This window comes from Pantoea sp. B623, from assembly GCF_024814475.1.
Classification (GTDB): Bacteria; Pseudomonadota; Gammaproteobacteria; order Enterobacterales; family Enterobacteriaceae; genus Pantoea; species Pantoea ananatis.
In genome coordinates, this window is record NZ_JANUXM010000004.1 from 858,243 (window position 1) to 915,913 (window position 57,671).

Below are 57,671 nucleotides of genomic sequence, written 5' to 3' on the forward strand. Positions count from 1 at the left end.
CGCAGTACGTAAAAAAGAAGGTCTGGAACTGACCCAGGGAACCGTAACCGGTGAACAGCCTCCCGCGTTATTGCCGATCACAGAGCACGATATGAAGCTGCTGGTAGATATCCAGGGCGGACATAAAACGGGCTACTACCTTGATCAGCGAGACAGCCGCTATGCCACACGCCGCTATGCCAAAGACGCGCGCGTGCTGAACTGCTTTTCTTATACCGGAGGCTTTGCCGTTTCGGCATTGATCGGCGGCTGTAAAGAAGTGATTAGCGTTGATACGTCGCAGGATGCCCTGGATGTGGCACGTCAAAACGTCGAACTGAACGGTTTAGATCTGTCCCGTGCCCGGTTCCAGCGCGATGACGTCTTTAAGCTACTCCGCCGCTACCGCGATGAGGGTGAGAAATTCGATCTGATCATAATGGATCCGCCCAAATTTGTTGAGAACAAAAGCCAGCTGATGGGCGCCTGCCGTGGCTATAAAGACATTAACATGCTGGCCATTCAGTTGCTGAATCCAGGCGGGATGTTACTGACCTTCTCCTGTTCAGGCTTGATGGCAACAGACCTGTTCCAGAAAATTATTGCGGATGCCGCGCTGGATGCAGGCCGTGACGTCCAGTTCGTTGAGCAATTCCGCCAGGCTGCCGATCATCCTGTGATCGCCACCTACCCCGAAGGTCTTTACCTGAAAGGTTTTGCCTGTCGCGTCATGTAACTTGAAAAAACTGTCTTTGCCCCCATCTCTTATGCAGGACAGTTTTTTCGGAGGTCATCATGATTGCCAGTAAATTTGGTATTGGTCAGCAGGTTCGTCATCGGTTATCCGGCGTGCTGGGTGTGATTGTCGATGTCGATCCTGAATATGCGTTAGATGAGCCACAGCTGGACGAGATCGGGGCAACTGACACGTTGCGCAGCGCGCCCTGGTATCACGTGGTCATGGAAGATGAAGAAGGCAGTCAGGTCCATACCTACGTCGCCGAAATTCAACTTGCCGGTGAAACCAGCCCTGAACATCCAGAGCAACCCTCTATGGATGAACTGGCCGCATCGGTACGTCAGCAGCTCCAGGCACCGCATTTGCGTCACTAACAGTGGGCGGCAATCTGTTTGCCGCCGCTATTGTTATTGCCCCATTCCCAGTCGCGGGATTTCAATTTTCGGGCAGCGATCCATCACGACCGTCATGCCCGCATCCTGCGCCAGCACGGCAGCCTGCTCATTAATCACGCCCAACTGTAACCAGAGCGTATCCGCACAGACCGCAATGGCTTCCTGCGCGACGCCCCATGCCGCTTCCGAATTGCGGAACACATCGACCATGTCAATTTTTCCGGGGACTTCTGCCAGCGAACCATACGCGGTTTGTCCCAGCAGAGTCTGACCTGCAAGCTTAGGACTGACCGGAATCACTTCATAACCCTGATCGAGCAAATACTTCATTACCCCATAGCTGGGGCGTTCGGGGCGATCGCTGGCGCCTACCAACGCAATACGTTTTGTGCGGGTCAATACGTCGCGAATAGTCTGATCATTCATGGGCTTCTCCTTTCTGTCTGCTCTTCATTGTAGTTGAGCCTTTACACACTCGCGGGGCGTTGCAAATACATATTGTGCCGCTTCGCTGGAATAAATATGTATAATTGTAAACTTAATGCCATAATGTAAGAATTTGCTACATCCATTCATTTTTAACCGGAGTCGAAATGAAGCTGTCAATGGCTGTAACGGGGTTCATTGCTCTCCTCGTTTCGGCATCCTGCTCTGCTATTACCCTAAAGCTTGATCCTCAAATCACGTTGCTGGTTTTGGACGGTCGCAAGATCTCCGGCTCACTGCTGAAAGGGGCTGACAGTTTAGAGCTGGATCGGGGTCAACATCAGTTCCTGTTTCGGGTGGAACAACCGCCTGGTGACAGCAAAACCCCTTCTCAGTACTATCAGTCTGTGCCGATGATCGTGACATTCACCGCCGAAGCCAGGAGCATCGCTATCCGCCTGCCTCCGCTCAGCAATTCACGAGAAAGACATAACTTTGACCGTTCACTGGCGTTCAGGCTGGTTGATGAAAAGGGTAAAGAGGTTTTTAGCGTGCGCGATCGCCTGCCGGTTACGGCTGGTGCGGATGTTGAAAAAGCGATGGTCAGTTACAATCGTATGGGCTTAGCGGCTTCGGTGCCTCAGTTCGCCAATCTCACCACCCCTTCCCCATCAGCACAACTTACTGCCGATCTTGCCTGGTCGGTTGAAACTACTACGCCGTCAATTCAGCACTGGTTTCAGCGTTTCGATGAGGCCACTCGTCAACAGTTCATCAATCTGGTCAAAATGCTGCGGGCAAGTTGATAGTGTGAAATGGCGCAGGGTAAACTGCTGCAACGGGCGTTTTTGCTCCTTTGCATCAGGATGCTGTTATGGAATACACCTTACGTACGCTTGGAAAACAAAAACATATCGCGCTGGTCGCTCATGACCACTGCAAAGACTCTCTGCTGGATTGGGTGACGCGTAATCAACCCGCGCTGGAATCTCATATTCTTTATGCGACAGGCACGACAGGCAATCTCATCAATCGTCACACCGGCCTGAACGTAAATGCAATGCTGAGTGGCCCAATGGGCGGAGACCAACAGGTTGGTGCATTTATTGCCGAGGGCAAAATTGATGCGCTAATCTTTTTTTGGGATCCGCTAAATGCGGTTCCTCATGATCCTGACGTCAAAGCGCTGCTTCGTCTGGCGACGGTCTGGAATATCCCGGTCGCCACCAACCGGGCGACCGCCGATTTTATCATTCAGTCGCCGCTGTTTGATCAGCCCGTCGATGTCCGTATTCCGGATTATGCACGTTATCTTGCCGATCGCCTGAAATAACTCAGGCTTTACGCAGCACCGGCACGTCCAGCTCGCGGAAGGTCTCGACAAAGACCGAAGGTTGCTGCTTATCAAACAGCAACCAGACCTGCTGGCGTGCGCGGGTTAACGCAACATAGGCCAGCCGCCGCTCTTCCGCATCCGGAAACGCTTCGGGCTGAGGCAGCAAGCCTTCCTCAATGATGGACTCGCGCTGCGCCGCCGGAAAGCCTTCTTTACCTTGCTGAAGCCCCAGCAGAATGACGTAATCTGCCTGCTGGCCCTTACTGGCATGAATGGTCAGAAAATCGATGTTTAATTTTGGCCAGCGGGTTTTGGCTTTATCCAGCACGTCAGGACGCAAATAGTGGTAACGTGCCAGTATCAGCACCCGCTCGTGGGGTTTTGCGTAGCCACTCAGCTTATTCAGCAACGGCTCCAACTGATCCTGCGGTAACAGGGCAATGGATTTTTTATTGCCCTTAACCAGGCTGTTTAAGGGTTTGCGCAGCTGATGCGGATTCTGCTGGATGAAGCGATTTGCGACTTCACCAATCCGATCGTTAAAGCGATAGGTCGTGTCCAGCACGCAGCGATCGCCCTCACCAAAATAGTGATGAAATGCCGTTGTGAGGCTCATTTCAGCCCCGCTGAAGCGGTAGATCGCCTGCCAGTCATCGCCAACAGCAAACAGCGTAGTGCGCTTGTTTTGCTGGCGCAGGGCGCTGAGCAAGGCTGCACGCTGGGGCGAAATATCCTGAAATTCATCGACCAGAATATGCTTCCATGGGCTGATAAAACGCCCCTTTTCCAGGATCGCTACGGCCTGATGAATCAGCCCTGAAAAATCGACGGCGCCCTCTTCCTTGAGTGCGCTTTTCCAGGCCTTCAGCAGCGGTGCCATCAGCTTGATGCGTTTACTGAACAGCTCACGTAGCGCCTCAGGAACGCCGTCGATCATGGCGGCCTGTGCACCACCGTGCATGCGCATCAGGCTTAACCAGCGTTCAAGCCGCGGTGCCAGACGCTCAGCCAGGCGATCGTCCTGCCAGAAAGGCCCCTCGCCGACCTCCCACGCCAGTTCATCACGCAGCCATTGCCGCCAGCCATTCGCCTGGGCTTTCTTTTCATGGCATTGCTGACGCCAGTTGTCGATCAATAATGCCCGGCGCGCGGCGGCGTCGCTTTCCAGTTTACTGATGACAGGCTGTTTATTACTGCCTTCGCGGATAATGTGCAGGGCCAGAGAATGAAAAGTACGTGCCTGCATATCCGTTGCCTGTAGCCTGCTCTGGATACGGTCGTTCATCTCTTCAGCAGCATGACGGCCAAAGGCTAACAGCAGAATCTGATCGGCGCTGGCGAGTCGGCGTTGTAATAACCAGCCCGCCCGGGCGACCAGCACAGAGGTTTTGCCACTGCCCGCGCCCGCCAGTACCAGCACCGCATCCTCACCGTTTACCACGGCTTCAGCCTGAGATCCGTTAAGCGGCGTGGACTCAACCGTGGCGAAGAAATCCTGATAACGCGTGAGCATCGCAGCAGTCCAGTCGCGGTTACGCTGACGGATTGCGGCCTCGCCCTGTTGCAGCCAGTGTTGGCAAAATGCCCAATTTTCCCGACAGGACTCAAAATCGTTGATGCGTGACAGCGGGAGTGGCAAGGCATCAAACTGCTTGAGAATTTGATCGTTAATCGCCCGCAGCTCACTGCGTTTTAACCAGCGGTCCTGCTCACTGAACCCGTTAATTTCAGCACGAAGGCCCTGCAGAACCGAGGCACACACGTCACTCATCTCATGGCTCCAGTCCTGCCATGCCTGCATCAGATAATGATAAAAACGTTGTGTCTCCTGCCATTCAGTGCCATGCAAACGCACAACCTTATTGTCCGCCAGCAGAAACTCGAGCTCTCCCCAGACCATGCCACGCTTACAGGTAATGTCCGACAACTGGTTAAAGGGAATCAGATATTCGTGTTTATCACCACTGACTTCAACACCAGCGGTCAACAGGCGAACACGATTGTAAGGATGCTGGGCAAGCCGTTTGCCCATGGATGTTGCTTTAAGTTCCACGCCGACACCAACGACCGAGATAAAGAGTAATCGGAGTTTACCTGTCAGACTCTTGACGCTCCAGCCTTAAAACACGCTAAACTGCGACATATCTTGCGGAGTGCAAAAGGAAAAGCGGTTATGCGCACTGTTTTAAATATTCTTAATTTTGTATTGGGTGGCTTCTTCACCACGCTCAGTTGGCTGTTCGCGACACTGATCAGCATTGTGCTGATCTTTACCCTGCCGTTGACGCGTTCATGCTGGGAAATCACCAAACTCTCGTTTCTTCCGTTCGGCAATGAGGCGGTGCACGTGGATGTGCTGCGTCCCGACAGCAAAAGTCACATCATGAACACCGGCGGCACCTTCCTGAATATTTTCTGGCTGATTTTCTTCGGCTGGTGGCTCTGCCTGTCCCACATCTCTGTCGGTATTGTGCAGTGTGTCAGCATCATTGGTATTCCGGTGGGAATCGCGAATTTCAAGATTGCGGCTATTGCACTGTGGCCGGTCGGCCGTCGGGTTGTCTCTGTGGAAGAGGCGCGTGCCGCGCGTGATGCCAATGCCCGCCGCCGCTATTAGTATTCTGTCCGGATGGCGTAAGTATCTTTTTAACAGCACCTGGCGTTACCTGCTGCGGATTCTGTTCGCCTTAACCGGCTGTGCAGCAGTGCCCTGGGTGCTGCAGCAGATTGAATGGACCATTCCCCTCACGCTTGGGGTGGTCGCCGCCGCGCTGGCCGATCTGGATGATCGACTGGCGGGACGTTTAAAAAATCTGCTGATTACCCTGTTGTGTTTTTGCGTTGCGTCGGTTTCAGTGGAACTGCTCTTTCCCCATCCGCTGGCCTTTATTATCGGTTTAGCGATCTCCACCTGGGGTTTTATTTTGCTGGGCGCCCTCGGGCAGCGCTATGCGACCATTGCTTTCGGCGCCTTGCTGATTGCCGTTTACACCATGTTGGGCATCGGACTGTTTTCCCAGTGGTATCTGCAGCCCATCCTGCTGCTGGTCGGCGCGCTCTGGTATAACCTGCTGACGCTGTTGGGCCACGTCATGTTTCCCGTTCGCCCGGTTCAGGAGCAGCTGGCAGCCAGTTTCTCGCAGTTAGCGCAATACCTGGACGCCAAAGCTAACCTGTTTGATCCGGACGCCGATGCGCAGGATGATGCCACGTTTGTTGAGGCGGCAATGGTGAACAGCCAGCTGGTCGCCCAGCTTAATCTGACCAAAACCACACTGCAAAGCCGCTTACGCGGCGACAGGGGCTCACGTGGTACCCGACGCAGTCTGCACTACTATTTTGTTGCTCAGGATATCCACGAACGCGCCAGCTCTTCTCATCTCCAGTATCATTTACTGCGCGGCAACTGGCGCTATAACGAAATTCTGTTCCGCTTTCAGCGCCTGCTGAATATGCAGGCTCAGGCCTGTCGGCAACTGGCCCGGTCTGTTTTACTGCGCGAACGCTGGGAACATGACAGTCGTTTTGAGCGTGTTTTTGAACGCTTACATAATGCGATTCAACGCCTTGAAGATAGCCATCCGGATGCCACGCATACCCGGGCCCTGTTTTGGTTATTACGTAATCTGCAGGCGATTGATGCGCAACTGGCTTCTCTCGAATCTGAGCAGGCACTGGCCGACGATCCGCAGCACAGCGACAACATGCTGTCACGTGAAGAGATCAGCGGCTGGAGCGACATCAAGCTGCGCTTCAGCCGCCACCTGACGCCCTCTTCGGCCCTGTTCCGTCATGCTGTCAGAATGTCAGTGGTAATGTGCACCGGGTACGGATTCATTCAGGTTACCGGTCTGGAACGAGGCTACTGGATTCTGTTAACCAGCTTGTTCGTTTGCCAGCCCAACTACAGCGCGACCCAGCGCAGGCTGGCACTGCGCATCGGCGGCACGCTGGCTGGCATTGCCATTGGGTTGCCTCTGCTGTGGCTGGTGCCCTCAGTAGAAGGCCAGCTGTTTCTGATTGTCGTGACGGGCGTACTCTTCTTTGCTTTCCGCCAGGTGCAATACGCGCATGCCACCTTGTTTATCACCCTGCTGGTTCTGCTCTGTTTTAATCTGCTGGGTGAGGGATTTGAGGTCGCGCTGCCGCGGGTAGTGGACACCTTACTGGGCTGTGCGCTGGCCTGGCTCGCCGTGAGCTTTATCTGGCCTGACTGGCGTTTTCGTCAGCTTCCGGCCGTTGCCACTCGCACGCTTAATGCCAACTGCCGTTATCTTGATGCGATCATGGAGCAGTACCATCAGGGCAAAGACAATCGTCTTGCTTATCGTATTGCGCGACGTGACGCCCACAACGCCGATGCTGAGCTGGCATCGGTGGTATCAAATATGAGCAGCGAACCCCGTACCAGCACTAAGCTCAGGGAGTCGGCATTTCAGTTACTCTGCCTGAATCACTCCTTCCTGAGCTATATCTCCGCTCTGGGCGCTCATCGCGACAAAGTGACCCAACCAGCCCTGCTGGCCCTGCTCGACGATACAGTATGTTATGTTGAAGATGTGCTGCAGACGGATGTCGTCAGCGACAGCCGGGCAGAGAAAATGCGTATTGAGCTGGTGCAGCGCATCGCGCAACTGACCGCCGAGCCCGATCCGCGTGCGCCGCTGGTTTTGCAACAGTTGGGCTTGCTGGTTGCCCTGATGCCCGACATTGCGCGCCTGCGACGCTCGCTGGACAGGCGCTAACGGCCTTTTTCTTTACATTCCGGCGTACTGAGTGCGGCCTGATACCATTCGCCTAACTCGGTTTTAATGGTTTGTGGCAGCGCCGCATGATGATGGCCGGAAATCGCCCCTTCAAGCGCTAATAAGGTTTTAAGGCCGAGGTGTTGATTATTGCGCCGCAGCCTTAACCAGCACTGCCTGGCCCCCGTTTCACGCAGATGTTTGACGGTACAAATACCTATCTCATGCAGCATCATTTCCAGTCGCAGGCTGACGTTTGGTAAGTCTTTTAACCGCACCTTACCCAGCCGCTCATTGTGCTCACGTTGGGCGGTCTGCAGAGACGCAGCAGAAAGGCGAACCAGATGCTCCGGATGCGCCCACAGGCGATCGTCTACCTTAAAATAGTTGAGGCTTACCGCAATACCCCGCTTATGGAATGTCAAGGGTTCCAGCGGCTGCTTTGCCCCATATTCCCGTAATGCTTCACTGGCACGTAAGTAGAGTTCGTCTTCTTTTACCAGCGCAAAAACCACGCGCTCAACAGCCAGTGCGTAGCCACCGAACTGGGTACGGGATTCAATTTTGCCCAGCGGTGCCAACTGCTGTATTGAGCGTAAAATTATCCGCTTCTGTTTCTTCATTTCATCACCTCCTTGTAACAAAAGCCTGCTAAAAATCTTACTATTCAGGAAGTTAGAAGATAATTAAATTCAGTTAGAGGTTCAATGAATAAATCCGTTTAAAGACAAGCTGATGCAAATTTTGCGAGGCGTTTTCAGAAATTCAGGTTGATCTTTATCCAGGATGCCATTACTGTACATCCATACAGTCAACTGCTGAGTGATTAATTTATGCGCACCCAACATACCAGTAATGTATGCTCTGCTCACCGTTACGCTTCGTCCTCTGTTCCGGCTACTCATAAAGGCTGGATTACTGAATTACGCTATAGCGAACAACCCGGAATGATGCAGATGCTGCTGTTACCACTGCTTCAGCAATTAAGCCAGCAGTCTCGCTGGCAGCTGTGGTTAACCCCCGCGCACAAGTTGAGCCGGGTCTGGATGCAGGAAGCCGGTTTGCCACTTGAGAAAAGTATGCATATCGCCGATGCTGAACGTTACAATGCCGTTGAAGCGATGATCAAAGCGCTGCGCACAGGAAATTACAGCGTGGTTTTGGCCTGGATTCCTTATGAATTAGACGTGGACGAACGTCGTGAACTTGAACGTGCAGCAGCGGAAGGAAAGGCGTTGGGACTGATTTTACGCTCGGGTGAAACCCTCAAAACGGCAGTAAGACCAGAAAACTCGCTAAAAATTCAGTCTGATTTGTTTCATTAAGTAAAAAATGAGATTTATCTCAAGCAGTTTTTTATCTCGCTCAAGGCTAAGGCACTGATTCTGCTCCCCCCAGCAATGACAACGGCTTAGCCCCCATTTTGTGGGGTAAGCGCCTCACAGAAGTTCAGGGTAAATTGTTAGAATTTATGTATAAAACACTGTTTTTTTACATAAGTGCCTCACATCACACTTGTAAGTTTCCAATCTCGTTGTAGACTTTATCTCGCCAGGGTGCTCAATAACCTCCGTTTTTTGCGGTAGAGTCATAAGCGAGCGTTTTGACCCGGCGAAGGATTAAACCAAGAGCAACCTTTATGCTCATTGCCTATTTGGATGATAACGAGGCGCAAAATGAAAAAGACAGCTATCGCAATTGCAGTGGCACTGGCTGGCTTCGCTACCGTAGCGCAGGCCGCCCCAAAAGATAACACCTGGTACACCGGTGCTAAACTGGGCTGGTCTCAGTATCACGACACTGGCTACTACGGTCACGGTTACCAAAACAACGACGGTCCAACTCATGAAAGCCAACTGGGCGCAGGCGCGTTCGCTGGTTACCAGGCTAACCCATACCTGGGTTTCGAACTGGGCTATGACTGGTTAGGCCGTATGCCTAATAAAGGCAACCAGGTAAATGGCGCATTCAAAGCACAGGGCATCCAGCTGGCTGCTAAACTGAGCTACCCAATCGCAGACGATCTGGACATCTATACCCGCCTGGGTGGCATGGTATGGCGTGCAGACTCTACTCAGCAGAACCTGGCTACTGGCACTCGCATCAGCGACCACGACACCGGTGTTTCTCCACTGGCAGCCGTTGGTGTTGAATATGCTCTGACCAAAAACTGGGCAACCCGTCTGGATTACCAGTGGGTTAACAACATCGGTGATGCACAGACCGTTGGTGCTCGTCCAGACAACGGCATGCTGAGCCTGGGTGTTTCTTACCGCTTCGGTCAGGATGATGTTGCTGCGCCAGCTCCGGCTCCAGCACCAGCTCCAGCGCCAGTGGTACAGACTAAGCGTTTCACTCTGAAATCAGACGTTCTGTTCACCTTCAACAAATCAACCCTGAAGCCAGAAGGTCAGCAGGCTTTGGATCAGCTGTACAGCCAGCTGAGCTCCATGGATCCTAAAGACGGTTCAGTCGTTGTTCTGGGCTTCACCGATCGCATCGGTTCAGAGCAGTACAACCAGAAACTGTCTGAGAAACGTGCTCAGTCAGTAGTGGATTACCTGGTATCTAAAGGGATCCCTGCTAACAAGATCTCTGCTCGCGGCATGGGTGAATCTAACCCAGTAACTGGCAACACCTGTGACAGCGTGAAAGGTCGTAAGGCCCTGATCGACTGCCTGGCGCCAGACCGTCGTGTAGAAATCGACGTTAAAGGCATCAAAGACGTGGTAACTCAGCCACAGGCTTAAGTTATCCGTTATGAAAAAACCCCGCTTATGCGGGGTTTTTTTTGGCCTGAATTTATCAATGCTGCTCATCCCGTATCGCGGAATCTGAATCCGTAATCTCTCGCGTGAACTCAGGACTCTTTTTCAGACCCTGGATGACCTAATATTGCCTGCAGATCCTGCTTTAACGTTGACATCTGACTGGCATACTTCTCTTTACGTTCGGCATCTTCAATAAGCTGTACGATGGTTTCAGACAGCGTATTGTTACGACGTTGCGCCAGCCCTGCCAGTCGCTGCCAGACCAGATATTCCAGATCGATTGATTTTTTTCGGGTGTGCTGGTGCTCAGCATTGAAGTGACGTTTACGCCGGGCGCGGATAGTTTGCTTAAGCCGGTTATCGAGGTCGGGGTGAATATGCTGGCTGATCCAGTTGTTTATCTCTACCGGATTATTTTCCATCACCAGTAATTTATCCACCGCGGCCTGCGCAGCGCTAAGTTCAAGGTGACGCGTGATCAGTTCACCCTCCCGATGTTTTTTCACCAGGTATTTCCACTTCCATCCACTTTCAAGATTTTCGAGCTGCTGGTATTTCATCGGAATCTCATCGTGATCGCGTAACAAACTAAGAATAACAGCTTTTTTACCGGATGCAGCAACGAAAAACATGCTGCCAGCGTCACAACATCTGAATGAACTCTGCAGTGCTTAAGCAGGGTGAATCCTGTATAATCTCGCTTTTCTCAAAACAGACAAATGCGATTATTTTGACCAGCACTCAACTTACGTGGCAAACCTTACAGCCGGATAGCACGCAATATCAATCCGTTTTCTCCCGAATCGCTGATGAAGAGACCGATGCCCTGGCAACGGTACAGCCCCGACTGCTGAACGCGCTGGCCCACTTACATCATCAAAGTCAGGGTCTTCCCCTGCTGCTGGTTCGCAGCCAGGAAAACCGTGAATACCTTGCGCTGATAGCAGAGGCGGCTCAACGCGTTATGGGTGAGTCATCAACCCTGTCAGGCGGTGACTACCATATTCTGGCCGACAACGTCACGTTGCAACCGCCTACCGACAGCCAGCGCCCTTTTACCAGCCAGGGCGGGATTCACTATGCTGACTGGATCGAGCAGGAGCAGCTGTTTGGCTGCGTGCGGATGCACAAAGATCGGATCCAACTTGAGCCAGGGCTGATCCATCGCGCCAATGGCGGAACGTTAGTCCTTTCACTTCGTGCTTTACTCACTCAGCCGCTGCTGTGGCTGCGTCTGAAAAAGAGCATTGAGCAAGGCTACATCGAGTGGCAATCCCAGGACGAACGTCGTCCCCTGCCGGTTTCCGTGCCTCCGCTCCCGCTCAAGCTTAATCTGGTGCTCTGTGGCGAGCGCGATACGCTGGCCGATTTTCAGGAGCTGGATGCTGAAGCGCATGAAATGGCGATCTACACCGAATTTGAAGAAAATATTCAGATTGTGGATGAAGACGACATGCTCGCATGGTGTCGCTGGACGGTCGATCTGGCCGGGCAGGCTGATATTGCTGCACCCGACGAAGACTTCTGGCCCGAACTCATCAAAGAAGGTGTACGTTACAGCGGCGATCAGGATACGCTTCCGCTCTGCCCTCGCTGGCTGCTGCGCCAGCTGCGCGAGACCGCGCTGATGGGAGAGACGCTCAGTGCTGAAGCGCTGCGTGACGCCCTGGAAGCACGCCTGTGGCGTGAAAACTACCTTAATGAACGTATGCGTGATGAAATCCTGCTACGACAGATTTTGGTTGAAACGGAAGGTGAGGTCGTCGGCCAGATAAACGGCCTGTCCGTTGTGGAATATCCCGGTCATCCGCGCGCCTGGGGCGATCCCTGCCGTATTACCTGTGTGGTGCATCCTGGCGACGGTGAATTCACCGACGTCGAACGCAAAGCGGAGTTAGGCGGCAATATTCATGCGAAAGGCATGATGATTATGCAGGCCTATTTAATTGCTGAACTGGAGCTGGATCAGCAACTGCCCTTTTCCGCTTCGCTGGTATTTGAACAATCCTATTCCGAAGTTGACGGCGACAGTGCATCGCTGGCAGAACTGTGCGCATTAATCAGCGCCCTTGCCGGTGCGCCACTGAATCAGCAGATTGCGGTTACGGGCTCGGTGGATCAGTTTGGTAATGTGCAACCGGTTGGTGGGCTGAATGAGAAGATTGAAGGATTCTTTGATATCTGCCATCAGCGCGAGTTAACCGGTCAGCAGGGTGTCATTATTCCCGCCTGTAACGTTCGTCACCTTAGCCTTAACCAACAGGTGGTGAGCGCGGTGGAAGAAGGACGCTTCCATATCTGGGCGATCGACAGTGCGGATGAAGCGCTGCCGCTGCTTACGGGGAAAATATGGAATACGGAAGACGGCGAAGGCGAATGCCTGCTGCGCACCATTCAGGAGCGCATCAGTCAGATGAATCAGCCTGAGCCCTCACCGCGATCCTGGCCGCTGCGCTGGCTTAACTGGTTTAACCACCGCTAATCCTGTTTGCTCAGCGTACAACTGTTCGCTAATATTCGTGATTCACTAAAAGAAGGCATATTAAGAACATGGTAGATAAACGCGAATCCTATACCAAAGAAGACCTGATTCTGTCCGGTCGCGGTGAACTGTTCGGCGAAAATGGTCCGCCGCTTCCATCCGGCAATATGCTGATGATGGACCGCGTGGTCAAAATGACCGAAGACGGTGGTAAATACGATAAAGGCTTCGTAGAAGCTGAACTGGATATCAATCCGGACCTGTGGTTCTTTGGTTGCCACTTTATTGGCGATCCGGTGATGCCCGGCTGCCTGGGTCTTGATGCAATGTGGCAGTTGGTTGGCTTCTATCTCGGCTGGTTGGGCGGCGAAGGCAAAGGCCGTGCGCTGGGTGTGGGCGAGGTTAAATTCACTGGCCAGGTTCTGCCAGAGGCGAAAAAAGTCACCTACCGTATTCACTTCAAGCGTGTGATCAACCGTAAACTGGTGATGGGCGTTGCAGATGGTGAAGTGCTGGTTGACGGTAATCTGATTTACACCGCCAGCGATTTAAAAGTCGGTCTGTTTAAAGATACCGCAGCGTTCTAATCGTTCCTCAGAAACGAAAACCTCCGCTTAGTGCGGAGGTTATATCCCTTTTCAGTGACATCCGGCTAAGCAGCAGCCGACCTGTCCTCCATGGCTTGTCGCCAACCTCCCAACCAGTGAGACTTAGCATCTATCATTTGATACGGACACATCTCTTTAGAGCGTCCTGTAATACCTGCTTGATAACCACGTGAATGGGCGCGCTCAAGGCGGTCTCGTTTCTGTCTCTTCATACTCCGTGTCCCTCATGTAAGGTCTGTGGAATCTGGTGGAAAGAAAAAGGTGACTAATAAATGTTCAGCCACCCTTTTGTTTTACTCGCTCTGTATGAAAAGATCAATGCGCAATATTCACGCCAATGTCACAAATGTGACCTGAAGTAGACATGAATTTTCTGTTTCGTGATGTAAGCCTATTGCTTTATCCACATGATTTATATAGAAACCCGATGTTATGTCAGAAAATAAGCTCTAACCGAAACAACAGGTTAACTACAAGCCCGTTCCTGTCGAATTCTCAGAGGCCACATTGCGGGCAATCTGTTGCGCAATTTGCTGCCAGCCCTGAGCAAGGGTTTTGACAAGGGCATCATAGCCATCTTCCTGCTGTGGCAACACCAGGTTGAAAGCCTGCTTTGTGAAGCGTCCCTGATGTTCCAGCGTCCACTGCCCGCTAATGACCGCTTTGCCGTCATAGCGTCCCTGGAAATCGTTGACCGTAATGTTCAGGGTGTCATGTTCCTGCCCCATTAACGTCTGGGTTACCAGCCGACCCGGTAACGCTTTGGTGAGATTGGTTATCATCGTTTGCTGTAGCTGCTGATCGAGCGGGCTGGCCCACAAATTGTTGGCGGCGATAACGTATTTAACATCGCTGGTTTGATACACCAGCCCATTACCCGCCAGATAGTCCGGAACCACAACCTGCTGTACCCATAAGGTCGGCTGTGCATTTGCCTCACTGCCGATCACCTGCATCGAGGCCGCCCCTGAGGGCAGCTGATAGTAAGTGGTATTGACCGTGCTGCTACAGGCACTCAGTGCGAGAGCGGCCAAAAAAACGAGTCCTTTTTTCATTGTTTTGCCCTCTTCGGCTGGGGATCCTGTCCCGGTTTTGCTTCAAACACTAACGCATTACTTTTGGCATTTAGCGTCTTCAGCACTGGCTGCAGTTCGCGCAGCACCTGATCAAGCCGTTGCATATCGCCCACCAGCTTGCTGTAGGCCGGTGAGCCAGGCTGCAGGCCTTTCATACTGCGGTTGAGCTCACGTAGCGTTTGCTGCGTCTCTTCCGGCAGCGTTTTCATCGCCGGACTGCTGGTTACAACGTTAATGTTGTCGATGGTACGTTGCAGATCGCGCAGAGTTTTCTGGCTCTCCTTCAGCGTTCCGGTGGCTTCCGACACCATATTGTTGAGCGGTAGACCGTTAATTTTATCCAGCGCAGCCATCAGTTTCTGCTGAATCTGGCTCAGGCCACCACTCACCGTCGGGATCACTTCATAACCCGCGACTTTATCTGGCCCTTTATAGGCAGGGGCATTGTCATAGAAGTCGATATCGACAAACAGCGCGCCAGACAACAGGTTGCCGGTTTTCAACGTTCCGCGCAGGCCACGTTTCTTACCGTCCTGCAGATGCTGCTCAAGATCGAAGTTTTCACCCAGACGGCTAATAAAGCGATCGGGTTCAATGCGAATCAACACCGGCACGCGGTAGTCATTATCCAGCGCCTGCGCAGTGCCCGCATTCATGAACGGCACCTCCGCAACGGTACCCAGACGAATGCCGCGGAATTCAACCGGCGCGCCCACCTGCAATCCACGAATCGAATCAGAGAAGAACATCAGATAGTCGATATGATTGGTATACAGTGAATCCTGAATACTGCGCTGATCGTCAAACAGGTGATATTCAGTCTGATTCTGCGCCGCCTTACCTAAATCCCAGCCGTCAGGCACGTCAAAGCTGACCCCGCCGCTAAAAAGCGTGGTGAGCGACCCCATTTCAACCCGCATGCCTGATGCCGACATATCCACCGCGATGCCGCTGTCTTTCCAGAAGCGCACATTCGTCGTCACCAGACGATCGTAAGGGGCGGCGACAAACAGCTGATAGGTCATCATGCGCTTATCGGTGTCGAAGCTGCTGGTTTCAACGGTGCCGACACGATAGCCGCGAAACAGCACCGGATCGCCAGCGTTAAGCTGCCCCGCTTTTTTGCTGTCGAGTGTAATACGAATACCCTTCGCATCAGGCGGCGCTAACGGCGGCGCATCCAGCAAGGTGTACTGATCCAGGGGATCTTTTTTGGTACCAGGCTGCAGCTCGATATAGGCACCAGACAGCAGCGTTCCTAAGCCCGTAATGCCTTCGCGACCGACCTGCGGCTTAACGACCCAAAATACGCTGTCACTGTGCAACAGCTTTTCCATACCTGAATTCAGTCGGGCTTTAATCTCAACGTGATGGAGATCGTCTGTGAGGACGGCACTCTCGACCACACCGACATTGACGCTGCGGCTTTTGATGGTGGTTTTCCCGGCTTCAATTCCCTCTGCGCTCTCGGTGATCAGCGTCACTTCCGGTCCCTGATGGCTAAAATGATAAAACAGAATCCAGCCGCCAATTAACAGCGTGACAATAGGGACGATCCATACCGGTGACCAGCGCTTAATCTGATCCACTTTGGCATGACCGTGATTATTTTCCGTCAAGATGCGGCTCCTTCATATTTTTCTCACCAGCACGATCCCAGGTTAAGCGCGGGTCAAACGTCATTGCTGCAATCATGGTCAGAATCACCACCAGCGCAAACAACACCGCTCCCCATGCCGGATACACTTTCATTAACTGTCCCATACGCACCAGCGCGGAGAGCACGGCAATCACAAAGACGTCGATCATTGACCAACGCCCAACAAACTCAACCACCTCATAGATCAGGTGCATTTTATGGCTGTCGCGCTGACCGCGTCCGCTGGCATCCCAGCACAGCCAGCCAATCGCCAGCATCTTCAGAGACGGAACCATAATACTGGCGATAAAAATCACCAGCGCGACCGGATAAGATCCATCGCCCCAAAGTAAAATTACCCCGGCCATGATGTTCGAGGGCATCGCCGATCCCAGCGTTTCGGTAATCATAATCGGCAGCAGATTGGCGGGCACATAAAGCATAACGGAGGTTATCAGCAGCGCCAGTGTCCACTGCAGGCTGTGTTTACGGCGGGCATCGGCAACCACGCCGCAGCGCGGACATTCCCGCTGTGTCACAGGTAATACCGCAGTGCAGCACGGACAGGAGCGCAGGCCCTGGGTTAATCCGCTTACGCCTGCCTGGGGCGCATGGGGTAAAGACGGCATCGCTTCAATACGATCCCACAGCCAGCGGCGATCCAGACACTGAAACGCGCGCAGTTGCAAAAGGCAAAACAGACACCAGGGCCAGAAGCTGGTTTCGAGGCCAATTTCGCCATAGGCCATGAGCTTGACGAAACTGACCAGCACCCCGGCCATGAAGATTTCTGCCATTCCCCAGTTGCGCATATGAAAAAGGATACGCGCCAGGCCCAGTTTCAGGCTGACGGGCATTTTCACCTGATTGACCAGCAGGACAATGGTGATCATACAAAAGGCGGGAATTCCCTGGACAAACAACAGGAACAGTGTGGCCAGGCTGGCGTAATCGTCGGCCACCATCACCCTGGGGATTTGCATCAGGCTGATCTGACTGGACAGCCCGGCGACTTTCATGGTGATAAACGGAAACAGATTGGCAAGCACCAGCATAAACAGCGCGGCCAGCGCGTAACCGGTCGGACGCTTACGCGGCTCCGACCAGTTGACGGTCAGGGAGGTATGGCAGCGCGGACAGGACGCTCGGCTGCCAACGGGAATGGCCGGCAGTTTTACCATTAAGTCGCACTGTGGACAGAGCATCCACGCGTTCGTTTTGTCTGCTGAACACATTCCCGCCCCTTAATGACTATGCGCCGTTTCTCATTGATTCCAGCTCTTCCCAACGCGCAAAGGCGGTTTCCAGCTGCTGTTCGACGTCAGCCAGTTCATCGAGCACCGGCTGCGTTTTATCGTGTGGCTGACTGAAAAAATCCGGATGACTCATTTTGGCCTGAAGCTCGCCAATACGCGCCTCTAACTGTTCCAGCTTTTGCGGTAACTGTTCCAGTTCACGCGTCAGGTTATAGCTTAGTTTGTTCGCGTTACGTTTGGCAGCGTCATTTTTCGCATCGGCAGGCTTGAGGGCACTATTTGTCCCCTTTGCTGAGCCCTGCACCTTTTGCTGTTTGTACGCTGCGCGCTGCTGCTGCGCATCGTGATAGCCGCCGACAAAGGTCCCTATCTCGCCGTTGCCTTCAAAAATCCAGCATTCGGTTACGGTGTTGTCAACGAACTGACGATCGTGACTGACCAGCAGCACGGTGCCCTGGTAACCGTCGATGAGCTCTTCCAGCAGCTCCAGCGTTTCCACATCAAGGTCATTGGTCGGTTCATCAAGGATCATCAGGTTACTGGGACGCAGGAACAGACGCGCCAGCAGCAGGCGGTTACGCTCCCCACCCGACAGCGCCCTGACCGGCGTCATCGCGCGTTTAGGATGGAACAGGAAATCCTGCAGATAGCCCAACACGTGACGCGGTTTACCATTGACCAGCACCTCTTGTTTGCCTTCCGCCAGGTTGTCCATCACGGTCCGATCGGGATCGAGTTCCGCACGGTGCTGGTCGAAATAGGCCACTTCAAGTTTGGTTCCGGAGTGCACACGACCGTGATCGGCCTTCAGCTGTTGCAGCATCAGACGCAGTAACGTGGTTTTACCACAGCCGTTCGGCCCAATCAGGGCGATCTTGTCCCCGCGCTGCACCTGGGCTGAGAAATCTTTCACCAGCTGCTTGCCGTCTACCGCGTAGTCCACGTTTTCCAGTTCAAAGACAATTTTGCCGGAGCGTGATGCTTCACCGACCTGCATATTGGCTTTGCCCATGACTTCACGGCGTTCTGAACGCTCGCGACGTAAGGCTTTTAACGCCCGAACGCGGCCTTCATTACGGGTTCGACGTGCTTTGATGCCCTGACGGATCCAGACTTCTTCCTGTGCCAGCTTGCGGTCAAACTCAGCATTTTGCATCTCTTCAACGCGCAGGGCTTCTTCTTTGCCTTCCAGATACGCGTCATAGTTACCCGGCCAGGAAACCAGCTTGCCACGATCCAGATCCACAATACGGGTGGCCATATTACGGATAAAAGAACGGTCGTGAGAGATAAAAACGATACTGCCGCTGAAGCTTTTCAGGAAGGTCTCCAGCCAGTCAATCGTTTCAATATCAAGGTGGTTGGTGGGCTCGTCCAGCATCAGTACGCGAGGATTACTGACCAGCGCGCGCCCCAGCGCGGCTTTACGCAACCAGCCACCGGACAGAGACGACAGTTCTGTGTCCGGCGACAGACCAATCTGCTGCAGCACGTCCATGATACGACTTTCCAGCTGCCACAAATTGTGATGATCCAGGATGCCCTGCAGACGCGCCATCTCATTGAGATTTTTATCACTGGGATCGTCCATCACCTGGTGCGAGATCGCATGGTAGGCTTTGAGATGCTCCGCCTGCTCTTCGACGCCCTCTGCCACAAAATCATAAACTGATCCGGTGATATTGCGCGGCGGATCCTGCTGGAGCCGCGCCACGACCAGATCGGTTTCATAAATGATGCGTCCGTCATCCAGCGGCTGCTCGCCGTTGATGATTTTCATCAGTGTGGATTTGCCCGCCCCGTTTCGGCCAACCAGACACACGCGCTCATTTTCTTCGATATGCAGTTCGGTATTGTCTAACAGAGGCGCATCGCTAAAAGACAGATAAGCGCCGTGGATACTAATCAATGACATGAAACTTATTCCTTACCAGCATGAGTGATCAGCCAGCAGTTATGAATTTGGCGATTACGCGCAAAATCCTGTGACAGGGTTTTCTGAGTGATGTCCTGAGCCTGGAGCCCCAATGCGTTAAGGCCATCCAGATCCATTTTGAAACCACGTTTATTATTCGAGAACATGATAGTACCGCCTTTACGCAACAGCCGTTTCAGGTTACGCATCAGCATCATATGATCGCGCTGCACATCAAAACTCTCTTCCATACGTTTTGAGTTAGAGAACGTGGGCGGATCGATAAAGATCAGATCGAAATTTTCGTCGCTCTCGTTCAGCCAGCTCAGGCAGTCGGCATGCAGCAGGCGATGCTGACGACCGGTGAGGCCGTTCAGCCGCAGGTTACGCTCTGCCCACTCCAGATAGGTACGCGACATATCCACGGTGGTGGTAGAGCGTGCGCCGCCCAGACCCGCATGCACGCTGGCAGAGCCGGTGTAAGCAAACAGGTTCAGGAAATCCTTGCCCTGACTCATCTGACCCAGCATCTTGCGGGCAATACGGTGATCGAGGAACAATCCCGTATCCAGATAGTCAGTCAGGTTCACCAGGAAACGGGCGTTAAATTCCTGCACTTCAAAATAGTCGCCCTTCTCACTCAGCTTTTGATACTGCGCTTTGCCCTTCTGACGTTCGCGCGTCTTGAGGATTAAGCGGTTTGACGGCAGCTCCAACACGCTCAGCGTGGCACTAATCACGTCAAACAGGCGCTGACGGGCTTTATTCGCGTCGATGGTTTTGGGTGGCGCATATTCCTGCACCACCACCCAGTCCGCATAGCGATCCACGGCCACATTATAGTCCGGCAGATCGGCGTCATAAATGCGGTAGCACTCAATACCTTCCTGGCGCGCCCACTTATCCAGCTTCTTGAGGTTTTTGCGCAAGCGGTTCGCGTAATCTTCAGCAATCTGATTACCGCGCTCAGCGCTGTTGGCCGACAGCTGATAGTTTTTCTGCACACAGTCCAGCGGGCCATTTTTGGCTTTGAACTGACGGTCGGCACGCAGTTGCAGACAGCTCAGTAGTTCGGGCGATGCGCTAAACAGCGACAGATTCCAGCCGGCGAAGTGCTGCTTCATCAACCGGCCGAGCTGGCTGTGCAGCGCAATAAGCGCAGGCTCACTTTCAAGACGTTCACCGTAAGGTGGGTTACTGAGCACCGTTCCCGTCACCTCAGTCTGAAGAGGATTCTGCAGCTTCAGCAAATCCTGTTGGCCAAAGGTGAACAGTTCAAAAACGCCGGCACGACGTGCATTCGCTTTTGCCCATTCCAGCACCCGGCCATTATTGTCATAACCAAAAAAGCGCGCCTGGCACGCCGCCGTCCCGGCACGGGCACGGGCCTGAGCATCGCTCTTGACCTCGCGCCACAGGCTTTCGTTAAAACCGGCCCATGCCGTGAAGCCCCACTGGTTACGCAGTAAACCCGGCGCGCGGTCGCAGGCCATCAGCGCAGCTTCGATCAGTAACGTGCCTGAACCACACATCGGATCGATGAGCGGCGTGGACGGCTGCCAGCCTGAACGCATCACAATCGCTGCGGCCAGGTTTTCTTTCAGCGGCGCCTGACCCGTTTGCTGACGATAGCCGCGCTGATGCAGGGCACTGCCGCTTAAGTCCAGAGCTATACTGGCGCGGTCGTCATCAAGCCAGACGTTAATACGAATATCGGCCTGTTCACGATCGACGTCCGGGCGTGCCAGGTTACGACGGGTAAAACTGTCGACAATCGCATCTTTGACGCGCAGCGCGCCAAACTGGCTATTACGGATCTCATCGTTGGTGCCATTAAAGTGCACCACGAAGGTTTTGTCGCTACCGAACATGGCGGGCCAGTCAATGCCCTGCACGCCCAGATAGAGATCGAGATCGCTGTAAACGCCGACCTCGGTCAGAGGCAGCAAAATACGCGAAGCCAGACGACTCCACATCAGGCTTTGGTACATTACGCGGTCATCGGCCTTAAAGTGAACGCCTCCCTGTACCACTTGCAAATCCTGCGCGCCCAGCGCGTCCAGCTCATTTTTTAACAGCTCTTCGAGCCCACGCGCCGTGCTGGCAAACAGAGAATTCATATCGTCACTTTTTTACTCTTGAGAAAATTGTTGCGCATTATAGCGAATCGCAGACCTATGTCATAAAGTTAGCTTCTTTTGTCTTGCGCGCCCGCTTCTGGAGACTTTCATGATCACGCTTTCCCGCTTATTTATCCATCCCGTAAAATCCATGCGCGGGTTGCAGGTCTCACATGCCTGGGCTGCCAGTAGCGGGTTAACCTATGACCGTATTTTTATGGTGACCGAACCTGACGGAACCTTTATTACGGCGCGTCAGTTTCCGGAGATGGTGCAGTTCACGCCGGCGATTACGCCAGACGGTCTGTTCTTACAGGCCCCCGACGGGAGCCAGTCACTCATTCGTTTTGCCGACTTTACCCATGCTGAGCAGCCCACGGAGGTCTGGGGCAATACGTTTACCTCACGAATCGCACCCGAGACGGTCAACCAGTGGCTGAGTGCGTTCTTTCCACGACCGGTGCAGCTACGCTGGGTCGGACCGCAGCCTTCGCGCCGCGTCAAACGTTTTACCGATGTGCCACTTGGCTTTGCCGATGGATATCCCTACCTGCTCGTGAACAGTGCTTCGCTGCAGGATTTACAGCAGCGCTGTCCCGCCAGCGTGCGAATCGAACAATTCAGGCCAAACCTGGTCGTGAGTGGCGCACCTGCGTGGGATGAAGACAGCTGGGCGGAGATCGCTATCGGTCAGGTTAATTTCGCCGTTCCAAAACCCTGTAGCCGCTGTGTTTTTACCACGATTGGCGTGGAAAGTGGTCAGAAGCATCCTGAGGGGCAACCTTTGACCACGCTGCAGGGCTTTCGGACAGCGCAGGACGGCAGCGGGGACATTGATTTTGGCCTGAATCTGATCGCGCTCAACAGCGGTATTATTCGCGCTGGCGACGCCGTCAAGATACTGAAACGCCAGTCGCCGCGCGCCTATGGTCCAGGAGAGGTGACTGAAACACTGAAACCGCAACGGCAACCCGCCGCGCAGGTAACCATCACCTGGCAGGGCCAGCGTTTCAGCGGTGATAATCAGCAGGTCTTACTTGAGCAGCTTGAAGCCCAGGGCTTTCGCATTCCCTATTCGTGTCGGGCGGGTCTGTGCGGCAGTTGTAAAATAACGCTGGTTGCGGGAAAGGTGAACGCCTTAAAGCAAAGCGCCATCCGTCACGATGGCACTATATTGAGTTGCAGCTGTATTCCTGCAAGCGATATCGAGGTGATCTGAATTACACCGCGCGCGCATAGCGCGTGGTTTTTTCCTGCTGGTGCGGTTGTAGCCGATCGTTCATCACTTTAATCGCATCGCCGAGCACCATCCCCTTGCCCGCCAGCGTCAGAGCGGGCTGTGCCAGTAAGCAGAGTGCGGCATTATCACCGTTTTCAACCACCAGCAGACGCGCCTGCTCGCCGCTGTCCGCCAGCGTCACCGCCACCATCTCACCCACCGCAGGCTGCATAGGCTGGCGGTGCGCGGAGAAATGCCAGCTTTTCGGCATCAGTGGCTTGAGGAAACGTGCGGCAACCAGCGCATTTAAAACCAGCTCGGCACGCTGGTCGCTGCTTAGCGGGCTTTGACGACACTTCTCTTCGAACGTGAAATAAAGAGCCGCATCGTCAACACAGAATCCGGATTCGGTGAAAGCATCGGGGGTCAGCATTTTACGTGCATAGCGGGAACGAAAAAGCATACCGTCAGCCAGATCGAGCATCATACGGTCGTGCTCTGCGTCGTAGAACCAACGCCATTTGTCATCGGGTTTAATTTTCATCATGTGCCCTGTATTTACCGCTGCGCTAAAGCTAAAAATCCATAAAATAAAAATGCATGCTGAAAAATCGTGCAACAGGACAAAATATAAACGAGCCGGAGGGATAAATAAACCCCCCGGCGCATTATTATGGCGAATGTCTTAGATATGGGTCACGATATCTTTAATTAAACCGGGTCCTTTATAAATAAAGCCAGAATAAATTTGAACCAACGTCGCGCCCGCTGCTATTTTTTCACGCGCAGCAGTAAGCGAATCAATACCGCCTACGCCAATAATGGGCAATCTTCCCTGTAACTCCTGCGACAGTCGCTGGATGACGGCGGTACTGCGCGACTGTACCGGACGACCACTTAATCCACCGATTTCTTCGCCATATTTCAGGCCCTTTACCAGAGAACGATCGAGCGTGGTATTGGTCGCAATGACACCATCAATTTGGTGACGTATTAAACTGTCGGCAACCTGGATCAATTCGTCTTCAGAAAGATCCGGCGCGATCTTAACAGCCACCGGCACATATTTGAGATGCCGTTTTTCCAGATCTTTCTGTTTGGCTTTTATGGAAATGAGCAGATCGTCCAGCGCCTCACCATATTGTAACGAGCGTAAACCCGGCGTATTGGGTGATGAAATATTGATCGCGATATAACCGGCGTGCGCGTACACCTTCTCCATACAGATCAGATAATCGTCTTTTCCCTGCTCCACGGGTGTGTCTTTATTTTTGCCAATATTGATCCCGAGTACGCCTTTAAAGCGGGATTTTTTTACGTTTTCAACCAGGTTATCAACGCCGAGATTATTAAATCCCATGCGGTTAATAATCCCTTCGGCTTCCACTAAGCGAAACATGCGTGGCTTGTCATTGCCCGCCTGCGCGCGCGGCGTGACTGTTCCGACCTCCACAAAGCCGAACCCCATTGCCCCAAATGCATCAATACACTCGGCGTTTTTATCCAGGCCCGCCGCCAGGCCAAGAGCATTGTCGAAGGTCAGCCCCATGCAGGTAACCGGACGCGAGGGTAAAGGCTGGCGAATGATCATTTCCAGCGGCGTGCCGCTCATAAAGCGTAATTGCTGAAAGGTGAGATGGTGCGCACGTTCAGGATCGAGCCTGAACAACGCCGGTCGGACAATTGAGTAAAACATGCACTCTCCTGGAAGACGGAAGCGATGGTGAAAATCAGTGCACGGGAAATTGTGCGCCAGAATGGTAAGGTGCTCTGGCGCAAAAGTAAATCGCGGGGCGCTAAGTCGGAAGACTGTTTAAAGTCGTTTTGATCTTACACAACGGAATCGTTTGCTGTACGGGAATTCAGCCTGTCCGGGAAAGCATAGTCGCGCCAGATGTTATGCCGCACCATAATGCCGAAGATACCAATACAGACCAGCACCTCGGCCAGCACCATCGACCAGGCCGCACCGATGGCCCCAAACTTCCATGCCAGCAGACAGCACACCGGGACGTTAACCACCCCCGCAACCATCATTACCATCATACGTTGCCGCGCCAGTCCATGCGGAATCAAAATCTGCAGGCCCGCCGGATAGGCAATATTGCCAAACAGGAAGCAGAGTACAAAGACGCGCAGCACATCCGCTGATGGCAGGAAGTCTTTCCCTAACAGCAGTGCGACAACCTCATCGGCAAACAGCCAGGTGAAGATCACGATAGAGAGGCTCAACGCAAACGACAGCATCAGGCTTTTGCGCGTCGCCGCCACTGCGGCGGCTTTATCACGCCCAAATAAGTGGCTTACGCGGGGGAAAAACGCGCTACCAATCTGCTCCGGCACCGAGTTGGCGGCCTTGCGCAGCCTGTCCGCACCGTTATAGATCCCCACCATATAGTGCGAGGTAAACGACGCCAGAATCACGACGTTTACGCTGTTAAACAGATTGGCACCTGCGATGGCAATAAAGACATCGGCACTGTCGGTAATGCGCTGTTTGATTTCGCGTGGTTCAAAGCGATACGCGCCAATCACCTTCATTTCCAGCACAAACTTCAGCGTAATGATGGCATTGATGATCGATACCGCGCCCGGTATCAACGCAGCCAGCCAGGTATCGTCCGGCGTTTTAACCAGTAGGAACGTGAGCGGAATGGCACAAAAGTTACCAAAAGTGGCAATCACTGCGGTTTTGCCCAGCTTTTCGAAGCCCTGCATTAACCAACCAAACGAAAACAGTGAGCCGATTAAGGTGGTGCAGTTGGCCAGAATAATAAAGAACAGCGAATGCCAGGACGGATTAAACCACGTCGCAGTGAGTAACGTACCGCTGGTAACCAGTAACAGCATCAGCTTGGCGTTAAAGGTGGACCAAAAAAGCTGGGTAACACGTGCCTTATCGTCACGGTGATGGGCAATGTCCTTAGTGGTAAAAACATTGAATCCCCAGTCGGAGATGGTACTGCAGTAAAGGACGCAGGCAATCGCCAGCGCCAGAATCCCCATATGGTCCACCCCCAGCACGCGCGCCAGATAGGGGAGCGTCGCCAGCGGAAACAGGAACGAGGCTCCCCGGTACGCCAGCAAAGATAAGATATTCACTACTAAACTTTTATCGAGCACTTTTGCCATGTCGCAACAACCTTATACACATTGCATGTCTCACCTTCTCATTTCGCTCAGGTGCAAACAACATCAGGTCCCATTTTTAGGAATTACGGAACGCGTTTGAGTTCTTTCTTCACTTTATGGCTTTGCAATAAAATGAAGGTTTCCGGACGGTTAAGCAGCAGCCATTCTTTGAGGCTGCCGGCTTTAATTCGGCGCCCCAGATATCGAATCGCATTGAGCACATATTCCGGTACAGGCGTTTGATTGTAGAGCGACAGATAGATCATTAAACGGAAGGAGTGAATAAGGTAAGCTTTTTCCAGCGCCTTTTTTAATTCACTTTGGGTCTGTGCACAACATAAGGTGTCATAGGTAGCAATAAACGCATTGTAACGTTGGGCGAAAAAAGAAGGACTTTTACTGCTGTTAGTCAGTGATCCAACGCGGATACGCTGTTTGTAATACGTCTGGCGAGTGACCCATGCCTGTTGGCAATGCATAAATACCGATAAGGTAAATTTGTGATCTTCATGCACGCGATCGACGAAGCGCAAATGATGCTGCTGGATAACGGTTTTTCTTACCACATAATTCCAGGCCGCCGACGTATAGGAGCCATTATGCAGCAAACTTAGCAGGACATCCTGTGGCTTCTGAATGCCGGTCAGGTTATGCCTGACTTTAGGCCACGTCACGTCCGGTTTGTCTTCGCGGTAAGCGCTGGAATTAAAACAAAATAAATCGGTATCGGGATAATTGTCGACAACCTGGGCCAGCTCATTGACGAATCCTTCCACCACCACATCATCCGGGTCGCAAAAGAAAACGAACTGCCCTTCAGCGACCTCAACGCCTTTATCACGCGCATTACCTGCGCCACCGTTGGCAATAGTGATCAGTTTCACCTGAGGAAGATGGCCATAGTGCTGTTCAATTAACGCCACGGTTCCATCGGTAGAACTGTCGTTAACAATGATAATTTCGTTTGGCGCGCTAATTTGTCTTAATAATGAATCCACACATTCGACAATATATTTTTCAACATTGTAAGTGGGAATAATGACCGATAACAGGATGTCAGACATACAGGTTTTCTCTGCTGTTAGAAAAGGACAAATAAATCCACCAGCCCGAGACAGGCACTGACCAAAGGCAAATAGTAATTTTAAAATAACAGGCGCTTACATTGAGCAGAGACATTTTACTGCCTGAATGACTAAAATGCCTGCCTCAATCTCAACAGGGTCCGAATGTGACAAAAACCATGGTTAGAAAATCTGAAGAATAGCTCGCTGATAATCATCTCCCCGTTGAGGAACCATTTAGGCACGGCCGTCTGTTCAGGGGGTTTACAGGCCGGACATCTGTAACTAAAAATGAATTGTTGTTAAAAACTTCGCCAGACTGCTGCGCTTAACACGCACCGCCTGATGCAACTATTCCTAATCCCCTCTCGCCATCGCGTTAAATAACGTTGAATTTTAATTCTTTTTTCTTTTTCCTTCCTCATGTGAATTTAAAAAAGCGAAAGGCGTGTTTTTCGTTTCACCTGAATGTTTCACTTTTCTGATACTCAAGTAACCAAATGTACGGATTTCCGGGTTTAAACGAATTTTATTCACACGGATTAATGTATCGACTCGCCCGTCCTGGCGTTTTTAAGATTTGTCGCATCAGGTCTTTCTCAGAGACGCGGCGCTCTCGCTTCAGGCCTTTTGCCGGTTTTCACCTTTAGATTGTCAGAAAAATCATTTAAGCCGTGCCGTCGCCTCTGCCAGGATGAAAGCATCAGTTCTCAACAAAAGATAATCAATAACTTTCAGTTATAAGGAGTCGTAATGAGAGTGCTCACCCTGGCAGGTAGTCCGAGATTTCCTTCACGGTCCACATCGTTATTAGCGCTGTGCCAGCGCAAACTGGAAGCATCCGGTGTTGAGGTTATTCCCTGGAATATTCATAACTTTCAGCCTGAGGATCTGATCAACGCCCGCTTCGATTCCCCGGCTATTCTCGCCCTGAGCGAAGACCTGGCTCAGGCTGATGGCCTGGTCATTGCCACGCCGGTTTATAAGGCGTCTTTCTCGGGCGCGCTAAAAACCGTTTTGGATCTGTTACCTGAACGCGCGCTGGCCCACAAAGTGGTGCTGCCGTTAGCCAGCGGGGGCAGCGCTGGCCATATGCTGGCCCTGGATTACGCACTCAAGCCCGTATTAAACGCCCTGAAAGCCGAAGAAGTGCTTCATGGTGTTTACGCCGAAGATAAACAAATTCATCACTATGATCGCCAGCCGGAACTGGATCCGGTACTGGCTACCCGTCTGGAGGAAGCGGTGCACACGTTCTGGCTGGCGCTGTCCCGACGTCATCAGCCCGTTGCCCTGGCTGTGTAAGGAAACAATGATGAAACGAATAATCAGCGCGTGGTTAATGGCAGGGATGTTCGTGGCAGGCGCACAGGTGAATGCCGCAGAACCCGCCCCTGCACAGGTTCGCATCGGCTATCAAAAAGGATCGGTCAGTATGGTGCTGGCCAAGGAGCATCAGCTGCTGGAGAAGCGTTTCCCTGCTACCCGTATTCAATGGATCGAATTCCCGGCCGGACCGCAAATGCTGGAAGCGCTGAACGTTAACAGTATTGATATTGGCAGCACCGGTGACATTCCGCCTATTTTCGCCCAGGCAGCCGGGGCGGATTTGCTGTATATCGGCTCAGAGCCGCCTAAGCCGAAAGCTGAGGTCATCCTGGTCAGCCAGAACAGTCCGTTGAAGTCGGTTGCCGATCTCAAAGGCAAAAAGGTGGCGTTCCAAAAGGGTTCCAGCTCGCACAATCTGCTGTTGCGTGCGCTGGAAGAAGCGGGTCTCAGTATCAAAGATATCCAGCCGGTTTATCTGACGCCAGCCGATGCGCGCGCCGCTTTCCAGCAGGGTAACGTGGACGCCTGGGCAATATGGGACCCCTACTATTCTGCCGTACTGCTTCAGGGCAATGTCCGCGTGTTGAAAGACGGCACCACGCTGAACCAGACGGGGCCGTTCTACCTTGCAACCCGCCATTTTGCGCAGGAACACAATGACTTCGTCTTAGCGACGTTAAAAGCCTTTAGTGATGCCGAAGCCCTGACGCGTAGCGAACGTAACCAGAGTATTCATCTGCTTTCGACATCGATCGGTCTGCCTGAGGCCGTCATTGCCAGCAACCTGGACCACCGTCCACCCAGCCCGGTCAGTCCGGTCAGTGCGCGCACGGTTGCTATGCAGCAGAAAACCGCCGATCTGTTTTATGCCAATCATCTGATTCCCGTAAAAGTATCGATTGCCGAGCGCATCTGGCATCCCCAGGCCGTGACGCAATAAGGAGAGAAAAATGAGTGTTTCTGTATTCTGGTTCCTTCCAACCCATGGTGACGGCCATTATCTTGGCACGGCTGAGGGCGCGCGTCCGGTTGATCATGCCTATTTACAACAGGTTGCCCAGGCTGCCGATCGTCTGGGATTTGGCGGCGTACTGATCCCTACCGGGCGTTCCTGCGAGGATGCCTGGCTGGTGGCCGCATCGCTGATCCCCGTTACGCAGCGTCTGCGCTTCCTTGTCGCGCTGCGTCCTGGCGTGATTTCCCCCACCCAGGCGGCGCGCCAGGCTGCAACGCTCGATCGTCTTTCCAACGGACGCGCGTTGTTCAACCTGGTGACCGGGGGCGATCCCGAGGAACTGGCCGGTGATGGCGTCTTTCTTGACCACCGTGAGCGCTATGCAGAATCGGCCGAATTTACCCGCGTCTGGCGCCGCGTGCTGGAAGGCGAAACGGTGGATTACGAAGGCAAGCACGTGCATGTACGAGGTGCGCGTCTGATGTTTAAGCCGGTACAGCAGCCTCGTCCGCCGCTGTGGTTCGGGGGTTCGTCAGAGCCCGCTCAGGATCTGGCTGCCGAACAGGTCGATGTTTATCTGACATGGGGCGAACCCCCTGCACTGGTGAAAGAAAAAATTGAGCAGGTGCGGGCGAAAGCCGCAGCACAGGGCCGAAAAGTCCGGTTTGGCATCCGGCTGCATGTCATCGTGCGAGAAACCAATGAGGAAGCCTGGCAGGCAGCCGATAAGCTGATCGCGAATGTGGATGATGCCACCATCGCCAAAGCGCAAAGTGCCTTTCAGCGCACCGACTCGGTAGGCCAACAGCGCATGGCCGCCCTGCACGGCGGACGCCGCGATAAACTGGAAATCAGCCCCAACCTTTGGGCTGGCGTTGGGCTGGTGCGCAGCGGGGCAGGCACCGCGCTGGTTGGCGATGCGCCTACCGTAGCGGCTCGCATGAAAGAGTACGAAGCCCTGGGCATTGAAACCTTTATTCTCTCTGGTTATCCGCATCTGGAAGAGGCTTATCGCGTCGGCGAGCTGCTGTTCCCCCATCTGGATCTGGCTATTCCCCAGATTCCCCAGCCTCGTGTTGTTCAGGCGCACGGTGAAGCGGTCGCCAATGATTTTACACCAGAGAAAAAAGCCGCGCGGGCCTGAGGAGATAACGATGACCAGACTACGTCAATCCTTCTCAGCGGCGCTGGTGCCCTGGCTGCTGCCGGTGTTACTGGTGGTGGTCTGGCAAGTTGCGTCACAGACCGGCTGGTTGTCCAGCCGTATCCTGCCAGCGCCGGAAAAGATTGTGACGACCTTTTGGCAGTTGGCTGTCAGCGGAGAGCTCTGGCAGCATCTCGCCATCAGCAGCTGGCGAGCGTTGCTTGGCTTTAGCATTGGCGGATCGCTCGGCCTGGTACTGGGATTAATTACCGGCACTTCGCGACTGGGTGAGCGTTTGCTGGATACCTCACTGCAAATGTTACGTAACGTGCCCCATCTTGCGCTGATCCCATTGGTCATTCTGTGGTTTGGCATTGATGAGTCAGCCAAAATTTTTCTGGTGGCGCTGGGTACGCTGTTTCCCATCTACCTGAATACCTATCACGGTATTCGTAATGTGGATCGTGGGCTGGTTGAGATGGCCCGTAGCTACGGCTTATCCGGCTGGAGCCTGTTTGTTCAGGTGATCTTACCGGGTGCGTTACCGAGCATCATGGTGGGCGTCCGCTTTGCTTTAGGGTTGATGTGGCTGACCCTGATCGTCGCCGAGACAATTTCGGCTAACGCAGGGATTGGCTATCTGGCCATGAATGCCCGTGAATTTCTGCAAACCGATGTGGTGATGGTCGCCATTATTCTTTATGCCCTGCTGGGAAAACTGGCTGATGTCAGCGCACTGCTGCTGGAACGCGTCTGGTTACGCTGGCATCCGGCCTATCAACGTCAGGAGAAAACAGCATGATAAACTCCGCCAGCCCGGCGCGTCTGAATGCGGGTACCCCCGTAGGTGTGAAGGGCGTCAGTAAAAAATACGGTGAACGCACCATTCTGAATCATATCGATCTGCATATTCCTTCCGGCCAGTTTGTTGCCGTAGTCGGCCGCAGCGGCTGCGGTAAAAGCACCCTGCTGCGTCTGCTGGCCGGTCTGGAAAGCACGACCCAGGGCGAGTTGCTGGCAGGCAATGCGCCGCTGCAGACCGCACGTGAAGAAACCCGGTTAATGTTCCAGGATGCGCGACTGCTGCCGTGGAAAAAAGTGATTGATAACGTCGCTCTCGGCCTGCGTGGCAAGGCATGGCGTAAAGCCGCCCTGGAGGCGCTGGAAGCGGTAGGCCTGGCGGACAGAGCGCAAGACTGGCCTGCCGCTTTATCCGGTGGACAGAAACAGCGCGTGGCACTGGCCCGGGCGTTAATTCACCGTCCCGGCCTGCTGTTGCTGGATGAGCCTCTGGGTGCGCTGGACGCCTTAACGCGAATCGAGATGCAGGAGCTCATCGAATCGCTGTGGCAGCAGTACCACTTCACGGTTCTGTTGGTCACGCACGATGTCAGTGAAGCGGTCGCGATGGCTGATCGGGTATTACTGATAGAGGAAGGCCAGATAGGACTGGATTTGCAGGTCGATTTGCCCCGGCCACGGCGAAGAGGCTCGGCGCGTCTGGCAGAGCTGGAAGCCGAAGTGTTGGATCGGGTGATGCGCCGCGGCGCGGCAGAAAAGCCTCCCCGCTACGCGCAACAGCGTTAAAGAAACGGCGGGCATTTGCCCGCCGTTTCTTATCAGGCATTCAGTGCCTTAGTGATTTTCTCGTACAGATCGCCCGACAGTTTATCCAGTCCTTGTAACTGTTCCAGCGCCTGGCGCATCAGCGCCTGACGGTGGGCATCGTAACGTTTCAGACGAATTAATGGCTCAATCATACGCGAAGCCACCTGCGGATTGCGGGTGTTCAGATCCGTCAGCATCTCCACCAGGAAACGATATCCGCTGCCGTCTTCGGCGTGGAAGGCGGAAGGATTACCCGAAGCAAAAGCGCCAATCAGTGAACGGATGCGATTCGGGTTGCCCATACTGAAGGAACGATGTGACAGTAAACGGCGCACGTTGAGTAAGGCATTCTGCGCCGGGCTGGTAGCCTGCAACATAAACCATTTGTCCATGACCAGGCCATCCTTGTGCCAGCGCTCATCATAGTCGGCTAACAGCGCATCACGGCAGGGTAACTGTGCCGCCACCGCAGCGGAGAGTGCCGCCAGGGAATCCGTCATGTTATTGGCATGGTGGTATTGCGCCTGCACCAGTTTATCCGCCAGATCCATATCACCAAACGCCAGATAGTACAGACAGATGTTCTTCAGCGAACGTTTGCCGATTTCCGCATGATCAACGTGGTACTCCGCCTGCTGATTGGCGTTATAAACGGCAAAGAATTCATCTGCCAGTTCCCGCGCCAGGGTACGAACCAGAGCTTCGCGCACCAGTGCAATTGCCTGAGGATCGATAATCTCAAACAGTTCGGCGATTTCGTTTTCGCCAGGCAGCGACAGAATCAGAGCGGTCAGCGCCGGATCGCTGTTGGCATCCAGCAGCACCGTGCGAAAGGCATCAGCGACATGCAACGGCAGCGACAGATGCTGGCCCTGCTGATGGCGCGCGACATTGAGGCGCAGGTAGGTTGCCAACAGACTTTGCGCCGCGTCCCAACGTGAAAAATCGTTGCTTGCATGACGCATCAGGAACGTCAGCTGCGCGTCGCTCCACTTGTAGTCGAGCTTCACTGGCGCGGAAAACTCACGCAGCAGCGATGGCACCGGCTGGAAGTAAACGTTGTCAAAAATAAAGGTCTGGAACTCTTCCGTTACGTTCAACACGTTATGCACCGGATGACCGTTGTGCTGCAACGGAATGACCTTACCCTGTCCGTCATACAGTTCGATGTCCAGAGGGATATGCAGAGGCAGTTTCTCTTTCTGCTCGGTCGTCGGCGGCGTGTGCTGCGTCACGTGAAGCGTGTACTGCTCCAGTTCCGGATTGTAGTCATCACGTACCGAGAGCGTAGGTGTACCTGACTGACTGTACCAGCGACGGAACTGGGAAAGATCAACGTTAGACGCGTCTTCCATGGCCTGAACGAAATCATCACAGGTCGCCGCGCTACCGTCATGACGTTCGAAATAGAGCTGCATGCCCTTCTGGAAATTCGCTTCGCCCAGCAAGGTGTGCATCATACGGATCACTTCTGATCCCTTTTCATACACCGTCAAGGTGTAGAAGTTGTTCATCTCAATAACCTGATCCGGGCGGATCGGGTGCGCCATCGGGCTGGCGTCCTCGGCAAACTGCGCGCCGCGCATAATACGCACATTATCGATTCGGTTTACCGCACGCGATCCCAGGTCGGAACTGAACTCCTGATCGCGAAACACGGTCAGTCCCTCTTTCAGGCTCAGCTGGAACCAGTCGCGACAGGTCACACGGTTACCGGTCCAGTTGTGGAAATATTCATGACCGATGACCGCCTCAATCCCCAGATAATCTTTATCGGTGGCGGTTTCGGCTTTGGCCAGCACGTATTTGGAGTTAAAAACGTTAAGCCCTTTATTCTCCATGGCCCCCATGTTGAAGAAGTCCACCGCAACAATCATAAAGATGTCGAGGTCATACTCCAGGCCGAAACGCTCCTCATCCCACTTCATGCTGTTCTTTAATGACGTCATCGCCCAGTCGGCACGATCCAGATTGCCGCGATCGACGAAGATCTCCAACGCCACATTCCGACCCGAACGCGTAGTAAAGCTGTCACGCAGCACGTCAAAATCGCCCGCGACCAGCGCAAACAAATAACAGGGCTTAGGAAACGGATCCTGCCACTTCACCCAGTTACGGCCCTTGTCGTCCTGACCGCTGTCAATGCGATTTCCGTTAGACAGCAGGAAAGGATAACGGCTGCCGTCGGCAATGACGGTGGTCGTGAAGCGCGCCAGCACGTCGGGGCGATCTAAATACCAGGTAATATGCCGAAAGCCTTCGGCTTCACACTGGGTACAGAGCGCTTCACCGGATTTGTATAAGCCTTCAAGGGCACTGTTACGATCGGGATGAATGTCATTGACGATTTTCAGCGTAAAGCTGTCCGGTAACTGGCTGAGCACCAGGCAACCCGCCTCTTCACGCCAGGCCGCCCAGGCCTGTCCATCCACTTCCAGCGAGATCAGCGTCAGATCTTCGCCGTCCAGACGCAGTTCAGCCTGGCTGTCTCCCTGACGCTTAACCTGACTCACCGCCGTCACCCGCGTGGTGCTTTCATCGAGTTCAAAGGTTAAATCGATATCGGTGATGGTGTAGTCTGGTGCACGATAATCGTGTCGATATTTTATTTGTGGCTGCTGCGTCATATTCCGTCCCGCATTAAGTAGTTATTCATCAACGTCTTTGCATTATTCACTCAAGTATAAGCCCTACGCGTCAAACGTCTAAGCATGATGCGCCGAGCTTAGCATGCACAACGTGCACATCAGGTAAAATGGCTACAATTTGTTAACAATGACACATTTCGTCCTCGACTCGCTATCCTGAAATATGCTGTGATCGCTGTCTCTTAGTGATTTATACTTTTGCGTCTTTTACGACGTTTAATACACCGGGCTCTGCGCCACCGAACAGGATGCCGAAACGCGCCATGACAGGACATGCTTCCCCGATACTGACTTCGCTGCTGGATACGGATGCTTATAAGCTCCATATGCAGCAAGCCGTATTCCACCGTTACCATGATGTCACGGTGGCCGCGGAGTTTCGCTGCCGTAGCGACGAATTGCTGGGTTTTTATGCTGACGAGATCCGTGCAGCCATTGACGCCATGCAGGCACTGGCGCTGACCGATGCTGAATATGCCTGGTTATCTGATCTGCCCTTCTTTGCTGACGACTACCTTAACTGGCTGCGAAATTTTCGCTACGACCCGCAGCAGGTAGACGTTCGCAATCATCATGGCAAGCTGGCTATTCGTATCCAGGGCCCCTGGCGGGAAGTGATCATGTGGGAAGTCCCCCTGTTGGCCTTGATCAGTGAAGTGGTCCATCGCCACCGTACCCCAGCCATCAGCAGCCAGCAGGCCGTGGATTTTCTGCATCAGAAACTCGCTGCCTTTAAGACTGAGGTTGCCGACACTGACATGTCACGTTTTCGCCTGATGGATTTTGGTACCCGCCGCCGCTATTCCCAGGATGTGCAGGAATCGATCGTCAGCACGCTGAAACAGGATTTTCCCTGGCTGATGGGCACCAGTAACTACGATCTGGCCCGTCGCCTCGCACTCACGCCAGTGGGTACCCAGGCCCACGAGTGGTTCCAGGCTTTTCAGCAAATCAGTCCGGTACTGGCGAACAGTCAGCGCGCCGCCTTACAGGCCTGGCTGGATGAATATGACGACAAGCTGGGCATTGCACTCACAGACTGTATCGCCATGGATGCCTTCCTGCGCGATTTCGGCCCGGTGTTCGCCCGGCGTTACCAGGGGCTGCGTCACGATTCAGGTGACCCGGTTGAGTGGGGCGAAAAAGCGCTGGCCCACTATCAGCAGTTGGGTATCGATCCGCTCACGAAAATGCTGGTGTTCTCAGATAATCTCAATCTGGAAAAATCCCTGGCGCTGTATCGCCACTTTGGTCAGCGTACCAACGTCGTCTTCGGCATCGGCACGCGCCTGACTTGTGATATTCCTGGCGTTACGCCGCTCAATATCGTGATTAAGCTGGTGCAATGTAATGGTAAGCCGGTCGCTAAGCTTTCCGACAGCCCAGGCAAAACCATCTGTCAGGATAAAGCGTTCGTTAAGGCCCTGAGAAAAGCCTTTGATCTGCCACTGGTTAAAAAAGCCAGCTAGCGTCTTTGTTATCGGGGCGTTATCGCGCCCCGCCTTCCTGCAATAAATCGGTTATTCCCCTGAATTTTGCTTGTTTCCTGTTGACTCACAAGTAACATAGCTACACCCCAGTCTGGGGAATTCATTCACACACTTCTTCTATATAGAGAGATATTTATGAGCGTAGTGCCTGTAGCGGATGTACTGCACGGTCGCGTCGCGGTTGACAGTGAAGTCACCGTACGTGGTTGGGTGCGTACCCGAAGAGATTCAAAAGCCGGTCTTTCCTTTATCGCTGTCTATGACGGCTCCTGCTTTAATCCCGTTCAGGCTGTCGTCAATAATTCTCTGAATAATTATCAGGACGAAGTGCTGCACCTGACCACCGGCTGTTCCGTCATCGTCACCGGTAAGGTTGTTGCCTCTCCGGGTCAGGGTCAGGCATTCGAAATTCAGGCGACAAAGCTGGAGGTCGTGGGCTGGGTAGAAGATCCCGACAGCTATCCAATGGCGGCAAAACGCCACAGTATCGAATACCTGCGCGAGGTGGCCCACCTGCGTCCGCGTACCAACCTGATTGGCGCCGTGGCGCGCGTTCGTCATACCCTGGCCCAGGCGCTGCACCGCTTCTTTCATGAGAACGGCTATTTTTGGGTTTCCACGCCGCTGATCACCGCCTCTGACACTGAAGGGGCCGGTGAGATGTTCCGCGTTTCGACGCTGGACATGGAAAACCTGCCCCGCAACGATCAGGGCAAAGTCGACTATTCGGAGGATTTCTTCGGGAAAGAGGCGTTCCTGACGGTTTCAGGGCAGTTGAACGGTGAAACCTACGCCAGCGCCTTGTCGAAAATCTACACCTTCGGCCCCACGTTCCGTGCGGAAAACTCCAATACCAGCCGCCATCTGGCAGAGTTCTGGATGCTGGAACCGGAAATCGCTTTCGCCTCATTAGACGATGCGGCAGCCCTGGCGGAAGCCATGCTCAAGTATGTCTTCAAAGCCGTGCTGGATGAGCGTGCAGACGATATGGCATTTTTTGCCGAGCGCGTAGACAACGATGCGATTAATCGCCTGGAGCGTTTTGTTACTACCGATTTCGCCCAGGTCAATTATACCGATGCCGTCGATATCTTGATGAACTGCGGGCAGACCTTTGAAAACCCTGTGTCATGGGGCATCGATCTGTCCTCTGAACACGAACGTTATCTTGCCGAGAAGCATTTCAAAGCGCCTGTGGTAGTGAAAAACTATCCCAAGGACATTAAGGCGTTCTACATGCGCCTTAACGACGACGGGAAAACCGTGGCCGCGATGGATGTGTTAGCGCCGGGTATTGGTGAAATTATTGGCGGTTCTCAGCGTGAGGAACGTCTGGATGTGCTGGATGCGCGTCTGGAAGAGATGGGGCTGAAAAAAGAAGATTACTGGTGGTATCGCGATCTGCGTCGCTATGGCACCGTGCCACATTCAGGGTTTGGATTAGGTTTCGAACGTTTAATCGCCTATGTCACCGGTGTACAAAATGTAAGAGATGTTATCCCCTTCCCACGGACGCCACGCAACGCGAGCTTCTGATTTTCAGCATTAAATATAAGAAATTCATATATATATAGGTCGGCATCGCCGGCCTTTTTTTATTTTTGTAAATTTTGATATGACTCACAAAGTTCCGTTATTTTTACATTTTGTAATACATTTTTTATATTTGAAACAAGATTACGACTTTTGTAGCATTTTCGCAGTAGAATTACCCGATGGGGGATGGAAAGATGCGTGCAGACACAGGAGACACCAAACTTCTTTCAAGGTTCACGTAAAGTTTTCTTGACAGCAGTGGCAGGTGTCCAAATAACTCCAATGAGGGTAATAAATAATGATGAAGCGCAACATTCTGGCAGTGGTTATCCCTGCTCTGCTCGCCGCCGGCGCAGCCAACGCAGCAGAAGTTTATAACAAAGACGGCAACAAGCTGGACCTGTACGGTAAAGCTGATGCACGTCATACTTTTTCTGATAACGCTGGCGACGATGGCGATCAGACTTATGTTCGCTTCGGTTTCAAAGGTGAAACCCAGATTAATGACCAGATGACCGGTTACGGTCAGTGGGAATACAACGTTCAGGCGAACAATTCTGAAGGTTCTGATGCTCAGAGCGGCAACAAAACCCGTCTGGGCTTCGCCGGTCTGAAGTTCGGTGATGCTGGCTCAATCGACTACGGCCGTAACTACGGTGTGGTTTACGATGCAATCGGCTGGACCGATATGCTGCCCGTATTCGGTGGTGACTCAGGTAACTCCGATAACTTCATGAACGGTCGTAGCACCGGTCTGCTGACCTACCGCAACACCAACTTCTTTGGTCTGGTGGATGGCTGGAACTTTGCTGTTCAGTATCAGGGCAAAAATGACCGTACTGATACCCGCCGTGCAAACGGTGACGGCTGGGGTGTATCATCGTCTTATACCTCACCAATCGGTGTAGGCATCGTAGGCGCATATAGCAGTAGTGATCGTACAAATAACCAAGCCCAAGGCCAGATTCTTGACAAAAATGGCAATGTAATCGCTACAGGTGTTGGTGCTGGTAAGCACGCTGAGAGTTGGGCTACTGCACTTAAATACGATGCCAATAACATCTATTTGGCAGCAATGTATGGTGAAATGCGCAATGCCGCACCAATTTCAAGCGCTATCACACTGAATGGTGCTGCTAACTCAGCCAATGGTTATGCAAATAAAGCTCAGATCATTGAACTGGTGGCACAATATCAGTTCGACTTCGGTCTGCGTCCATCACTGGCCTACGTTCAGTCTAAAGCCAAAGATATCGAAAATATCGGCGATGCTGACCTGTACAAATACTTCGATGTGGGCGCAACCTACTACTTCAACAAAAACATGGCCACCTACGTTGATTACAAAATCAACCAGCTGGACAAAAACAACCCACTCGGCATTCCTAACGATGACGTAGTTGGTGTTGGTCTGGTTTACCAGTTCTAAGTTTTGTTGCTGCAGTACAAAAAACGGAGCCTCGGCTCCGTTTTTTATTGCCCTTTCCTAGCGCTCAGCCCCGCGCTATCCCACTGTTAACATAAGAACGGGTAATTCTGTCGCACAGACGATGAATTTTATCGCAAACGGTTGGCATTTCGCCGTGCTGACGTTAACCTGATGGTTCATTTGCTAAAGTTCACGCTACTGGACCCGACTCATGTTTGAATCGATCTCTGCTGCACCCGCTGACCCCATTCTTGGCCTGGCCGATCTCTTTCGTGCCGACGACCGCCCCAATAAAATCAATCTCGGTATTGGTGTTTACAAAGATGAAACCGGAAAAACCCCGGTGCTCACCAGCGTTAAGAAAGCAGAACAGTACCTGCTTGAACACGAAACCAGCAAAAATTACCTGAGCATTGACGGTCTGCCAGATTTCGCGCACTGCACGCAGGAATTGTTATTTGGTCAAGGCAATGCCCTGATCGCGGCGGGCAGAGCCCGCACGGCACAGACGCCGGGCGGTACAGGCGCACTGCGCGTCGCCGCGGATTTCCTGTCTACTCAGACGTCCGTTAAGCGCGTGTGGGTGAGCAACCCGAGCTGGCCGAACCACAAAAACGTGTTTAATGCCGCCGGGCTTGAGGTATGCGAATACCAGTACTATGACGCAGCAAACCATACCCTGGATTTTGACGGCATGCTGGCCTCACTGAAAGAGGTGAAAGCCGGTGATGTGGTGCTGTTCCATGGCTGCTGCCATAACCCGACCGGTATCGATCCTACTGCAGAGCAGTGGCAACAGCTGGCACAGCTCTCTCTGGCTAACGGCTGGCTGCCCCTGTTTGACTTTGCCTACCAGGGCTTTGCCCGTGGTCTGGAAGAGGATGCTGAAGGTCTGCGCATTTTTGCGGCCAGCCATCAGGAACTGATTGTCGCCAGTTCTTATTCCAAGAACTTCGGCCTGTATAACGAACGTGTGGGTGCGATTACGCTGGTTGCGGGCGATGCCGCGACGGCCGACACCGCATTCAGCCAGGTGAAATACACCATCCGCGCCAACTATTCTAACCCGCCGTCACACGGTGCGGCCGTGGTGGCCACGATTCTGGGCAACGACGCGCTCCGCACTATCTGGCAGCAAGAGCTGTCTGATATGCGTCAGCGTATCCAGCGCATGCGCCAACTGTTTGTGAACACCCTGGCGGATAAAGGTGCGCAGCAGGACTTCAGCTTTATCATCAAGCAGAATGGCATGTTCTCGTTCAGTGGGCTGACCAAAGATCAGGTCATTCGCCTGCGCGAGGAGTTTGGGGTTTATGCCGTTAATTCAGGCCGCGTAAACGTTGCCGGTATGACACCAGATAATATGTCTGCACTGTGCGAGGCGATTGTCGCCGTACTTTAAGCGCATCGCGTATAAAAAAATGGGCCACTCTGGCCCATTTTTTATTGCAGGAAAGGATTGGTCAGACGTTCACGCCCCAGCGTTGACACAGGCCCGTGACCGGGTAAAAACGTCACATCGTCGCCGAGCGGCAGCAGCTTATTATTTATCGCATCAATGAGATGTTGATGATTACCCTGCGGGAAGTCGGTACGCCCGACGCCGCCGCTAAAGATCACATCACCTGAGACCAGTAAGCGGCCTTTGGCATCAAAAAATACAATGTGCCCCGGCGTATGTCCGGGACAGTGCAGCACATCAAGCGTGACCTGACCAACCTGAACGGTATCCCCCTCCTCCAGCCAGCGATCCGGCGTCAACGGGGCACAATATTCCAGCCCAAACATTTGGCTTTGAGTAGGTAAGGATTCCAGCCAGAAAGCATCCTGCTTTTGCGGGCCGACCAGCGGCACCTGCCAGAATGCAGCCAGTTCTGCCGCTGCCCCAACATGATCGAGGTGACCATGCGTAAGCAGAATCTGTGCAGGCTTCAAATCAAGCTGCGCCAGCGTTTGCCTGATGGTATCGGCATCGCCACCCGGGTCCACCAGGGCCGATTCACGCGTGGTTTCGCACCAGATAACCGAACAGTTCTGGGCGAAGGCGGTGACGGGGATAATGTGATAATTCATAACGCTCCATGGTCGGCACCCGCAGCGTTGCCGACGTTACTACCAGTGCCTGACGGGACCGGTATCAATATGTACAAAGTTGCTGCTGGGATAATATCCTACACCACCGGCACGCATTTTTAATGCGGCTTTGCGAACATTCGCCAGCGTCACCCCTTCAATGTGGAAATCCATCGCCTGGCCTTTGGTGTGATAACTGTGTTTTGCCACACCGGGCCCGGATTCCCGCAGCATATTGTTCGTCGCCAGTGAGCGATAGCCGGAGACGAGCTGGACGGGTTTGCGCGTTTCTAACAGCGCCTGAAGGCGATAGAGCTGGTCAAATAAGTGGGGATCGATACTTTTGGTTTTATTGGCACGGTAGTCGCGGAAAAAGTGGTTCAGGCGTGACAATTCACTTTTGTCGTAACTTTTACCGTTAAAGAATTCCGTTTTAAGGGTTTCACCAGTGTGAAGATTATTGAGCGTTAATATCCGCGGGCGTGAAGTGGAGAGTGATGCCATCGCGGTCTCTGGCAGTAAGGCCAGGCCGGCAGCGGCACTTCCGCAAAGCAGCAGTTTGCGACGTAAAGAATCGATTGTAGACATGGAGCGGTTTACCTGAAAGCAGAGTCAAAGACATGTGCAAAAAACGTACTGGCGAACCATAACTTTATGGCGGTAGCACGTCAACCCATTGTGGGCAAGTTTGGAAGGCGGCTCCGGATAAAGCCGCCTGAATGACAGGACTGAATAACGGACATACCGTACGACTAACGATTGAAAATCAACTATTAGAGTAATAACTGCTGCGCACGGCTTAAGACCTGGCTCGCCGAACGCGCCGTATTATCATAATTGTAAATATCTGTACGGAACTGCGTTTTGCCGTCATCCGCAACCCAGGCCGTTAAATAATACAAGTTAACCGGGATGCGATGCCGAATGGGTACATAGCGCGTGTCGCCCTGCTTGAGCGTGTCAGAGATACGCGCGTCATTCCAGCCGACATCCTGCAACAGAATACCGGCCAGTTCCGAAGCTTTATTCACGCGCACGCAGCCCGAGCTGAGCGCACGAATATCGCGCTGAAACAGATTGTGGTTCGGCGTGTCATGCAGATAAATCGCATCCGAGCTTGGCATATTAAACTTATAGCGACCGAGTGAATTGGTTTGCCCAGGTGCCTGACGTATGCGGTAAGGGAAAGATGAGGCTGACACCATGCTCCAGTCAATCATGCTGGGATCGATGACTTCGGAATCGGCGCTCCAGCCAGACAGCAGCGTATATCCATGTTTATACAGATAGGTTGGGTCCTGTTTCACCTTAGGAATAATGTCCTGACGCACCAGATTGGTCGGCACATTCCAGGGCGGATTCAACACCACATTATTTAGTGCGCTTCGCATCAACGGCGTTTTACGATCTGGTCGTCCCACGATGACCCGGGAGGACAGAACTTTAGTGCCGTTGTTGTAATAATTCAGCGAATAGTTGGGGATGTTCACCATAATGCCGTTGTGCATATCATCCGGCAGCAAACGCAGCCGCTGGATATTCAGCGCCAGCAAGGCCGCACGCTGTTGAGGAGAGACATTCAGCCATTCCCGTGTACGCAGGCCAATCGCCCCATCGGCGTCCAGCCCCTGCCACTGTTGAAAGCGTTTTACCGCCGCGACCAGCTCATCGTTATAAACATTCACACCGCCGGGCGCAGCGGGAGCATTCTGGACGTTACCCTGAACACCGGGTGCCGCAGCAGGTATATCGTTAACCGTGACGGCCGAAGGGCTCACGGCGACAGGCTGCTCGCTGTGGCTGACGGCAACGGGTGCGGTGGGAACGGCATCCTCATTGGGCGCGGGTGCGGTTACCTGTGCACTCAGCATGCCGCTGCGGCGAAGAATTTCCCGCAACGCCGGCACATCGTCACTGACCTGTCCAGGTCGTAACGTGTCGCGATTTTTAATTTGTGGCCAGGGTTGTTTATCTTCAAGCAGGCTTTTCAGGGCCTTATGCATGAGTGGATACTGCGGATGCTGCGGCACCAGTGAATTAACAAACGCCGCCGAACTGCCCGCATTGACGGCATTTTGCCAAGCATTGATCACGGATACAGAAGGCACAGCCAGCTTGTAGGGCGTGGTGCTGTACAGCCACGTTTCTCCCTGAGCAGGCACCGAGGAGACAAACTGCAAATAGCCCAACATCGCATCAGACAACGTGACATCACGGGCAAAGCCTGTGATGTCAGGATCGGTCAGGCGATCGACCCAGCGGGTAAACTGCGGCTGCACGCCGGAGAGGGCAACCTCTGCCAGCTGCTGCTGAAATTTCTGTACGGCTTCATGATCCTGCCAGATCGGCTGCATGTTACGCGCGGCGTAGAGCGCGGCCAGAGAAGCACCGTAAAAAGGCTGGCTGTCGCCTGAAAACGCCAGGCGAATCTTCTGCTGACTCTCACTGACGGATGTGGTGGCGTACGCCGCGTGCGTACCGGGCATCGCGGCGATGATCGCAGCCTGAGCCATTGCACAGGGAATGAGCGTGAGCGCTAGCGTCAGCCACGAACTAACCTGATGAATTTTGAAGCGTTTATACAGTAACATCCCTGCCCCCTTCATTGATCTACCGCGCAGCCTGTCAGGAAACAACTGCGATCGGGCTGTTACTCATATTATTGAGTATACAAATAAAAACGGCATTTGCCTCCTGTGACAAATGCCGTTACCAGATTAACTAATGGCGCTGTTTTTGACTATCTCTGCATCGTGAATATTATGTCGTGGTTTCACTCGCCGGATCGGCTTCGCTGCTGCGTTTCACGGGCAGTGGATCGGCCGCGAAGCCCCGCAATCCTACCACGTGAACGTGCTCGGTGTTGTTAAACACTTTACGCATCAGTTTATAGGTGGTGCCCTTCTCCGGACTGATATTTTCTGGCGCCGCGATCACCAGCTGCATCTCCAGTCGCTCACAGAGTTCAAACAGGGTCGCGATTGAGCGCGCATCCAGACGTGCGGCTTCATCCAGGAACAGCAGACGGCAAGGCGAAATATCTTTACCGCGCAGGCGACGTGATTCCTCTTCCCAGCTCTGCACCACCATGACCAGAATTGACATCCCCGTACCAATGGCCTCACCGGTGGAAAGCGCGCCACTTTCGGCACGCAACCAGCCATCTGAACCCCGGTTGACCTCGACTTCCATCTCAAGGTAGTTACGGTAATCCAGTAGCTCTTCACCGATGGTTTGTGGTGTACGCTGCCCCATATCAATATGCGGATTCAGACGCTGGTAGAGTTTAGCCAGCGCTTCCGAGAACGTGAGTCGGTTGCTGTTAAACAGATCCTGATGCTGTTCGTGCTCTTCAGACAAGGTGTCCAGCAGCATGGCATGCGTTTCGCGCACGTTGACGTTTAGCCGGACGCTGCGCACCTGACCAAAGCTCACGGTTTGCAGCCCCTGATTCAGTTGGCGGATACGGTTCTGTTCACGCTGAATCGTTTTACGAATAATATTCGCGACGCTGCGTGAACTGATAGCCAGGGTTTGCTCACGGGCCGTCAGCTCTTCCGTCAGTCGATTGAGTTCAATCTCCATCTGCTCGATGGCTTCAACCGGATCGTCCGTGCGAATGATATCCTGGCGGATACGTTCGCGCAGATGTTGATACACGGCGATGAAAAACTGAATCTTACGTTCCGGGCGTTTCGGATCTTCAGACAAACGCAGCACATCGCGCAGATGTTCGTTATCGGCCACCGCCAGGCGCAGTGCGCCCAGCGCCTTATCCGACATGGAACGCAGTTCATCGCCACTGAGATAAGCCAGTTCACGACGATGCAGACGACGTTCAACACCGTTATCTTTCACCAGACGCAGCACCAGGCACCAGCCCGCCTTAGCACTCACCACCTGTTCGCGGATCTGGTGATAGTTACGTTCAAGCTGGCGCAGTTTTTTCTGCAGGTTGTCCATTTCTGCTTCGCAGAAAGTGAGCTGTTTCTCCAGCTGATTACGGCGGGCGCGGTTGTGACTTAACGCCGTATAAAGTTCATCGCGGCGGATACGCGCGCGTTCTTCCGCGCTGGCATCGGCCTGAACACCGATATCCTGCATTTCCTGCTGCAGCTCTTTCAGCATATCGCGCTTGGCATCATAGGCGCTTTTAAGCGATGCCAGCACCTGAGAATATTGCGTCAGCTGCGACTGATGGGCGCGCAAACGCTCACGACAGCGGCTGCGCTCGGCTTCTGCCTGCTCCAGCCTTTGACGCAGTTTGTCGCTGAGATCGTTGTTGCCGCCCAGCATGCTGGCAGAGTCGTCATAGCCGAAATGCGCACGACGCTGCACCACTTCTGTCAAGGCAAACGCCTGCTGACGCGCGTTACGTTGCTGTTGCTGCGCCTGCTGGTAATCCGCCTGCAACTGCTCATGCTGTTCAGGATCGCTTTGCAGTACCGCAAGCATCGGCTCCAGTCTGGCCAGTTTTGCGCCATGTAAATGGAGGAAACGCGCGGCCTCCTGTGCCTCTTCAACCTGCTCGCGAATCTCCTCACAGCGATCCGCCAGCGTCTCATCTCGCAGCAGACTGATGCGCGGCAGCAGGCGGTTAAGCTGTGCAACGCCCTCTTTGGCCAGTTCATACTGCTGACGCTGTTGCTGATTATTACTTTCATGCTGATTGAGCGCACGTTCCAGCTCACCGCGACGGGCGCCGAGCTGACGGATTTGCGCTTCTGGGTCATCATCAAAGGCCACCGCAAGATGGCTGCCGATAAAGCGACTAAATGACTGATGCAGACGTTGCGTCTTCTGTACGTCAAACGACAAGGTGGCGTAACGTTCCGCCAGCCGGTCGCGCTCGTTATTGAGTAATTCAAGCTGGTTTTCGCGCGCCGCCCGACCAAACAGCGGGATTTTCGGGAAGCGGGAATAGCGCCACTGACGCTCGGCGACTTTTACCACGACGGCGTTCTGTAGCTCGTCTACGCTAAACACGCTGTCATCAAACGACTGCGGATCCCCTTCAATCAGGTACAGATCTTCCGGACACTCTTCTAAGCCATCGAGTTGCTCGCGCACCAGCGACAGATCGGGTACGACAATGGCGTGCCGCGATGGGCCGTATAAGGCAGAAAAGTAAGGCGCATCGTCCAGCGTTACGTCATCATAAATTTCCGACAACAGTACGCCGCCAAATCGCTCAGCCAGCTGATTCAGGCGAGGATCTTCGGCACCGCCCGGTTGGCTGAGGCGTTCAATCTGCTGCTCAATTTCACGCTTGCGGGCTGCTACTTCGTCACGCTCAACGGTGGTTTCACGCTCGCGCTCCAGCAGCAGCTGCATGTATTCCGTCACATCCTGGCTGTTGGCCAGGTCCTGACCGGTTTGCTCACTGAGCTGAGTCAGGATTTCTTGCGCGGCCAGCCAGTGCGGCGCGCGCGCGGTCAGCGCGGTGATACGTTCGCGCAGTTGCTCAAGTTCCTGACGCATCATCATGCGCTGTTCGCCCGCGTCTGCCACGCTGCTGTTCAGCTGCTCGATTTGCGCTTCAAGCTCACGCTGAAGGCCTTCCAGCGCGTCAGGATCGTAGTGCTGCCCCTGACGTTTACAGAACTCTGACAGCAGACGCTCGGCTTCCTGCTGCTCACGCAGGCGCTGTTCAAGTTCATTCAGGCGCAGGCGCAGGGAGGAAAGCTGATCGGCATGGTGACGTTGATTGCTGGCATCGCGCAGCAGATCGCGCCCGACCTGCCAGGCTTCTTTGCGGCTAACCTCACCGGCAATGCTGGTGACCAGTGATAACGCCTGTTCAAACTGGCTGTGGGCGGCTTCAGCTACGCTCAGCTTCTGCTCCAGATTCAGCAGTTGCCCGGTGGCTTCTTCTTCTTTCGCCTGGAAACTGGCCTGCCATTCGGTGGCATTATCGATGGTTAAGTCTGGCAACTGACAGAGCGTGCGGGCGCGTTCCAGCGCCTGTAATGCCTGTTGATACTGAATAGCACGGGTTTGCTGCACATCCAGCGCCTGCTGAAAATCGGCCAACTGGCTCTTCAGCTCATCCACTTCCAGTTCTGCGGCTTCGGCACGGGCCTCATTTTCTTCCTGGATTTCGCGCGCTTCAGCAACGACTTCGCTCTGCTCTTCCAGACGGATCGTAAGATCTTCAATATCGCTGTCATAGCGCGTGATTTTTTCCTGCTGGCGCATCGCCGTCTGCACCAGATTCAGGTGATCGCTCGCCGCCTGATAATCGACTTCGAGATCGTTTTCCGCCCCGCTATGTTCGGCCAGCTCGCGCGCCATCTCTACATGGCGGTACTGTTCAGAAGCCAGCTGTTTGCGACCGCTGAGCAGCTCATTGCGCAGCTGTAAGGCGCTGTCGAGGTGGATGCGTCGCTCGTTGGCATGACGCATATAATCCGCCGACACATAGCTGGTGGCCTCAGAAATTAGGTGCTTAAACAGGTCACGATCCGACTGGGTGACGCGGATCGCTTCCAGCGTCATACGGTTCTCGCGCAGCGCCGCTTCCATATCCTGAAAGGCTTTACGCACGCCGCTGTTTTCCGGCAACAGATAATCACGTAGCGAGCGGGTAATCGCACTGGAGATACCGCCGTAAAGAGAGGCTTCAATCAGGCGGTAAAACTTGCTGCGATCGCTGGCCGAACGCAGACGACGCGGGACAACGCCGAGATCAAACATCATGGCGTGATAGTCGGTGACCGAGCTGTACTGACGGAACTGAACGCCTTCCAGCGCCTCAACGCGTTCTTTTACCTCATTAAGCGGTAACACGCGCGCCTGGCGGCTGTTGAGGATTTCCGTCAGCATATCAGTAGGCAGCGTATCTGTAGGTAAACCATGAATACTGAAAGGTTTGATATCGACTTTCTTATCGCGTCCGGCGATCTGCTGCAGTCTGACGCCCGCCACCACGCGTTGGTGACGTGAATTGACGACGTCCAGCATGGCATAGCAAACACCGGCACGGAGTTTACCGTGCAGGCCTTTATCACGTGAGCCTGAGGTCGCGCCCGCTTCGGTCGTGTTACGGAAGTGCAGCAGCGTTAAGTCAGGGATCAGCGCCGTTACAAAGGCCGCCATGGTGGTTGACTTGCCTGCCCCGTTACCGCCCGACAGCGTGGTGACCAGTTCATCGAGATCAAAGGTTCGGGCAAAAAAACCGTTCCAGTTGATCAGCGTTAGCGAACGAAATTTGCCGCGTTCAATCATGCCTGTTCTTCCTCCGCGATATCACCCGCATCGCTGTCATTCTCATCACTGTCATCAGCCTCAGTCGTGGCCGTGGCGTTATCCAGCAACATTGCCTCACCGTCACGAATCAGGCGCAGCTGCGCTTCCCGCGGATCGTCACCGCTGCGCACATCGGCGCCGAAGCGAAAAACGGACTCGATAATACGGAACTTGCTGCTGTCGTTGCCAAAAAACCACACCATGCCAAGACGGCGCAGGCGGCTTAAAGACGCACGCATTTTTTCCTGCAGCTTGGCGCGATCGAGATCCGAGCCGGTTGAGCGCTGGTTAACCAGTTTCAGCAGTTTACTTTCATCCGCCAGAGACAGCAGCTCGTCATAAAGTTCCTGCTGGGTAAAAATGCCTTCATTCGCCAAGCGTTCCGGGCTGAGATAGAGATAGCAAAGGATTTTACCGACCATCATATCCAGCTCAGACAGGACAGAACGGGGAATGAGCGTGGTTGAACGCGGACGCAGATAGAAGAATCCCTCTGGCGCGCGAATCAGCTCAACGTTGTAGCGGGTGTAAAACTCTTCCAGATACTGCTGGTAATCCATCAGAAAAGCGTGATTGTCCAGCTCTTCGATGCCAATGTGGCGTCCGGCGCGTAACTGGCTGTCCAGCGCCGGAAAAATCGGATTTGCCAGTGCCTGTGCCAGTTTAACCGGCATCACTTGTTCAATATTTGTCGATGACATGTGCCTGCACCTTGGCTCCGTAATCATTAATGGCTTGCCATTCCACAGGCAAGCCGGCTAAATCGGCTTCCGCTACGCCGAGCCGCACGGCCTGATCCACCACAATACGCGCCAGGTCAAAGTGACGCGCGCGTGGATATTGAGCCAGATAGTCGCGCATCACAGCGGCGAGGTTGAGCGGTTTTTGCTGCGTTTTATAAATCTCTAAGGCTTCTTCAATCATGGCCGCCAGTTGCTCGCGAATTTCATTGAATTCTTCAAACTCCAGCTCGGCCGGCAATTCGCCCATAACTTCGTCATTGCGCAGCGTCAGTTCGTCGTCACGCATATCGTACAGACGTTCGGCGTTGGCATAGGTGAGCGCCCAGGGCGCATCAAAATAGTTCTGCACAGAAACACGCAAACGCTGGGCGAAAACGCGGTTTTTGTCCATATCGATGGCGGTACGAATGAATTTGTGCACGTGGCGATCGTAGCCAATCCAGAGATCGATGGCCTGTTGCCCCCAACTGGTAATGCGATCGAGTTTGCTTTGCAAATCGAAAACCAGTTTGTCGACAAAACCCAGATCCGGGCTGTCCAGCGTGGCATCCTGAATGCGCAGCAGATTTTCCTGCAGCTTATCGCCCGCTGCCTCCAGCGTATCCTGCAGTTCACGCAGCGTACCTGAGGTTTCCGACAGCAACATTTCACAGCTCGAAATCGCGGCTCGCCAGTCTTTGTTCAGCAGTTCGGCAATGTCCGTCTTAACCGCCTGCTGTTGCTCATCCATCAGGCGCTGCGTCATATCGATACTGTCGAAAATTTCGGCCACCGAATATTTCAGCGGCGCGAACACGTTGCGGTGCCAGTGAAATTCATCGCCGTTTTCCTGAGCCGCATCCGCGGCGCGCTTCAGCTCCGCCGCCACGATAGAAAGCTGCATTGACAGGCGCAGCGTGGAGAATTCCCGCTGGCGAATATAGTAATCAGTGATGCCAATGGCCAACGGGGTCAGGCGATAAATCGCATTGCCCTCGGTTAACTCACTGGTAAAGCGGTTTAACAGGCGCTGGCGCACCATATCGTTGATGGCGTTGTTGGCGCGTACCAACACCGTTTCACTGGTTTGCTCAAAGGCTTTGCTGACGTGACGAAACGCATCAATCAGGTCACCTTCGCTCATTTCACCGTCCATGCGTTCGCCATTTAGCGTGGCGATGGCCAGCAAAAAAGCCAGACGTTCAACTGGCAGCGCAAGCGAGAAGTCATTCTTGCGCGCCCAGGATACCAGCTCCGGTACCGTCTGGGAAAATTCACTCATAATTCGTCCTTCTGCCCGGGTTTGCGCGCGGTCACGTGGATGTAACGCCCTAAGCTTAAAAAGGGTTCCTGGCGGCAAAAGCGCCGCTCCATCTCAATAATTTCGTCGTCGCTCTTTGGCTCGCCTTTAGGCGGCTTCATATAATCGCTAAATACGCGAATCCCGGCACGCCGTTCAATCTGAAAACCACAGTTCTCCAGCCAACGATACACGTCATCGGGATCGCGGGGATAGTCCGGTGACAGCGTGCGCTTCTTGCGTTTGGTCAAGTTAGTGCGCAGATAACCAAAGTTGCCCAGCGTCAGGGTGCGTAATGTTAACCCATGCAGGTTGTAAAACATCAACGACAGCACGCCGCCGGGGCGCAGTGTATCAAACAAGGCTTTTAACACCGCTTCAGGTTCCGCAACCCACTCAAGCACAGCGTGAAACAATACCAGATCCACCGGCTTATCCAAATGTTCACCGACCTGCTGCGCGCTAATTTGTTTGAATTGCATGTTGTGGCTCACACCCAGCGCATCCGCATTTTCCTGGGCACGGCGTAACATCTCTCCGGAAAGATCGCACAGCAGTATCTGGTGGCCCCGCCCAGCCAGCCCGCTGGACATCTGACCGATGCCGCCGCCCGCATCCAATACGTTCAGCGCGGAGGATGACAGGCTGGGAAGAATCGTTTCCAGCTCATCCCATAAGATGGCCTGACGCACCAGGCCTTTGGTTGTGCCGTAAATGTTTTGCGAAAATTTATCCGCGAGATCGTCAAAGTTACGATCCTGCATGGCGTGGGCTCCGGTATGCTGCGGTGAAACATATGCTATTTTGTCACAGGTACGGTAAGAATGAAGCTTTGATACCATTCTTGCGCTCTGGCTGCTGTTTTTTCGGACAACAAGAGGTTTTTTACATGGTTTTTATGCTGAAAAAGGCCGTCGGTAACCTGTTGCTGCCCTTGCCTTTTCTGCTTTTACTGATGGCGGCAGGCATTTTACTGCTTTGGTTCAGCCGCTGGCAGAAAAGCGGCAAAATACTCATCTCGGTGAGCTGGCTGATAATATTACTGATTAGCCTACAGCCTGTGGCAGACCGCCTGTTATTGCCGGTGGAGTCGCACTATTCGACATGGAATGGTAGCCAGAAAGTGGATTACATCGTGGTACTGGGTGGAGGCTATACCTACAATCCTGCCTGGGCACCCAGCTCAAACTTGTTGAATAACAGTTTGCCTCGCGTGACAGAGGGCGTGCGTCAGTGGCTGCGTAACCCGCAGGCAACGATGGTCTTTACCGGTGCTGCTGCAGGGCACAATCCCAAAAGTAATGCGTGGGTGGCCGCACAGGTCGCCGAAAGCCTTGGCGTACCTGACGCTCATATTCATATTCTGGATCAACCCAAGGATACTGAGCAGGAAGCGCGGGCGGTCAGCGCAGTGATCGGGCATCATTCCTTTTTGCTGGTCACATCAGCGAATCATATGCCGCGTGCCATGCGTTTCTTCCAGCAGGCAGGGCTTAACCCGATTGCCGCACCGGCGAACCAGTTGGCAATTACCTCCCCGCTCAACTGGTGGGAGCGGGCTTTTCCTTCTCCGCTGTGGATGGGCCACAGCGAACGCGCCATCTATGAAACGCTCGGCAGTGCATTGCAACGCATTAATCCCCCCGCCGAAACACCCGCTTCGTAAAAGCGTTGAAGGATGCGCACGACGCCGCGCGCATCCTTCAATCGGGTAATCAGAAGAGCGGAGAGCCGTAGTCACGCCCTGAAACTGACGGATGACCTCAGCCGCGCATGGCAGCGCGCACACGAATTAGGTCCTCTGGCGTATCGACCCCAACGCCCGGCACCGTTTTTGCTACCGCCACGTGAATCTTTTCGCCGTACCACAGCACCCGGAGCTGCTCGAGTAATTCAATCTGCTCAAGGGGACAAGGTGCCCAGTCGATGTAACGGCGAATAAAGCCTGCCCGGTAGGCGTAAATGCCAATGTGCCGGAGCAGCGTATCGCCGATGCGATCGCGTGATTCCGCATAGCGCTCGCGGTCCCAGGGAATGGTCGCACGAGAAAAATACAGCGCATAGCCTTTGGCATCCATAACGACTTTCACGGCGTTAGGATTAAAGGCTTCTTCTGCATCGGTAATGGGCACGGCCAGCGTCGCCATACCGGCCTCAGACTGCGCCAGATTATTCGCCACCTGGTGCACGATTTCGGCCGGGATCATAGGCTCATCGCCCTGAACATTGACGATAATTTGATCGTCTGCGAACTGATACTTCTCAATCACTTCGGCAAGGCGTTCTGTGCCTGAATGATGATCGGCGCGCGTCATGCAGACTTCGCCTCCCGACGCTTCCACTGCGCTGGCCACATCCGGGTGATCGGTCGCCACGATAACCCGGCTGGCACCGGATTCGCGCGCGCGTTCCATCACATGTACCACCATCGGCTTGCCATGAATATCGACCAAGGGTTTACCGGGTAGACGGGTTGAGGCATAACGAGCAGGAATGATGGCAATAAAACTCATGGATGGATCTCTTCAACCGACAACGTACGGGCTTCCTTTTCCAACAGGACCGGAATGCCATCGCGCACCGGAAAAGCCAGTGCATCGGGCTTGCAGATCAGTTCTTGCTGTTCGTTGTTGTAATACAGCTTGCCATTGCAAACCGGGCAGGCAACGATTTCGAGTAAACGGTGATCCATATATCCTCCATCACGGACCGATAGCGTAAGCGCTAAAGCATATCACAGCGTTGATAAGAGCGGGTAAACCACACCGGTTGTGGCATCACGAATTATCCAGCGACCATAACCGCGGCCAGTGTGCCCGCAATGCCGGAGGAGCCTGCTGTAACACGACCGTCTCTGCACCCTGCCAGCGCGCGAAACGGGTAATTGCCCGTTGTGCATCCTGGAGAAAGGAGGTGGTGACAGAGACGTCGTGCTCCAGCCAGATATTTTTGATCTCCAACTGACGTGACGCGCGAATCATTCGTGCATCCAGCCGGGCTTTAAGCTGACCACGATGCAGCAAAGGTAAAACGAAGTAACCGTACCTGCGCTTTTCGGCAGGCGTGTAGCATTCGATACGGTAGTCAAAATCAAACAGTTCTCGCGCCCGCTTTCGATCCCAGACTACGGGATCAAATGGGGATAACAGCGCGGTGTGCGTCGCTTTCAAAGGCGTCGTTAATCCGGGCAGCGCGCTCTGGTGCAGCCACATCGCGCCCATCCCCTTGACCTCGACCGGAATAATGTCTCCCGCGACCTGCGCCGATTGGATAAAGGCTTTGATCGGTGCCTGTTTCAGCCGGTAATAATCGGCCAGCCATTCACTGCGAAAAATCCCCAGGCTGCGCGCACTGTTCATCAACATCAATTGGATCGCTTCATCCTCGCCGATCGCGTGGATCGCATCCTGCCAGTCCGGCATCACCCGGGTGCGTAAATCGTAGACTCGCTGAAAATTTCGGCGCTCTGCTACCATCAATTCACCTGCGCTAAACAGATTTTCGAGATGCCGCTTGTGCGGTTTCCACGCCCACCATCCCGGTTTATGATTTTTTTCGGTGGCAAAATCGGCCGATCTGACGGGGCCGTTATCGCGGATGTAGGTCAGTAAATCGGCCATCTCCTGCTGATACTCGGCAGCCCATTGCGCACTGTATTTCCAGCCCAGGCGTTCGGGCGAGAGCATGCGATGTCGCAGTAATTTGTAATCGTTGCGCGGAATAAAGCAGGCTTCGTGGGCCCAGTACTCAAAAATGTCCCCCTGAGCCAGGGATGTATCCAGCCAGGATTGAGGGTAATCCCCTAAACGACTAAACAGCACCAGATAAGGGCTTCGGGCAACCACATTGATGGTGTCGATTTGTAGTAAGGCCATTCGGGTAATACAGTCTGGAATGTCCTGCTGACGCGCCCGGCGGGCTGCCGGACGGAGCAGACCCTGAGCTGCGAGGTGGATGTTACGTGCCTGCTGTCGCGAAAGTGAATGTATGCTCATTCTCTTCCTTATCAGATGGGGAGGTTAGTACTTTGCCCGGTGTGCAGACGTACGGCAAAGGTTTTCTATATCCTCTAACAGCAAGGTGGCTGCCTCGGCGTGCAGTTGTGCATCAACCGGCAGATACCACCACGAGGGTTGTGCGAATGCCCGGCACTTAACCGCATCTTTTTCGGTCATCAACAGCATCTGCTCAGGCTGCAGCAGACGTGAAAGTTCTTCTTCGCTGTAAGCATGGTGGTCGGCAAAAGCGATTTCCGCTACAGGCGTTAACCCCTGCTGCTTTAAGGTATTAAAGAAGCGTGGCGGATGACCAATTCCCGCCATAGCAACAACGTTATGAAAGGTGCTGAGCGGGCGTTGTTCGCCGCTCAGCAGATGCGTCGCCCTGCCCGGGCGCAGTTGCATCGCAATTTCACCTGCCTGCGGTTCGCCGCCGTTGACGATAACGGCATCCACCGTTTTGAGACGTGAAGCGCGTTCGCGCATTGGGCCAGCAGGTAACCACCAGCCGTTGCCGAAACGGCGCACGCCATCCACCACGACAATCTCCCGATCGCGCTGCAAGGCGTAATGCTGCAGACCATCGTCAGTCACAATCAGATCCAGTTCGTGATGCTTCAGGAGAAGGTCAATGGCCTCACGGCGGCGCGGCGCAACAGCCACGGGCGCAGCCGTGCGCTGGGCGATCAGAACGGGTTCGTCACCCGCCTGTTCAGTGGCGGTTGCGGCAGTGACCTGCAACGGATAATGGTCTGCTTTACCGCCATAGCCTCGTGAAATCACGCCAACACGCAGGCCGCGTTGTTGCAGGGCCTCTACCAGCCAAATCACCACCGGCGTTTTGCCGTTCCCGCCTGCGGTTAAATTCCCGACCACCACGACAGGCACGGGCGCACGCCAGCTTTTGCGCCAGCCGCGTTGAAAACTGAAGCGGATCAATGCCGTAATCGCCCCGTATAGCACACTAAGTGGCCATAGCAGTACCCATAAAGGCGATCGCCGGCTCCAGATGCGCTCAATCATTGGCCAAATTGCATTTTATGAAGTTGGGCATAGGCGCCTTTTTCCGCAAGGAGCACGGCATGCGTGCCGCGCTCGATAATTTTGCCCTCTTCCACGACCACAATTTCATCCGCTTTTTCGATAGTCGACAGGCGGTGTGCAATCACCAGGGAAGTACGGTTTTTCTGCAACTCATCCAGGGCTGACTGAATAGCACGCTCAGATTCCGTATCCAGCGCCGAAGTGGCCTCGTCAAGAATCAGGATAGGACAGTCGCGCAGTAACGCACGCGCAATGGCGATACGTTGACGCTGACCGCCAGACAACAGGACGCCGTTTTCGCCGATAACCGTATCCAGCCCTTTATCCATTTTATTGATAAAATCCATGGCATGAGCCATGGTCGCCGCTTTTTCAATCTCCTCACGGCTGTACTGCTCGCTGCGCGCATAGGCAATGTTATTGGCGACGGTATCATTAAACAGGTGCACATTTTGCGACACCAGCGCGACCTGATTACGCAATGACGATAAGGTGTACTCGCGCAAATCGTAGCCATCCAGCAAAATGTTGCCCTGCTGAATATCATAAAAACGGGTCAGCAGGCTTGCCATGGTCGATTTACCCGAGCCTGAACGCCCCACCAGGGCTACCGTTTTGCCTGCCGGCAGCGCCAGATTAATGTCTTTCAAGGCAGGCGTTTCACGGCCCGGATAGGTAAATGTCACATTACGGAACTCGACATCCCCTTTTGCGCGGGTAATTTCACGCTTACCGTTGTCAATTTCCTGCTCGCTGTCCAGAATGGAGAACAGCGTCTGGCAGGCCGCCATACCACGCTGGAACTGAGCATTCACGTTGGTCAGTGACTTCAGCGGGCGCATCAGCGCAATCATGGATGAGAACACCACAGTGATCGTACCGGCGGTCAAGGTATCCATCACGCTGGGGAAACTCGCCGCATAAAGCACAAACGCCAGCGCCAGCGAGGCAATCAGCTGAATAACCGGATCGGAGATCGAGGACGCTGACACCAGCTTCATACCCTGCTGGCGCATACGGTTGCTGACCTTGGCAAAACGCGCCGATTCGATTTCCTGTCCGCCAAAAATCAGCACTTCTTTATGCCCTTTCAGCATCTGCTCGGCACTGGTTGTCACCTGCCCCATGGTGTTTTGCATGGATTTGCTGATGTTGCGGAAACGCTTCGACACCATACGAATGGCAAAGGAAACAATGGGGGCGAGCACGATGAGAATCAGCGACAGCTGCCAGCTGTAATAGAACATCATGATAAACAGGCCGATGATGGACGCGCCTTCGCGCACGACCGTGACCAGTGCGCCTGATGAAGACGATGCAACCTGCTCCGAGTCATAGGTGATACGCGAGAGGAGCGTACCCGTAGACTGCTGATCGAAGAAGGCCACCGGCATGCCCATCATATGACTGAACAGACGCCGACGCATGTTCATGACCACATTCCCGGATACCCAGGAAATGCAGTAGCTGGAAATATAGCTACTTACGCCGCGAACCAGCATCAAGCCAATAACTGCCAACGGCATCCACAGCATCACGGACCTGTCCGCTTTACCAAAGCCGTCATCCAGCAAAGGCTTCAACAGGGAGAGCATTAACGTATCGCCTGCGGCATTAATAATCAGGGCCGTAGCCGCCACAATTAAGCCAGCTTTGTTGGGTGCGATCATCGGCCAGAGTCGACGGAATGTCTGCCACGTTGAGAGATCTTTATCTTGATGCATTATTTATTCACGTTGTTGGAAATAGCCGGCCATTCTACCTGGATTCGCGTTTGACGCCAAACCACTGATGATACCAACGGGGCATTAATTGTTCTCTGAGGGTAAAAACCTGCATTTTACCTTTACCAACTCTGATGCTTATCTGTCCAGATTGCCCTGTATCGAGCCAGTTATAGCCATATTCATGGTAATTACGTAATACAGGTTTAGCCGGCATTCGCCATGCATTGTAGCGCGCCAGAGAGGCAATCGCGGTGTGTCCGGCCACGCTACGAAGCAGTAATCGGGAGGATGACGTGCGGCTGCCATGATGGGGAACCTGCAAAATATCGGCTTTTAGCTGCTGCTTCTCCAGCCTGACCAACTGCTGCTCAGCCAGTTTTTCCAGATCGCCGGTCAGCAACAGCCGGACATTTCCGTCATCAACGCTCACCACGCAGGAGTCGTTATTTTCACCTTTATTGGGTGAACTGAGTGGCCAGAGCACGCTGAAATTTAGCTGCTTCCAACGCCATGTTGCT

The 57,671-nt window shown here is 53.7% G+C and carries 49 protein-coding genes (2 of these 49 cut by a window edge); 21 read left to right on the top strand and 28 right to left on the bottom strand.

All coding sequences use genetic code 11. From position 1 onward, the window contains the following. Both rlmI and hspQ read left to right on the top strand, forming a co-directional pair. Positions 1-715, top strand: partial view of a 23S rRNA (cytosine(1962)-C(5))-methyltransferase RlmI gene (rlmI, locus tag NXS97_RS05950; RefSeq protein WP_013025287.1) — the 3' portion only. Its footprint begins 476 nt before the window's first position; the window shows 715 of its 1,191 coding nt (coding positions 477-1,191); its start codon lies off the left edge, out of view; it ends in the stop codon at positions 713-715. A gap of 59 nt (positions 716-774) precedes the next feature. Continuing rightward, positions 775-1,092, top strand: coding sequence for a heat shock protein HspQ (gene hspQ, locus NXS97_RS05955; RefSeq protein WP_014606167.1), 318 nt, complete (start codon positions 775-777; stop codon positions 1,090-1,092). A gap of 33 nt (positions 1,093-1,125) precedes the next feature. Here the strand turns inward: hspQ and NXS97_RS05960 are convergent, their stop codons facing one another. After that, positions 1,126-1,539 (bottom strand): CoA-binding protein, encoded by a 414-nt coding sequence (locus NXS97_RS05960; protein ID WP_015700634.1) that lies wholly within the window; start codon positions 1,537-1,539, stop codon positions 1,126-1,128. A 167-nt stretch (positions 1,540-1,706) separates the two neighbouring features. Here NXS97_RS05960 and NXS97_RS05965 point away from each other — a divergent pair, with 167 nt between their 5' ends. Both NXS97_RS05965 and mgsA read left to right on the top strand, forming a co-directional pair. Then, positions 1,707-2,345 carry a DUF2057 family protein gene (locus tag NXS97_RS05965; RefSeq protein WP_014593357.1) on the top strand — a complete coding sequence of 213 codons (639 nt, stop codon included), beginning with the start codon at positions 1,707-1,709 and terminating at the stop codon, positions 2,343-2,345. Positions 2,346-2,413: 68 nt separating this feature from the next. Continuing rightward, positions 2,414-2,872 carry a methylglyoxal synthase gene (gene mgsA, locus NXS97_RS05970; protein WP_014606169.1) on the top strand — a complete coding sequence of 153 codons (459 nt, stop codon included), beginning with the start codon at positions 2,414-2,416 and terminating at the stop codon, positions 2,870-2,872. A 1-nt stretch (position 2,873) separates the two neighbouring features. Here the strand turns inward: mgsA and helD are convergent, their stop codons facing one another. Next, entirely contained in the window at positions 2,874-4,928 is a 2,055-nt protein-coding gene (gene helD / locus NXS97_RS05975; RefSeq protein WP_116219564.1) for a DNA helicase IV, read from the bottom strand. Between the two features lie 120 nt (positions 4,929-5,048). Between helD and NXS97_RS05980 the strand changes: the two genes are divergently transcribed. Both NXS97_RS05980 and yccS read left to right on the top strand, forming a co-directional pair. After that, complete coding sequence (locus tag NXS97_RS05980) at positions 5,049-5,492, top strand: YccF domain-containing protein (RefSeq protein WP_014606171.1); 444 nt, start codon at positions 5,049-5,051, stop codon at positions 5,490-5,492. Then, on the top strand, positions 5,473-7,620 hold the full coding sequence (yccS, locus tag NXS97_RS05985) for a YccS family putative transporter (protein ID WP_015700635.1): 2,148 nt from the start codon (positions 5,473-5,475) through the stop codon (positions 7,618-7,620). The genes NXS97_RS05980 and yccS overlap by 20 nt, the downstream gene beginning before the upstream one ends. On the opposite strand, the gene NXS97_RS05990 is transcribed toward yccS, so the two are convergent. Then, complete coding sequence (locus tag NXS97_RS05990) at positions 7,617-8,243, bottom strand: TfoX/Sxy family DNA transformation protein (RefSeq protein ID WP_014593353.1); 627 nt, start codon at positions 8,241-8,243, stop codon at positions 7,617-7,619. The two genes, yccS and NXS97_RS05990, sit on opposite strands and share 4 nt — an antisense overlap. Positions 8,244-8,453: 210 nt before the next feature. Here NXS97_RS05990 and sulA point away from each other — a divergent pair, with 210 nt between their 5' ends. Both sulA and ompA read left to right on the top strand, forming a co-directional pair. Then, the gene (gene sulA / locus NXS97_RS05995) at positions 8,454-8,945 is read left to right on the top strand and encodes an SOS-induced cell division inhibitor SulA (RefSeq protein WP_013025278.1); all 492 of its coding nucleotides are present in this window, start codon (positions 8,454-8,456) and stop codon (positions 8,943-8,945) included. Between the two features lie 351 nt (positions 8,946-9,296). Beyond that, positions 9,297-10,370: a porin OmpA gene (ompA, locus tag NXS97_RS06000; RefSeq protein ID WP_015700636.1), complete on the top strand. Its 1,074-nt coding sequence runs from the start codon at positions 9,297-9,299 to the stop codon at positions 10,368-10,370. Between the two features lie 110 nt (positions 10,371-10,480). Here ompA and matP read toward each other — a convergent pair whose 3' ends face one another. Then, entirely contained in the window at positions 10,481-10,951 is a 471-nt protein-coding gene (gene matP, locus NXS97_RS06005) for a macrodomain Ter protein MatP (RefSeq protein ID WP_014606174.1), read from the bottom strand. A 95-nt stretch (positions 10,952-11,046) separates the two neighbouring features. Here matP and NXS97_RS06010 point away from each other — a divergent pair, with 95 nt between their 5' ends. Beyond that, positions 11,047-12,873, top strand: a complete 1,827-nt coding sequence (locus tag NXS97_RS06010) for a Lon protease family protein (protein WP_013025275.1) — start codon at positions 11,047-11,049, stop codon at positions 12,871-12,873. Positions 12,874-12,941: 68 nt separating this feature from the next. After that, positions 12,942-13,460 carry a bifunctional 3-hydroxydecanoyl-ACP dehydratase/trans-2-decenoyl-ACP isomerase gene (fabA, locus tag NXS97_RS06015; protein WP_008925876.1) on the top strand — a complete coding sequence of 173 codons (519 nt, stop codon included), beginning with the start codon at positions 12,942-12,944 and terminating at the stop codon, positions 13,458-13,460. Between the two features lie 65 nt (positions 13,461-13,525). Here fabA and rmf read toward each other — a convergent pair whose 3' ends face one another. The 6 genes from rmf to rlmKL form a co-directional block, all read right to left on the bottom strand. Continuing rightward, positions 13,526-13,693 (bottom strand): ribosome modulation factor, encoded by a 168-nt coding sequence (gene rmf, locus NXS97_RS06020; RefSeq protein WP_006118662.1) that lies wholly within the window; start codon positions 13,691-13,693, stop codon positions 13,526-13,528. 258 nt (positions 13,694-13,951) lie between these two features. After that, on the bottom strand, positions 13,952-14,536 hold the full coding sequence (pqiC, locus tag NXS97_RS06025) for a membrane integrity-associated transporter subunit PqiC (RefSeq protein WP_013025274.1): 585 nt from the start codon (positions 14,534-14,536) through the stop codon (positions 13,952-13,954). Next, positions 14,533-16,176, bottom strand: coding sequence for an intermembrane transport protein PqiB (pqiB, locus tag NXS97_RS06030; RefSeq protein ID WP_259231801.1), 1,644 nt, complete (start codon positions 16,174-16,176; stop codon positions 14,533-14,535). The genes pqiC and pqiB overlap by 4 nt, the downstream gene beginning before the upstream one ends. Next, positions 16,163-17,431, bottom strand: coding sequence for a membrane integrity-associated transporter subunit PqiA (gene pqiA, locus NXS97_RS06035; protein WP_013025272.1), 1,269 nt, complete (start codon positions 17,429-17,431; stop codon positions 16,163-16,165). Before pqiA ends, pqiB begins: the two co-directional genes overlap by 14 nt. 16 nt (positions 17,432-17,447) lie before the next feature. Beyond that, positions 17,448-19,367 (bottom strand): ABC transporter ATP-binding protein, encoded by a 1,920-nt coding sequence (locus tag NXS97_RS06040; protein WP_013025271.1) that lies wholly within the window; start codon positions 19,365-19,367, stop codon positions 17,448-17,450. A gap of 5 nt (positions 19,368-19,372) precedes the next feature. After that, positions 19,373-21,487 (bottom strand): bifunctional 23S rRNA (guanine(2069)-N(7))-methyltransferase RlmK/23S rRNA (guanine(2445)-N(2))-methyltransferase RlmL, encoded by a 2,115-nt coding sequence (gene rlmKL, locus NXS97_RS06045; protein WP_013025270.1) that lies wholly within the window; start codon positions 21,485-21,487, stop codon positions 19,373-19,375. 109 nt (positions 21,488-21,596) lie between these two features. Here rlmKL and NXS97_RS06050 point away from each other — a divergent pair, with 109 nt between their 5' ends. After that, positions 21,597-22,706 (top strand): YcbX family protein, encoded by a 1,110-nt coding sequence (locus NXS97_RS06050; protein ID WP_015700639.1) that lies wholly within the window; start codon positions 21,597-21,599, stop codon positions 22,704-22,706. 1 nt (position 22,707) lies between these two features. Here the strand turns inward: NXS97_RS06050 and NXS97_RS06055 are convergent, their stop codons facing one another. The 4 genes from NXS97_RS06055 to NXS97_RS06070 form a co-directional block, all read right to left on the bottom strand. Then, positions 22,708-23,250, bottom strand: coding sequence for a cell division protein ZapC (locus tag NXS97_RS06055; protein WP_015700640.1), 543 nt, complete (start codon positions 23,248-23,250; stop codon positions 22,708-22,710). A gap of 141 nt (positions 23,251-23,391) precedes the next feature. Continuing rightward, complete coding sequence (pyrD, locus tag NXS97_RS06060; protein WP_029569847.1) at positions 23,392-24,402, bottom strand: quinone-dependent dihydroorotate dehydrogenase; 1,011 nt, start codon at positions 24,400-24,402, stop codon at positions 23,392-23,394. 134 nt (positions 24,403-24,536) lie between these two features. Then, the gene (locus tag NXS97_RS06065; RefSeq protein ID WP_013025266.1) at positions 24,537-25,838 is read right to left on the bottom strand and encodes a flippase; all 1,302 of its coding nucleotides are present in this window, start codon (positions 25,836-25,838) and stop codon (positions 24,537-24,539) included. 83 nt (positions 25,839-25,921) lie between these two features. Then, a complete protein-coding gene (locus NXS97_RS06070; protein WP_014606180.1) occupies positions 25,922-26,902 on the bottom strand; it encodes a glycosyltransferase in 981 nt (326 codons plus the stop codon). A gap of 753 nt (positions 26,903-27,655) precedes the next feature. Between NXS97_RS06070 and ssuE the strand changes: the two genes are divergently transcribed. Genes ssuE through ssuB form a run of 5 tightly spaced genes read left to right on the top strand, consistent with a single transcriptional unit; the run spans position 27,656 to position 31,917 of the window. Further along, complete coding sequence (gene ssuE, locus NXS97_RS06075) at positions 27,656-28,207, top strand: NADPH-dependent FMN reductase (RefSeq protein ID WP_013025264.1); 552 nt, start codon at positions 27,656-27,658, stop codon at positions 28,205-28,207. 10 nt (positions 28,208-28,217) lie between these two features. Continuing rightward, positions 28,218-29,171 (top strand): sulfonate ABC transporter substrate-binding protein, encoded by a 954-nt coding sequence (locus tag NXS97_RS06080; RefSeq protein WP_116219563.1) that lies wholly within the window; start codon positions 28,218-28,220, stop codon positions 29,169-29,171. A 10-nt stretch (positions 29,172-29,181) separates the two neighbouring features. Next, positions 29,182-30,330, top strand: coding sequence for an FMNH2-dependent alkanesulfonate monooxygenase (gene ssuD, locus NXS97_RS06085; RefSeq protein WP_014593339.1), 1,149 nt, complete (start codon positions 29,182-29,184; stop codon positions 30,328-30,330). Positions 30,331-30,340: 10 nt separating this feature from the next. Continuing rightward, positions 30,341-31,132 (top strand): aliphatic sulfonate ABC transporter permease SsuC, encoded by a 792-nt coding sequence (ssuC, locus tag NXS97_RS06090; RefSeq protein ID WP_014606182.1) that lies wholly within the window; start codon positions 30,341-30,343, stop codon positions 31,130-31,132. Then, complete coding sequence (gene ssuB, locus NXS97_RS06095) at positions 31,129-31,917, top strand: aliphatic sulfonates ABC transporter ATP-binding protein (RefSeq protein WP_015700642.1); 789 nt, start codon at positions 31,129-31,131, stop codon at positions 31,915-31,917. Before ssuC ends, ssuB begins: the two co-directional genes overlap by 4 nt. 32 nt (positions 31,918-31,949) lie before the next feature. Here the strand turns inward: ssuB and pepN are convergent, their stop codons facing one another. Continuing rightward, complete coding sequence (gene pepN / locus NXS97_RS06100; RefSeq protein WP_013025260.1) at positions 31,950-34,565, bottom strand: aminopeptidase N; 2,616 nt, start codon at positions 34,563-34,565, stop codon at positions 31,950-31,952. Between the two features lie 284 nt (positions 34,566-34,849). Here pepN and pncB point away from each other — a divergent pair, with 284 nt between their 5' ends. The 4 genes from pncB (at position 34,850) to NXS97_RS06120 (ending at position 40,443) form a co-directional block, all read left to right on the top strand. Continuing rightward, positions 34,850-36,055: a nicotinate phosphoribosyltransferase gene (pncB, locus tag NXS97_RS06105; RefSeq protein WP_028714994.1), complete on the top strand. Its 1,206-nt coding sequence runs from the start codon at positions 34,850-34,852 to the stop codon at positions 36,053-36,055. Between the two features lie 156 nt (positions 36,056-36,211). Then, positions 36,212-37,612 (top strand): asparagine--tRNA ligase, encoded by a 1,401-nt coding sequence (gene asnS / locus NXS97_RS06110; protein ID WP_013025258.1) that lies wholly within the window; start codon positions 36,212-36,214, stop codon positions 37,610-37,612. A 298-nt stretch (positions 37,613-37,910) separates the two neighbouring features. Beyond that, the gene (ompF, locus tag NXS97_RS06115) at positions 37,911-39,041 is read left to right on the top strand and encodes a porin OmpF (RefSeq protein ID WP_013025257.1); all 1,131 of its coding nucleotides are present in this window, start codon (positions 37,911-37,913) and stop codon (positions 39,039-39,041) included. 211 nt (positions 39,042-39,252) lie between these two features. Next, a complete protein-coding gene (locus NXS97_RS06120; protein ID WP_013025256.1) occupies positions 39,253-40,443 on the top strand; it encodes an amino acid aminotransferase in 1,191 nt (396 codons plus the stop codon). Positions 40,444-40,484: 41 nt separating this feature from the next. Here NXS97_RS06120 and NXS97_RS06125 read toward each other — a convergent pair whose 3' ends face one another. The 7 genes from NXS97_RS06125 to cmoM all read right to left on the bottom strand — a co-directional run bounded on the left by NXS97_RS06125 (position 40,485) and on the right by cmoM (position 51,148). Further along, positions 40,485-41,114, bottom strand: a complete 630-nt coding sequence (locus NXS97_RS06125) for an MBL fold metallo-hydrolase (protein ID WP_014593331.1) — start codon at positions 41,112-41,114, stop codon at positions 40,485-40,487. A gap of 39 nt (positions 41,115-41,153) precedes the next feature. Beyond that, positions 41,154-41,702 (bottom strand): YcbK family protein, encoded by a 549-nt coding sequence (locus NXS97_RS06130; RefSeq protein ID WP_013025254.1) that lies wholly within the window; start codon positions 41,700-41,702, stop codon positions 41,154-41,156. Positions 41,703-41,887: 185 nt separating this feature from the next. Then, positions 41,888-43,705 carry a L,D-transpeptidase gene (ldtD, locus tag NXS97_RS06135; protein ID WP_042678325.1) on the bottom strand — a complete coding sequence of 606 codons (1,818 nt, stop codon included), beginning with the start codon at positions 43,703-43,705 and terminating at the stop codon, positions 41,888-41,890. Between the two features lie 169 nt (positions 43,706-43,874). Next, entirely contained in the window at positions 43,875-48,341 is a 4,467-nt protein-coding gene (gene mukB, locus NXS97_RS06140; protein WP_116219562.1) for a chromosome partition protein MukB, read from the bottom strand. Continuing rightward, positions 48,338-49,063 (bottom strand): chromosome partition protein MukE, encoded by a 726-nt coding sequence (mukE, locus tag NXS97_RS06145; RefSeq protein ID WP_014606188.1) that lies wholly within the window; start codon positions 49,061-49,063, stop codon positions 48,338-48,340. The genes mukB and mukE overlap by 4 nt, the downstream gene beginning before the upstream one ends. Continuing rightward, a complete protein-coding gene (mukF, locus tag NXS97_RS06150) occupies positions 49,044-50,366 on the bottom strand; it encodes a chromosome partition protein MukF (protein WP_013025250.1) in 1,323 nt (440 codons plus the stop codon). The genes mukE and mukF overlap by 20 nt, the downstream gene beginning before the upstream one ends. Next, on the bottom strand, positions 50,363-51,148 hold the full coding sequence (gene cmoM / locus NXS97_RS06155; protein WP_014606189.1) for a tRNA uridine 5-oxyacetic acid(34) methyltransferase CmoM: 786 nt from the start codon (positions 51,146-51,148) through the stop codon (positions 50,363-50,365). Before cmoM ends, mukF begins: the two co-directional genes overlap by 4 nt. Before the next feature lie 125 nt (positions 51,149-51,273). Between cmoM and elyC the strand changes: the two genes are divergently transcribed. Then, complete coding sequence (gene elyC, locus NXS97_RS06160) at positions 51,274-52,050, top strand: envelope biogenesis factor ElyC (RefSeq protein WP_019106193.1); 777 nt, start codon at positions 51,274-51,276, stop codon at positions 52,048-52,050. Between the two features lie 97 nt (positions 52,051-52,147). On the opposite strand, the gene kdsB is transcribed toward elyC, so the two are convergent. From kdsB to NXS97_RS06190, 6 genes are all read right to left on the bottom strand, one after another. Then, entirely contained in the window at positions 52,148-52,897 is a 750-nt protein-coding gene (gene kdsB / locus NXS97_RS06165) for a 3-deoxy-manno-octulosonate cytidylyltransferase (RefSeq protein ID WP_013025247.1), read from the bottom strand. Next, on the bottom strand, positions 52,894-53,076 hold the full coding sequence (locus NXS97_RS06170; RefSeq protein ID WP_259231808.1) for a Trm112 family protein: 183 nt from the start codon (positions 53,074-53,076) through the stop codon (positions 52,894-52,896). Before NXS97_RS06170 ends, kdsB begins: the two co-directional genes overlap by 4 nt. Before the next feature lie 85 nt (positions 53,077-53,161). Next, positions 53,162-54,379 (bottom strand): winged helix-turn-helix domain-containing protein, encoded by a 1,218-nt coding sequence (locus NXS97_RS06175; RefSeq protein ID WP_014606191.1) that lies wholly within the window; start codon positions 54,377-54,379, stop codon positions 53,162-53,164. A gap of 24 nt (positions 54,380-54,403) precedes the next feature. Next, a complete protein-coding gene (gene lpxK, locus NXS97_RS06180; RefSeq protein ID WP_116219561.1) occupies positions 54,404-55,405 on the bottom strand; it encodes a tetraacyldisaccharide 4'-kinase in 1,002 nt (333 codons plus the stop codon). Further along, positions 55,402-57,150 carry a lipid A ABC transporter ATP-binding protein/permease MsbA gene (gene msbA, locus NXS97_RS06185; protein WP_013025243.1) on the bottom strand — a complete coding sequence of 583 codons (1,749 nt, stop codon included), beginning with the start codon at positions 57,148-57,150 and terminating at the stop codon, positions 55,402-55,404. The genes lpxK and msbA overlap by 4 nt, the downstream gene beginning before the upstream one ends. A gap of 34 nt (positions 57,151-57,184) precedes the next feature. Further along, positions 57,185-57,671, bottom strand: partial view of a DNA internalization-related competence protein ComEC/Rec2 gene (locus tag NXS97_RS06190; RefSeq protein ID WP_078828578.1) — the 3' portion only. 1,769 nt of this gene lie beyond the right edge of the window; 487 of the gene's 2,256 nt are visible here — the last part of the coding sequence; its start codon lies off the right edge, out of view — the gene reads right to left on this strand; the stop codon is at positions 57,185-57,187.

Excerpts from the sequence above, each read along its gene's own strand:
- pyrD (WP_029569847.1), bottom strand. The coding sequence starts at position 24,402 with ATGTTTTACTCAATTGTCCGACCGGCGTTGTTCAGGCTCGATCCTGAA.
- mukF (WP_013025250.1), bottom strand. The coding sequence starts at position 50,366 with ATGAGTGAATTTTCCCAGACGGTACCGGAGCTGGTATCCTGGGCGCGC.
- rlmKL (WP_013025270.1), bottom strand. The coding sequence starts at position 21,487 with ATGAATTCTCTGTTTGCCAGCACGGCGCGTGGGCTCGAAGAGCTGTTA.
- NXS97_RS05965 (WP_014593357.1), top strand. The coding sequence starts at position 1,707 with ATGAAGCTGTCAATGGCTGTAACGGGGTTCATTGCTCTCCTCGTTTCG.
- ssuE (WP_013025264.1), top strand. The coding sequence starts at position 27,656 with ATGAGAGTGCTCACCCTGGCAGGTAGTCCGAGATTTCCTTCACGGTCC.
- NXS97_RS06130 (WP_013025254.1), bottom strand. The coding sequence starts at position 41,702 with ATGTCTACAATCGATTCTTTACGTCGCAAACTGCTGCTTTGCGGAAGT.
- mukE (WP_014606188.1), bottom strand. The coding sequence starts at position 49,063 with ATGTCATCGACAAATATTGAACAAGTGATGCCGGTTAAACTGGCACAG.
- ldtD (WP_042678325.1), bottom strand. The coding sequence starts at position 43,705 with ATGTTACTGTATAAACGCTTCAAAATTCATCAGGTTAGTTCGTGGCTG.
- NXS97_RS06080 (WP_116219563.1), top strand. The coding sequence starts at position 28,218 with ATGAAACGAATAATCAGCGCGTGGTTAATGGCAGGGATGTTCGTGGCA.
- lpxK (WP_116219561.1), bottom strand. The coding sequence starts at position 55,405 with ATGATTGAGCGCATCTGGAGCCGGCGATCGCCTTTATGGGTACTGCTA.
- ompA (WP_015700636.1), top strand. The coding sequence starts at position 9,297 with ATGAAAAAGACAGCTATCGCAATTGCAGTGGCACTGGCTGGCTTCGCT.
- NXS97_RS06010 (WP_013025275.1), top strand. The coding sequence starts at position 11,047 with ATGAACTCTGCAGTGCTTAAGCAGGGTGAATCCTGTATAATCTCGCTT.
- NXS97_RS06055 (WP_015700640.1), bottom strand. The coding sequence starts at position 23,250 with ATGAAAATTAAACCCGATGACAAATGGCGTTGGTTCTACGACGCAGAG.
- sulA (WP_013025278.1), top strand. The coding sequence starts at position 8,454 with ATGCGCACCCAACATACCAGTAATGTATGCTCTGCTCACCGTTACGCT.
- pepN (WP_013025260.1), bottom strand. The coding sequence starts at position 34,565 with ATGACGCAGCAGCCACAAATAAAATATCGACACGATTATCGTGCACCA.
- NXS97_RS05990 (WP_014593353.1), bottom strand. The coding sequence starts at position 8,243 with ATGAAGAAACAGAAGCGGATAATTTTACGCTCAATACAGCAGTTGGCA.
- NXS97_RS06120 (WP_013025256.1), top strand. The coding sequence starts at position 39,253 with ATGTTTGAATCGATCTCTGCTGCACCCGCTGACCCCATTCTTGGCCTG.
- NXS97_RS06170 (WP_259231808.1), bottom strand. The coding sequence starts at position 53,076 with ATGGATCACCGTTTACTCGAAATCGTTGCCTGCCCGGTTTGCAATGGC.
- rmf (WP_006118662.1), bottom strand. The coding sequence starts at position 13,693 with ATGAAGAGACAGAAACGAGACCGCCTTGAGCGCGCCCATTCACGTGGT.
- ssuD (WP_014593339.1), top strand. The coding sequence starts at position 29,182 with ATGAGTGTTTCTGTATTCTGGTTCCTTCCAACCCATGGTGACGGCCAT.
- ssuB (WP_015700642.1), top strand. The coding sequence starts at position 31,129 with ATGATAAACTCCGCCAGCCCGGCGCGTCTGAATGCGGGTACCCCCGTA.
- NXS97_RS06040 (WP_013025271.1), bottom strand. The coding sequence starts at position 19,367 with ATGTCATTGATTAGTATCCACGGCGCTTATCTGTCTTTTAGCGATGCG.
- pqiA (WP_013025272.1), bottom strand. The coding sequence starts at position 17,431 with ATGTGTTCAGCAGACAAAACGAACGCGTGGATGCTCTGTCCACAGTGC.
- fabA (WP_008925876.1), top strand. The coding sequence starts at position 12,942 with ATGGTAGATAAACGCGAATCCTATACCAAAGAAGACCTGATTCTGTCC.
- NXS97_RS06070 (WP_014606180.1), bottom strand. The coding sequence starts at position 26,902 with ATGTCTGACATCCTGTTATCGGTCATTATTCCCACTTACAATGTTGAA.
- msbA (WP_013025243.1), bottom strand. The coding sequence starts at position 57,150 with ATGCATCAAGATAAAGATCTCTCAACGTGGCAGACATTCCGTCGACTC.
- ompF (WP_013025257.1), top strand. The coding sequence starts at position 37,911 with ATGATGAAGCGCAACATTCTGGCAGTGGTTATCCCTGCTCTGCTCGCC.
- NXS97_RS06065 (WP_013025266.1), bottom strand. The coding sequence starts at position 25,838 with ATGGCAAAAGTGCTCGATAAAAGTTTAGTAGTGAATATCTTATCTTTG.
- elyC (WP_019106193.1), top strand. The coding sequence starts at position 51,274 with ATGGTTTTTATGCTGAAAAAGGCCGTCGGTAACCTGTTGCTGCCCTTG.
- hspQ (WP_014606167.1), top strand. The coding sequence starts at position 775 with ATGATTGCCAGTAAATTTGGTATTGGTCAGCAGGTTCGTCATCGGTTA.
- asnS (WP_013025258.1), top strand. The coding sequence starts at position 36,212 with ATGAGCGTAGTGCCTGTAGCGGATGTACTGCACGGTCGCGTCGCGGTT.
- pqiC (WP_013025274.1), bottom strand. The coding sequence starts at position 14,536 with ATGAAAAAAGGACTCGTTTTTTTGGCCGCTCTCGCACTGAGTGCCTGT.
- ssuC (WP_014606182.1), top strand. The coding sequence starts at position 30,341 with ATGACCAGACTACGTCAATCCTTCTCAGCGGCGCTGGTGCCCTGGCTG.
- NXS97_RS05960 (WP_015700634.1), bottom strand. The coding sequence starts at position 1,539 with ATGAATGATCAGACTATTCGCGACGTATTGACCCGCACAAAACGTATT.
- mgsA (WP_014606169.1), top strand. The coding sequence starts at position 2,414 with ATGGAATACACCTTACGTACGCTTGGAAAACAAAAACATATCGCGCTG.
- matP (WP_014606174.1), bottom strand. The coding sequence starts at position 10,951 with ATGAAATACCAGCAGCTCGAAAATCTTGAAAGTGGATGGAAGTGGAAA.
- NXS97_RS06125 (WP_014593331.1), bottom strand. The coding sequence starts at position 41,114 with ATGAATTATCACATTATCCCCGTCACCGCCTTCGCCCAGAACTGTTCG.
- mukB (WP_116219562.1), bottom strand. The coding sequence starts at position 48,341 with ATGATTGAACGCGGCAAATTTCGTTCGCTAACGCTGATCAACTGGAAC.
- NXS97_RS06050 (WP_015700639.1), top strand. The coding sequence starts at position 21,597 with ATGATCACGCTTTCCCGCTTATTTATCCATCCCGTAAAATCCATGCGC.
- NXS97_RS06175 (WP_014606191.1), bottom strand. The coding sequence starts at position 54,379 with ATGAGCATACATTCACTTTCGCGACAGCAGGCACGTAACATCCACCTC.
- yccS (WP_015700635.1), top strand. The coding sequence starts at position 5,473 with ATGCCCGCCGCCGCTATTAGTATTCTGTCCGGATGGCGTAAGTATCTT.
- NXS97_RS05980 (WP_014606171.1), top strand. The coding sequence starts at position 5,049 with ATGCGCACTGTTTTAAATATTCTTAATTTTGTATTGGGTGGCTTCTTC.
- pncB (WP_028714994.1), top strand. The coding sequence starts at position 34,850 with ATGACAGGACATGCTTCCCCGATACTGACTTCGCTGCTGGATACGGAT.
- kdsB (WP_013025247.1), bottom strand. The coding sequence starts at position 52,897 with ATGAGTTTTATTGCCATCATTCCTGCTCGTTATGCCTCAACCCGTCTA.
- cmoM (WP_014606189.1), bottom strand. The coding sequence starts at position 51,148 with ATGCAGGATCGTAACTTTGACGATCTCGCGGATAAATTTTCGCAAAAC.